50 protein-coding genes (2 of these 50 cut by a window edge) are annotated in these 57,061 nt (G+C 66.5%); 22 read left to right on the top strand and 28 right to left on the bottom strand.

All coding sequences use genetic code 11. The features are described 5' to 3' along the window. Positions 1–607, top strand: partial view of a metal ABC transporter permease gene (locus U0C82_RS09320; RefSeq protein ID WP_322186895.1) — the 3' portion only. 272 nt of this gene lie to the left of the window's left edge; 607 of the gene's 879 nt are visible here — the last part of the coding sequence; the start codon falls outside the window, past its left edge; the stop codon is at positions 605–607. After that, a complete protein-coding gene (locus U0C82_RS09325; RefSeq protein ID WP_416186643.1) occupies positions 604–1,485 on the top strand; it encodes a metal ABC transporter permease in 882 nt (293 codons plus the stop codon). Before U0C82_RS09320 ends, U0C82_RS09325 begins: the two co-directional genes overlap by 4 nt. Before the next feature lie 49 nt (positions 1,486–1,534). Here U0C82_RS09325 and U0C82_RS09330 read toward each other — a convergent pair whose 3' ends face one another. After that, positions 1,535–2,353 carry an HpcH/HpaI aldolase family protein gene (locus tag U0C82_RS09330; protein ID WP_322186786.1) on the bottom strand — a complete coding sequence of 273 codons (819 nt, stop codon included), beginning with the start codon at positions 2,351–2,353 and terminating at the stop codon, positions 1,535–1,537. A 449-nt stretch (positions 2,354–2,802) separates the two neighbouring features. Between U0C82_RS09330 and U0C82_RS19040 the strand changes: the two genes are divergently transcribed. Together U0C82_RS19040 and cbiE are read left to right on the top strand one after the other, a co-directional pair. Next, positions 2,803–4,383, top strand: coding sequence for a precorrin-8X methylmutase (locus tag U0C82_RS19040; RefSeq protein WP_322186787.1), 1,581 nt, complete (start codon positions 2,803–2,805; stop codon positions 4,381–4,383). Further along, the gene (cbiE, locus tag U0C82_RS09340; RefSeq protein ID WP_322186789.1) at positions 4,373–5,593 is read left to right on the top strand and encodes a precorrin-6y C5,15-methyltransferase (decarboxylating) subunit CbiE; all 1,221 of its coding nucleotides are present in this window, start codon (positions 4,373–4,375) and stop codon (positions 5,591–5,593) included. Before U0C82_RS19040 ends, cbiE begins: the two co-directional genes overlap by 11 nt. Before the next feature lie 186 nt (positions 5,594–5,779). On the opposite strand, the gene U0C82_RS09345 is transcribed toward cbiE, so the two are convergent. From U0C82_RS09345 to U0C82_RS09355, 3 genes are read right to left on the bottom strand one after another with little or no spacing between them, the layout of a single operon-like run. Beyond that, positions 5,780–5,959, bottom strand: a complete 180-nt coding sequence (locus U0C82_RS09345; RefSeq protein ID WP_322186790.1) for a hypothetical protein — start codon at positions 5,957–5,959, stop codon at positions 5,780–5,782. Continuing rightward, a complete protein-coding gene (gene cydB / locus U0C82_RS09350) occupies positions 5,959–6,957 on the bottom strand; it encodes a cytochrome d ubiquinol oxidase subunit II (RefSeq protein ID WP_322186791.1) in 999 nt (332 codons plus the stop codon). Before cydB ends, U0C82_RS09345 begins: the two co-directional genes overlap by 1 nt. Before the next feature lie 21 nt (positions 6,958–6,978). Continuing rightward, positions 6,979–8,412 (bottom strand): cytochrome ubiquinol oxidase subunit I, encoded by a 1,434-nt coding sequence (locus U0C82_RS09355; protein WP_322186792.1) that lies wholly within the window; start codon positions 8,410–8,412, stop codon positions 6,979–6,981. 529 nt (positions 8,413–8,941) lie between these two features. Between U0C82_RS09355 and U0C82_RS09360 the strand changes: the two genes are divergently transcribed. After that, positions 8,942–10,528 (top strand): ATP-binding protein, encoded by a 1,587-nt coding sequence (locus tag U0C82_RS09360; protein ID WP_322186793.1) that lies wholly within the window; start codon positions 8,942–8,944, stop codon positions 10,526–10,528. Between the two features lie 37 nt (positions 10,529–10,565). Here U0C82_RS09360 and U0C82_RS09365 read toward each other — a convergent pair whose 3' ends face one another. Next, complete coding sequence (locus U0C82_RS09365; RefSeq protein WP_322186794.1) at positions 10,566–11,447, bottom strand: DMT family transporter; 882 nt, start codon at positions 11,445–11,447, stop codon at positions 10,566–10,568. A gap of 621 nt (positions 11,448–12,068) precedes the next feature. On the opposite strand from U0C82_RS09365, the gene U0C82_RS09370 reads away from it, so the two are divergent. Continuing rightward, complete coding sequence (locus U0C82_RS09370) at positions 12,069–12,524, top strand: hypothetical protein (protein WP_322186795.1); 456 nt, start codon at positions 12,069–12,071, stop codon at positions 12,522–12,524. A gap of 72 nt (positions 12,525–12,596) precedes the next feature. Here U0C82_RS09370 and U0C82_RS09375 read toward each other — a convergent pair whose 3' ends face one another. Both U0C82_RS09375 and U0C82_RS09380 read right to left on the bottom strand, forming a co-directional pair. Next, on the bottom strand, positions 12,597–13,076 hold the full coding sequence (locus tag U0C82_RS09375; RefSeq protein ID WP_322186796.1) for a low molecular weight protein-tyrosine-phosphatase: 480 nt from the start codon (positions 13,074–13,076) through the stop codon (positions 12,597–12,599). Positions 13,077–13,151: 75 nt separating this feature from the next. Beyond that, on the bottom strand, positions 13,152–14,216 hold the full coding sequence (locus U0C82_RS09380) for an MBL fold metallo-hydrolase (RefSeq protein WP_322186797.1): 1,065 nt from the start codon (positions 14,214–14,216) through the stop codon (positions 13,152–13,154). 284 nt (positions 14,217–14,500) lie between these two features. Here U0C82_RS09380 and U0C82_RS09385 point away from each other — a divergent pair, with 284 nt between their 5' ends. Next, positions 14,501–15,889, top strand: a complete 1,389-nt coding sequence (locus U0C82_RS09385; RefSeq protein ID WP_322186798.1) for an MFS transporter — start codon at positions 14,501–14,503, stop codon at positions 15,887–15,889. 77 nt (positions 15,890–15,966) lie between these two features. Here U0C82_RS09385 and U0C82_RS09390 read toward each other — a convergent pair whose 3' ends face one another. From U0C82_RS09390 to U0C82_RS09400, 3 genes are all read right to left on the bottom strand, one after another. Further along, positions 15,967–16,716 (bottom strand): RlmE family RNA methyltransferase, encoded by a 750-nt coding sequence (locus tag U0C82_RS09390; protein WP_322186799.1) that lies wholly within the window; start codon positions 16,714–16,716, stop codon positions 15,967–15,969. Next, entirely contained in the window at positions 16,716–18,260 is a 1,545-nt protein-coding gene (locus U0C82_RS09395; protein WP_322186800.1) for a Ppx/GppA phosphatase family protein, read from the bottom strand. Before U0C82_RS09395 ends, U0C82_RS09390 begins: the two co-directional genes overlap by 1 nt. A gap of 537 nt (positions 18,261–18,797) precedes the next feature. Continuing rightward, positions 18,798–19,148: a MarR family winged helix-turn-helix transcriptional regulator gene (locus tag U0C82_RS09400; protein ID WP_322186897.1), complete on the bottom strand. Its 351-nt coding sequence runs from the start codon at positions 19,146–19,148 to the stop codon at positions 18,798–18,800. Here U0C82_RS09400 and U0C82_RS09405 point away from each other — a divergent pair. Both U0C82_RS09405 and U0C82_RS09410 read left to right on the top strand, forming a co-directional pair. Beyond that, complete coding sequence (locus tag U0C82_RS09405) at positions 19,122–19,340, top strand: hypothetical protein (RefSeq protein ID WP_322186901.1); 219 nt, start codon at positions 19,122–19,124, stop codon at positions 19,338–19,340. The two genes, U0C82_RS09400 and U0C82_RS09405, sit on opposite strands and share 27 nt — an antisense overlap. A 169-nt stretch (positions 19,341–19,509) precedes the next feature. Beyond that, positions 19,510–21,540, top strand: a complete 2,031-nt coding sequence (locus U0C82_RS09410) for a M3 family metallopeptidase (RefSeq protein WP_322186801.1) — start codon at positions 19,510–19,512, stop codon at positions 21,538–21,540. A 39-nt stretch (positions 21,541–21,579) separates the two neighbouring features. Here U0C82_RS09410 and U0C82_RS09415 read toward each other — a convergent pair whose 3' ends face one another. Both U0C82_RS09415 and U0C82_RS09420 read right to left on the bottom strand, forming a co-directional pair. After that, complete coding sequence (locus U0C82_RS09415) at positions 21,580–22,446, bottom strand: MBL fold metallo-hydrolase (protein WP_322186802.1); 867 nt, start codon at positions 22,444–22,446, stop codon at positions 21,580–21,582. A gap of 197 nt (positions 22,447–22,643) precedes the next feature. Then, positions 22,644–23,150 (bottom strand): GFA family protein, encoded by a 507-nt coding sequence (locus tag U0C82_RS09420; protein WP_322186803.1) that lies wholly within the window; start codon positions 23,148–23,150, stop codon positions 22,644–22,646. 142 nt (positions 23,151–23,292) lie between these two features. Here U0C82_RS09420 and U0C82_RS09425 point away from each other — a divergent pair, with 142 nt between their 5' ends. Beyond that, positions 23,293–24,042 (top strand): YebC/PmpR family DNA-binding transcriptional regulator, encoded by a 750-nt coding sequence (locus U0C82_RS09425; RefSeq protein ID WP_322186804.1) that lies wholly within the window; start codon positions 23,293–23,295, stop codon positions 24,040–24,042. A gap of 25 nt (positions 24,043–24,067) precedes the next feature. Here the strand turns inward: U0C82_RS09425 and U0C82_RS09430 are convergent, their stop codons facing one another. Continuing rightward, complete coding sequence (locus U0C82_RS09430; RefSeq protein WP_322186805.1) at positions 24,068–24,670, bottom strand: Uma2 family endonuclease; 603 nt, start codon at positions 24,668–24,670, stop codon at positions 24,068–24,070. A 191-nt stretch (positions 24,671–24,861) separates the two neighbouring features. On the opposite strand from U0C82_RS09430, the gene U0C82_RS09435 reads away from it, so the two are divergent. Beyond that, positions 24,862–25,404 carry a cell wall hydrolase gene (locus U0C82_RS09435; RefSeq protein ID WP_416186644.1) on the top strand — a complete coding sequence of 181 codons (543 nt, stop codon included), beginning with the start codon at positions 24,862–24,864 and terminating at the stop codon, positions 25,402–25,404. Positions 25,405–25,555: 151 nt separating this feature from the next. Here U0C82_RS09435 and U0C82_RS09440 read toward each other — a convergent pair whose 3' ends face one another. Further along, on the bottom strand, positions 25,556–25,891 hold the full coding sequence (locus tag U0C82_RS09440; protein WP_322186806.1) for a response regulator: 336 nt from the start codon (positions 25,889–25,891) through the stop codon (positions 25,556–25,558). 137 nt (positions 25,892–26,028) lie between these two features. Beyond that, positions 26,029–26,370, bottom strand: coding sequence for a hypothetical protein (locus U0C82_RS09445; RefSeq protein ID WP_322186807.1), 342 nt, complete (start codon positions 26,368–26,370; stop codon positions 26,029–26,031). Between the two features lie 180 nt (positions 26,371–26,550). Here U0C82_RS09445 and U0C82_RS09450 point away from each other — a divergent pair, with 180 nt between their 5' ends. Continuing rightward, positions 26,551–27,048: a hypothetical protein gene (locus tag U0C82_RS09450; protein ID WP_322186808.1), complete on the top strand. Its 498-nt coding sequence runs from the start codon at positions 26,551–26,553 to the stop codon at positions 27,046–27,048. Between the two features lie 74 nt (positions 27,049–27,122). Here the strand turns inward: U0C82_RS09450 and U0C82_RS09455 are convergent, their stop codons facing one another. The 5 genes from U0C82_RS09455 to U0C82_RS09475 all read right to left on the bottom strand — a co-directional run bounded on the left by U0C82_RS09455 (position 27,123) and on the right by U0C82_RS09475 (position 32,733). Continuing rightward, complete coding sequence (locus tag U0C82_RS09455; protein ID WP_322186809.1) at positions 27,123–27,434, bottom strand: polyhydroxyalkanoic acid system family protein; 312 nt, start codon at positions 27,432–27,434, stop codon at positions 27,123–27,125. A gap of 149 nt (positions 27,435–27,583) precedes the next feature. Next, a complete protein-coding gene (locus tag U0C82_RS09460; RefSeq protein WP_322186810.1) occupies positions 27,584–28,984 on the bottom strand; it encodes a DEAD/DEAH box helicase in 1,401 nt (466 codons plus the stop codon). Positions 28,985–29,236: 252 nt separating this feature from the next. Next, positions 29,237–30,400, bottom strand: a complete 1,164-nt coding sequence (locus U0C82_RS09465; protein WP_322186811.1) for a D-alanyl-D-alanine carboxypeptidase family protein — start codon at positions 30,398–30,400, stop codon at positions 29,237–29,239. Between the two features lie 199 nt (positions 30,401–30,599). After that, positions 30,600–31,694 (bottom strand): TraB/GumN family protein, encoded by a 1,095-nt coding sequence (locus tag U0C82_RS09470; protein ID WP_322186812.1) that lies wholly within the window; start codon positions 31,692–31,694, stop codon positions 30,600–30,602. A gap of 70 nt (positions 31,695–31,764) precedes the next feature. Next, the gene (locus U0C82_RS09475; RefSeq protein ID WP_322186813.1) at positions 31,765–32,733 is read right to left on the bottom strand and encodes a tyrosine recombinase XerC; all 969 of its coding nucleotides are present in this window, start codon (positions 32,731–32,733) and stop codon (positions 31,765–31,767) included. Positions 32,734–32,951: 218 nt separating this feature from the next. Between U0C82_RS09475 and U0C82_RS09480 the strand changes: the two genes are divergently transcribed. Continuing rightward, the gene (locus U0C82_RS09480; protein ID WP_322186814.1) at positions 32,952–33,386 is read left to right on the top strand and encodes an OsmC family protein; all 435 of its coding nucleotides are present in this window, start codon (positions 32,952–32,954) and stop codon (positions 33,384–33,386) included. A gap of 216 nt (positions 33,387–33,602) precedes the next feature. After that, positions 33,603–34,373, top strand: coding sequence for an L-iditol 2-dehydrogenase (locus tag U0C82_RS09485; RefSeq protein WP_322186815.1), 771 nt, complete (start codon positions 33,603–33,605; stop codon positions 34,371–34,373). Positions 34,374–34,416: 43 nt separating this feature from the next. On the opposite strand, the gene U0C82_RS09490 is transcribed toward U0C82_RS09485, so the two are convergent. After that, positions 34,417–36,144, bottom strand: a complete 1,728-nt coding sequence (locus tag U0C82_RS09490; protein ID WP_322186816.1) for a sulfatase-like hydrolase/transferase — start codon at positions 36,142–36,144, stop codon at positions 34,417–34,419. 26 nt (positions 36,145–36,170) lie between these two features. Here U0C82_RS09490 and U0C82_RS09495 point away from each other — a divergent pair, with 26 nt between their 5' ends. Further along, a complete protein-coding gene (locus tag U0C82_RS09495) occupies positions 36,171–37,253 on the top strand; it encodes a lysylphosphatidylglycerol synthase transmembrane domain-containing protein (protein ID WP_322186817.1) in 1,083 nt (360 codons plus the stop codon). Here U0C82_RS09495 and U0C82_RS09500 read toward each other — a convergent pair. Genes U0C82_RS09500 through ribA form a run of 3 tightly spaced genes read right to left on the bottom strand, consistent with a single transcriptional unit; the run spans position 37,244 to position 39,932 of the window. Then, positions 37,244–38,026, bottom strand: a complete 783-nt coding sequence (locus U0C82_RS09500; protein ID WP_322186818.1) for an FkbM family methyltransferase — start codon at positions 38,024–38,026, stop codon at positions 37,244–37,246. The two genes, U0C82_RS09495 and U0C82_RS09500, sit on opposite strands and share 10 nt — an antisense overlap. Next, a complete protein-coding gene (locus U0C82_RS09505) occupies positions 38,023–38,835 on the bottom strand; it encodes a CDP-alcohol phosphatidyltransferase family protein (protein ID WP_322186819.1) in 813 nt (270 codons plus the stop codon). The genes U0C82_RS09500 and U0C82_RS09505 overlap by 4 nt, the downstream gene beginning before the upstream one ends. Then, entirely contained in the window at positions 38,832–39,932 is a 1,101-nt protein-coding gene (gene ribA / locus U0C82_RS09510) for a GTP cyclohydrolase II RibA (RefSeq protein ID WP_322186820.1), read from the bottom strand. The genes U0C82_RS09505 and ribA overlap by 4 nt, the downstream gene beginning before the upstream one ends. Before the next feature lie 275 nt (positions 39,933–40,207). Between ribA and U0C82_RS09515 the strand changes: the two genes are divergently transcribed. The 4 genes from U0C82_RS09515 to U0C82_RS09530 are packed head-to-tail and all read left to right on the top strand — an operon-like array spanning position 40,208 to position 43,370. Further along, complete coding sequence (locus tag U0C82_RS09515; protein WP_322186821.1) at positions 40,208–41,128, top strand: zinc-dependent alcohol dehydrogenase; 921 nt, start codon at positions 40,208–40,210, stop codon at positions 41,126–41,128. A gap of 12 nt (positions 41,129–41,140) precedes the next feature. Beyond that, a complete protein-coding gene (locus U0C82_RS09520; RefSeq protein WP_322186822.1) occupies positions 41,141–41,539 on the top strand; it encodes a 6-pyruvoyl trahydropterin synthase family protein in 399 nt (132 codons plus the stop codon). Next, on the top strand, positions 41,536–42,582 hold the full coding sequence (locus U0C82_RS09525) for a glycosyltransferase family 4 protein (RefSeq protein WP_322186823.1): 1,047 nt from the start codon (positions 41,536–41,538) through the stop codon (positions 42,580–42,582). The genes U0C82_RS09520 and U0C82_RS09525 overlap by 4 nt, the downstream gene beginning before the upstream one ends. After that, positions 42,579–43,370, top strand: a complete 792-nt coding sequence (locus U0C82_RS09530) for a class I SAM-dependent methyltransferase (protein ID WP_322186824.1) — start codon at positions 42,579–42,581, stop codon at positions 43,368–43,370. Before U0C82_RS09525 ends, U0C82_RS09530 begins: the two co-directional genes overlap by 4 nt. 22 nt (positions 43,371–43,392) lie before the next feature. On the opposite strand, the gene U0C82_RS09535 is transcribed toward U0C82_RS09530, so the two are convergent. Then, positions 43,393–43,956, bottom strand: coding sequence for a cytochrome b (locus U0C82_RS09535; protein ID WP_322186825.1), 564 nt, complete (start codon positions 43,954–43,956; stop codon positions 43,393–43,395). Between the two features lie 393 nt (positions 43,957–44,349). Here U0C82_RS09535 and U0C82_RS09540 point away from each other — a divergent pair, with 393 nt between their 5' ends. Then, a complete protein-coding gene (locus U0C82_RS09540) occupies positions 44,350–45,414 on the top strand; it encodes an efflux RND transporter periplasmic adaptor subunit (RefSeq protein WP_322186826.1) in 1,065 nt (354 codons plus the stop codon). Then, positions 45,414–48,485 carry an efflux RND transporter permease subunit gene (locus tag U0C82_RS09545; protein ID WP_322186827.1) on the top strand — a complete coding sequence of 1,024 codons (3,072 nt, stop codon included), beginning with the start codon at positions 45,414–45,416 and terminating at the stop codon, positions 48,483–48,485. Before U0C82_RS09540 ends, U0C82_RS09545 begins: the two co-directional genes overlap by 1 nt. A gap of 48 nt (positions 48,486–48,533) precedes the next feature. On the opposite strand, the gene U0C82_RS09550 is transcribed toward U0C82_RS09545, so the two are convergent. Both U0C82_RS09550 and U0C82_RS09555 read right to left on the bottom strand, forming a co-directional pair. Continuing rightward, entirely contained in the window at positions 48,534–49,886 is a 1,353-nt protein-coding gene (locus U0C82_RS09550) for an NAD(P)H-dependent oxidoreductase (RefSeq protein WP_322186828.1), read from the bottom strand. Positions 49,887–49,953: 67 nt separating this feature from the next. Next, entirely contained in the window at positions 49,954–52,350 is a 2,397-nt protein-coding gene (locus tag U0C82_RS09555; RefSeq protein ID WP_322186829.1) for a transketolase, read from the bottom strand. A 799-nt stretch (positions 52,351–53,149) separates the two neighbouring features. Between U0C82_RS09555 and U0C82_RS09560 the strand changes: the two genes are divergently transcribed. Beyond that, positions 53,150–55,933: a M10 family metallopeptidase C-terminal domain-containing protein gene (locus tag U0C82_RS09560; protein WP_322186830.1), complete on the top strand. Its 2,784-nt coding sequence runs from the start codon at positions 53,150–53,152 to the stop codon at positions 55,931–55,933. A 222-nt stretch (positions 55,934–56,155) separates the two neighbouring features. On the opposite strand, the gene U0C82_RS09565 is transcribed toward U0C82_RS09560, so the two are convergent. Then, a protein-coding gene (locus U0C82_RS09565) for an ROK family transcriptional regulator (protein WP_322186832.1) crosses the window boundary here: on the bottom strand, positions 56,156–57,061 show its 3' portion. Its footprint extends 180 nt past the window's final position; 906 of the gene's 1,086 nt are visible here — the last part of the coding sequence; the start codon falls outside the window, past its right edge; the stop codon is at positions 56,156–56,158.

Consider the following 57,061-nt stretch of genomic DNA (forward strand, 5'->3'; position numbering starts at 1 on the left):
TCTCGGCCTGTTCATGGTCTCGCTGTCGCCGACCTCCGTCGACGTGCAGACCATCATTCTGGGCAACGTGCTGGCCATCACGCCCGCCGATACGCTGCAGCTGCTCGTCATTTCCGGCGTGACGCTCGCCGTCCTGTCGGCCAAGTGGAAGGATATGGTCGCGACCTTCTTCGACGAGAACCACGCGCGCACGGTCGGCGTGCGGGTCACCGCCATGAAGGTCCTGTTCTTCGCGCTTCTGGCGGCTTCCACCGTCGCCGCCCTGCAGACGGTCGGGGCGTTTCTCGTCATCGCCATGGTGGTCACCCCCGGCGCGACGGCCTACCTCCTGACCGACCGCTTCCACAGGCTGATCGTGATCGCGGTCCTCATCGGCGCGGGCACGAGCTTCTTCGGCGCCTATGCCAGCTACTTCGTCGACGGGGCGACCGGCGGCATCATCATCTGCCTGCAGACGCTGATCTTCCTTCTCGCCTTCGTCTTCGCGCCCAAGCACGGCCGGCTGGCCGCCCGTGCGAGGATGCGCGCGGCGCTCGACGAGGAGGCGAAGCGGGACGGGGACGGGGCGCCCGATCGGGGACACTTCGAGGCGAGGCCGGCGGCATGATCGGCATGCTGTTCGAGAACCCCCTGATGCCGTTCGCCTTTCCGTTCATGCGCGAGGCGATGCTGATCGCCGTTCTCGTCGCCGTGCCGACGGCGCTCCTGTCCTGTTTCCTGGTGCTGAAGGGCTGGTCGCTGATGGGCGACGCGATCTCCCACGCCGTCCTTCCCGGCATCGTCCTGGCCTACATCCTCGCCGTGCCGCTGGCGATCGGGGCCTTCGTCGCCGGCATGGTGTGCGCGGGCGCGACCGGCTACCTGTCGGAGAATTCGAGGGTGAAGGAGGACACGGTGATGGGCATCGTGTTTTCCGGCATGTTCGGCTTCGGTCTGGTGCTCTACACCAAGATCGAATCCGACGTTCACCTCGACCATATCCTCTTCGGCGACATGCTGGGCATCCTGCCGGCGGATCTTTGGCAGGCGGGCGTGATCGCGGCGGGAACGACGCTGATCGTCGCGGTCAAATGGCGCGACCTCCTGCTTCACACCTTCGACCCCTTGCATGCGCGGGCGATCGGCCTGCCGGTGCGGCTCATCCATTACGGGCTGCTGACGGTTCTGTCCCTCACCATCGTCGCGGCGCTGAAGGCGACGGGCATCATCCTGACCATCGCGCTCCTGATCGCGCCCGGAGCGATCGCCTATCTCCTGGTGCGCCGGTTCTCCATGATGCTTCTGACGGCGATGGCGATCTCCGTCGGCTGCTCCCTGTTCGGGGTCTATGTCAGCTTCTTCCTCGACAGCGCGCCGGCGCCGACGATCGTCCTGTCGATGACGATCGTCTTCATCGCGGCCTTCGTCTACCGTTCGGTCCTGCCGCAATCGGGGAGAGCGGCACGAGACATGTCCGACCCGCTTACCGTGCGCGATCAGGGTTAGGTCGGGATCGGCCGGCCGTCCGCCGTCTCGTCGCCCCTCGCACGCGCGCTCAGTAACCGCCCTGATCGTCGTCGCCGGCGCTCGCCGGCGCTTTCGTCGTCAGCGCCCGGAACCGCTCGACGCTGGCGCCGGCCGCGGCCGCCAGGAGCCGCGAGTCGCCCGAGACCGTCGTCATGTCGAAGCCCCAGCCGATGGCCCGGGCGGCATAGTCGGGCGTTCCGCAATGCAGCGCTGCGACCTTGCCGTTGTCCTTGGCCGCCTTCAGGATGCGCTGGATGATCTCGATCATCTCCGGCTCTTCCCGGTCGAAGCCGGGCGCAAGGCGCCCCTGCATGACGCCGAGGGTGAGGTCGGCCGGGCCGACATAAAGCCCGTCGAGGCCGGGGGTCGCGGCGATCGCGTCGAGGTTGGCGACGCCTTCGCCGGTCTCGATCATCGCGAAGGCGAGCACTTCGTCATTGGCCTCGCGCGCATAATCGGCGCCCGCCGCAAAACTGACCCGCGTCGGGCCGAAGCTGCGCTGGCCACGTGGCGGATAGCGCATGAAGCTTGCAAACTCCGCCGCTTCCTCGGCCGAATTCACCATCGGGCAGATCACGCCGTAGGCGCCGGCGTCGAGCGCCTTCATGACGATGCCGGGCTCGCGCCAGGGCACGCGCGCCAAGGGCACGACGCCGGAGGCGCGCATGGCCTGGAACATCGGCAAAAGGCTGGAATAGTCGAGCGCCCCGTGCTGGACGTCCACGGTCAGGCTGTCATAGCCCTGCGCGGCCATGATCTCGGCCGTGAAGGCGTTGCCGATGGAGCACCAGCCGTTCATGGTCGCCCGGCCCTCGGCCCATGCCTGCTTCAGCTTGTTCTTGATCATCCACCTCTCCAGGGATTTCACGCCGCGTGCCGGATCTCCCGCCTTCGTTCGAACGCAAGGGCGAGCTCCGTCTGTCGGCCTGTCCTAGCCCAGATCGTCACGCGACGGAAAGGGGAAGAGGCCAAACGGGCACCGGCGCGTTCGAGCCGCGCCTGGACGGACAAGGCACGGGGGCCGGCGTTCGAAACCGGGCGGGTCGCGCCTCCTCGCCAACGCGTGAAATCCGCGTTTGCGGCGAGGCCGCAACGGGCCTTGCCGCGCCAATCGGCGTGCGCGCTGCGATAGACACTGGACATTTGGCGGTTTTGCGCGATTCTTTGCGCCATGTGAGAAGAGTATGAGACGAGCGCCAGACATGCTCCGACCCTGAAATCCTGGCCGGAAAGCCCGATCCTTCGCGCGATCACGGGCTTGCCGACGTCCCCCGCGATAAGAAAGAAGCCGTCCCTTTGCCGCTTTTCGATGCCTATGTCGCGATCGACTGGTCCGCCGCCAACGTCCCCGCGGTCGGTGCCAACTCGATCTGGATGAGTTTTGCCGAACGCAAGGACGACGAGGTCCGGCTGATCGAAACCGTCAACGTCTCGACGAGAGCCGGCGCGATGGCCAAGCTCCGGCAGTTCTTCCGCGAGCGCCTGGATGCCGGCGAGCGCGTGTTCGCCGGCTTCGACTTTCCCTTCGGCTATCCCGTGGGCGGCGCCGAGGCGATCACAGGCGAAGCGTCCTGGGAAGCGCTCTGGAGCTATCTCGCCCGCAACATCCAGGATCTCGATTCCAACCTCAACAACCGCTTCGAGATCGCCGGCCGGCTGAACCGCGACAAGCTCGCCCATGCGCCCATGTTCTGGGGCCGGCCCGAATTCCAGGACATTCCGGGGCTGTCGCCCAAGCGGCCCGAGCCCTATCCCGATATCCTGCCCGAAAAGCGGATGGCGGAGATGCGCACCGCGCGCGGCCAGCCGGTGTGGAAGATGCACTATACGGGCAGCGTCGGAAGCCAGGCCATGACCGGCATCGCCCAGCTCGAGAAGCTGCGCCAGGACGACGAATTCAAGGAGCATATCGCGGTCTGGCCGTTCGAGACCCGCTTTGCCGATGCGATCGAGCGGCCGATCGTCCTGGCCGAGATCTATCCGAGCCTCTTCGACATCACCCGCGCGGGCGGGCGTCCGGTCGATGCCGACCAGGTCGAGACGCTCTCCCAGATCTTTGCCGCGCGCGACGTCCAGAACCGCTTCGCCTCCTTCCTCGCCGCGCCCTCCGATCTCGGCGAGGACGAGATGCGGGTGGTGCTGGGCGAAGAAGGCTGGATCACCGGCCTTGCCCAGACCCAGCCCGCGACGGGACAGATCGACGGTTCGGACGCGGAGACGCGCGCAAGGCGGCTCGATTACCTGCGCCAGCCCGACAGGATCTACGAGGAGAGCTTCCGGCAGATCCGCGAGGCCGTCGATCTCGCGCGGTTCGAGGAGGAGGCCCACGAACTCGTCATCCGCATCGTCCACGCCTGCGCCATGCCCGAGGTCGCGGACGGCCTCACCATCTCTGACGGCGCGATCGCGGCCGGCAAGGCGGCGCTTCTGGCCGGAAAGCCCATTCTGGTCGACGCCGAAATGGTCTCGCACGGCATCATCCGCGCGTCCCTGCCGCACGAGAACAAGGTGGTCTGCCGCCTCAATCTTCCCAAGGTGCGCGAGATCGCGGCGCGGGACGAGACGACGCGGTCGGCCGCCCAGGTCGAACTGTGGAACGATGTCCTCGACGGCGCGATCGTCGCCATCGGCAATGCGCCGACCGCGCTGTTCCGGCTGCTGGAGAAGATCGATGCGGGGGCGGCGAGGCCCGCTCTGATCATCGGGCTTCCGGTCGGCTTCGTGGGTGCCGCGGAGGCCAAGGCCGAACTGAAATCCGATCCGCGCGGCATTCCCTTCATCACCCTCGACGGGCGTCTGGGCGGCTCGGCGATGGCGGCCGCGGCCGTCAACGCCTTGGCGAAGGGCCTCGGATCCGGGACCGGCGATGACGGCTAGAGACGCCTGGCTGACGGTCATCGGGATCGGCGAGGACGGTCTTTCGGCCTTGTCCGACGATGCCCATATGGCGATCGCCGAGGCCGACGCGATTTTCGGCGGCGCGCGCCATCTCGAAATGCTCGGCCAGACCCGTTCCGAGCAGTTTGCCTGGGGATCGCCCTTCGAGCGCAATCTCGCTGCGATCGAGGCGCTGGAGGGCGAGAACGTCGTGGTGCTGGCGACCGGCGATCCGCTCTGGTTCGGTGTCGGGGCGACGCTGGCCAGACGCTTCGGCGAAAGCGCGGTTCGCGTCATCCCCTCTCTGTCGGCCTTCCAGCTCGTCGCCGCGCGTCTTGCCTGGGCGCTGCAGGATTGCGAATGCCTGACCGCCCACGGCCGCCCGATCGAGACCCTGGTCCGCTTCGCCGCGCCGGGCGCGAGGCTCATCGTCCTCACGTCCGGGGAGGATGCCCCGCGCGACATCGCCAGGCTTTTGACGGCGCGGGGCTACGGCCAGAGCCGGCTCGTCGTGTGCGAAAATCTCGGCGGATATGACGAGCGCGTGCGCACGGCGCTCGCGGCCGACTTCGACCTCGACGATATCGACCCGCTCAACACCGTCGCCATCGAATGCCGCGCGGGCCTTGCCGCGACGCCGCGTCCGAGCGTTCCGGGCCTGCCCGACGACGCGTTCGTCCACGACGGCAAGATGACCAAGCGGGTGATGCGCAGCCTCGCCATCGCGGCGCTCGCGCCGATCCCGGGTGATCTCCTGTGGGATGTGGGGGCGGGAAGCGGCTCCATCGGCATCGAATGGCTGCGCGCGTCCCCGCGTCTGTCGGCCATCGCCATCGAACCGCGCGAGGACCGCTGCGCGATGATCGCGGAAAATGCCCTGGCGCTCGGAACGCCCGACCTGACGATCGTGCGCGCGAAGGCCGCGGACGCCTTTGCCGATCTGCCTGCGCCCGACGCGGTCTTCATCGGCGGCGGCTTGACGGACGGGGTCCACGCGACCTGCTGGCAGCGGCTGAAGCCGGGCGGGCGCCTCGTCGCGCACGCCGTGACGCTGGAATCGGAATCGATCCTGATCGATCTCCACGCGCAGCTTGGCGGCGAGCTCCTGCGCATCGGCGTCGAGACGGTCGAGAAGGTCGGCCCCTATCGCGGGTTCAAGCCGTCGATGACGGTGATCCACTGGCACGTGACCAAGCCGCGACACCGCTAAGCGCCGGCCGCGCGAGCAAGGACGGTCTGCGCAAGGCCCGCCTGCGCAAGGCCGCACCCGGCGGATCGAACGCCGTCGGCGTCCCCTCAGGAGCGACGATGCTTCGGCGGTCTGATGCTTTGGCGGTCTTTTGAATTTTCACGCATCGGGGTTCCGAAAATCGATTCCGGTCTTCGGGCCGACGCGCTAGAGGATCACCGACCTGATGGCATAGGCGATGACGCCGAGGACCGAGACCCCTGCGATCCAGTAGAGGACGAACCAGCCGAGGCGGACCGGCAAAGAGGCCTGCGCCTCGCCGCTCTCCCGGCTCGCCTCGCGGCCGCCCGCCTGCTCGGTCTGCCCCCTCGCGGTGTCACGATCCATCAATGGTACCCCGCATCCTCGGACACTTTGCCGCGAAACACCCAGTAGGCATAGGCGGTGTAGAGGAGGATGAGCGGGATCAGGACGCTGGCGCCCACGAGCAGGAAGATCTGCGAGCTTTCGGGGGCCGCCGCCTGATAGATCGTGACGCTCGGCGGGATGATATAGGGCCAGAAGCAGATGCCGATGCCCACATAGCCGAGGACGAAGAGGGCGAGCGCGGAAAAGAACGGCCGGATCTCCGCACCGGTGAGCAGCGAGTGGAAGAGGCTGACGGCCGCGAAGGCGGTGAAGATCGGGACCGGCAGCACGTAGAAGAAGTCGGGAAAGGCGAACCAGCGCGCAAAGAACGCCTCTTCCAGGAACGGCATCCAGAGCGAGACGCCGCCGAGCGCCATCAGCATGAACACCGACAGGACGACCGCCTGCCTGCGCGCGACCCGCGCGACGTCCCCTTCGGTCTTCATGACGAGCCAGGTGGCGCCGAGAACCGCATAGCCGATGACGACGGCGAAACCGGTCGCGATCGAGAACGGCGTCAGCCAGTCCCACCAGCCGCCGGCATAGGCGCGCCCGTCGATCTCGATGCCCTGGACCAGCGTTCCGAGCGCGACGCCCTGCGCCATGGCCGCCGACACCGAGCCGATGAAGAACGACACGTCCCACAGCCAGCGTCCGCGCACCGTCTTGAACCGGTATTCGAACGCGACGCCGCGAAACAGGAGGCCGAGCAGCATGACGATGATCGGCGCGTAGATCGCCGGCATGATGATCGCGTAGGCCAGCGGGAAGACGGCGAAGAGGCCGCCGCCACCCAGGATCAGCCAGGTCTCGTTGCCGTCCCAGATCGGCGCGACCGAGTTCATCGCGACGTCGCGGTTCTTGTGGTCGCCGAGGAAGGGGAAGAGAATCCCGGTTCCAAGGTCGAACCCGTCGAGAATCACGTAGGCGATGACCGCGAATGCGATGATGAAGGCCCAGAGAACCGTAAGATCCATTGTCGACTGTCTCCTTTGGTTCTACTCGGCCGGGGTCTTGGCGAGACCGCCGCGTTCGTCGTCCTGGAGGGACTGCACGGGGGTGATGCCGGCGGTACGGATCGGCTGATGATCGGGCGTGTCGAGATCCCAGGGCGAGGGCTCCTTGGCCATCAGGCGCATGATGTAGAAGGTGCCGGCCCCGAAGAGCACGAAGTAGACGATGATGAAGGCGACGAGCGAGGTTCCGACCGCCTCGGCCGCTATCGGCGAATGGCTCTCGCTGGTCCGCAGCAGACCGTAGACCGTGAAGGGCTGCCGGCCGACTTCCGTGGTGATCCAGCCGCACAGGACCGCGACGAAGCCCATCGGCCCCATGGCCACCGAGGCGCGCTGCAGCCACTCGCTCTCGTAGAGCCGGCCCTTGTAGCGCGCATAGAGCGACCAGAGGCCGATGGCGAGCATGGCGAAGCCGATCGCGACCATGATGCGGAAGGTCCAGAACACGATGGGAACGGGCGGCCAGTCTTCGCGGGGGAAGGCTTCGAGACCCCTGATGTTGCCGTCGAGCGAATGGGTGAGGATCAGCGAGCCGAGATAGGGCACCTTGACCGCGTACTTCGTCTCGCCCGCCTCCATGTCGGGCAGGCCGAACAGGATCAGCGGCAGCGGGCCCTCGTCGTTCGCCTCGAAGTGCCCTTCCATCGCCGCGATCTTGGCCGGCTGGTGCTCGAGCGTGTTGATGCCGTGGAGGTCGCCCGCCATGATCTGCACCGGCGTGACGATGACGGCCATCCACATGGCCATGGAGAACATCTTGCGGGCGGCCAGGTTGCTGCGGTTGCGCAGCAGGTGGAAGGCGCCGACGCCGCCGACGATGAACGCCGTGGTGAGGTAGGCCGCGAGCACCATGTGCGCGAGCCGGTAGGGGAAGGAGGGGTTGAACACCGCCGCCCACCAGTCGGTCGCGATGAACTGCCCGGCCTCGTTCATGGCGTAGCCGGCGGGGGTGTGCATCCAGGAGTTGACCGAGAGGATCCAGAAGGCCGAGCCCAGCGTGCCGATGGCGACGACGATCGTGGCGACGAGATGCAACGTCGGGCCCACTTTCTTGCGGCCGAACAGCATGATGCCGAGAAAGCCGGCTTCGAGGAAGAAGGCCGAGAGCACCTCGTAGGCCATCAGCGGCCCGAGGATCGGCCCGGTCTTGTCGGAGAAGACGGACCAGTTGGTGCCGAACTGGTAGCTCATCACGATGCCCGAGACGACGCCCATGCCGAACGCCACGGCGAAGATCTTCACCCAGTAGCGGAAGATGTCCATGTAGACTTCGCGCTGGGTGATCGTGTGCAGGCTCAGCACCACGGCGAGGAACGAGGCGAGACCGATCGAGAACGCCGGGAAGATGATATGGAACGAAACGGTGAACGCGAACTGGATCCGGGCGAGGAGGACGGGGTCGAAGCTTTCGAACATGAGGCGGTCTTCTCAATGTCTACGGGATCGGCAGAGTGCGGGCCGTGGCCCGGTGCCTTACTCTAGATAGTGGTCCGGGGCCAACGGAAAATGCCTTGCGACGATTTAGTACGGCCGCCGACGCTTCGCCGAAATGCCGCGCCGGGCGGGTTATCCACAAGCCTTGTCTGTGGAAACAAGGCTTTCGATGCGGACGCGTACCGGCATCGGGTGCTAGGCAGGTTTCGTCGTCAGCGTGGTTGGTGGACCCCGTATCGTTCATGTTCATGGCGTGCGGAACGGCGCGAATTTCGGCAAAGTCAGTCCGGCCCTCATCGAACCTTCGCAAGGTTCGGGAGGGTCGTTTCGTTCATGACGGTCCGTGACGGTCGCGAACGAGTTGTGGATCGTGGCGACGGGCGCGCCCTCCTGGTCGTTCTCCCGTGCTAGACGATGGTTTCGAGGTTCGAGTCTCGCCCGTCGCGCGTTCTCGTCGCACGCGCGACCCTGTGCCATTGTCGTTTCGATCCGTTTCAGGGAGCCCGCTCACGTGACCGTCGCCGTTGATCTTGGAACGACCCATGCCGGCAATCCGGCCGAGCTCGACCTCGAGGAGCTGTTGTCGACCCGGCTGCTCGTCCAGGGCAATTCCGGGTCCGGCAAGTCCCATCTCCTGCGCCGTCTCCTGGAAAGGAGCGCGGGCTGGGTGCAGCAGGCGATCATCGATCCGGAAGGCGATTTCGTCACCCTCGCCGACCGGTTCGGCCATGTGGTGGTCGATGCCAACCGCACCCCCAACGATCTCGCCCGCATCGCGAACCGCATCCGCCAGCACCGCGCCTCGGTGGTCCTCACTCTCGAGGGCCTGGATGCGGACGTCCAGATGCAGTGCGCCGCGGCCTTTCTGAACGGGCTCTTCGACGCCGACCGCGCCCACTGGTTCCCGATGCTGATCGCGGTCGACGAAGCCCATCTGTTCGCGCCCGCCATGGCGGGGGAGCATTCGGACGAGGCGCGCCGCGCCTCCCTCGGCGCCATGACGAACCTGATGTGCCGGGGCCGGAAGCGGGGGCTCGCCGGCGTCATCGCCACCCAGCGCCTGGCAAAGCTCGCCAAGAACGTCGCGGCTGAAGCCTCGAACTTCCTCATGGGGCGCACCTTCCTCGACATCGACATGCAGCGCGCCGCCGATCTCATTGGCATCGACCGGCGCGGCGCCGAACGCTTCCGCGATCTGGAGACCGGCAGCTTCATCGCACTCGGCCCCGCCCTGTTCCGCCGCCCGACCCCGATCCGCATCGGCTCGGTCGAGACCTCCGCGCGCTCGGGCCGTCCGGTGCTGATGCCGATGCCCGACATCGCGCCCGACGATCTGGCCGACCTGGTGCTGACCCCGTCCGAGGAGGAGCGCGCCGCCGAGGCAAGGCCCGTGCGCCGCAGCCTGATCCGGCCCGAGCCGGCGGCCGGGGCCCCGGCGCGGCCGGCGGCCGCGTGCGACATGCCGCGGGTGGAGACGAGCGAACTCCTGTCGAGGGTCGCCCATTCGGCCCCCGCCAACGATCCGGCGCCTGCCGACGACGAGGACGATCGCAGCCCGGCGGAGCGCGCCGAGGCGGTCGACCGGATCTTCGCCGACATGCTCGACGATCCGGAGGCGGCCTTCCGTCCCGTGCCGGTTCTCTACCAGGAGTTCCTCACCCATTGCCGCCTGAAGCGCCTGCGCGGCGCCGAGACCGACATGGGAGCGTTTCGCCGGCGCCTTTCCCTGGCGCGGGCCGGCGTCTCGGGCGACGAGACCGACGGCGAGTGGGCAGATGTCGTGGCCCGTTCGGCCGAACTGCCCGAAGAGATGCAGGGCGTCTTCATGATGCTGGCGCGCGCGGCCCGGGACGAGGCGGAATGCCCGCCCGACGAGGATCTCGCCATGGCCTATGGCAGCCATTCGCCCTCGCGCGGGCGGTTTCTCCTGTCGTTCATGGAAGAGCGCGGGCTGATCGCGGTGGAGAAGGACTTTCGCGGCAACCGCATCGTCTCGATCAACGCCACCGGCTGGCGCACCAGGCTGCCCGAAGTCACCCTCGACACGCTCGACGAGGCAAGGATGCGGCGCGCCGCCAGGCTGGCGAGGAAGGCCTGATCGGCACGGGACGCGCTGGTTTGGCCGCGACGGCGCGTCAGCGGTTGCGGATGAGCGGGGTCCGCTGCCACCAGCGCGTCTTCTTGCGCTCCCGGATGAAGGTGAAGAGCCCGGACGTGGCGATCAGGGCCATGCCGGCATAGGCGATCGCGTCGGGAAATTCGCCGAAGAACAATGCGCCCAGGACCGCCGCCCAGACGATCTGGCTGTATTGCACCGGGGCGACGGCGGACGCCGTGGCCAAGCGTGTCGCGAAGACGAGGCCGGTCTGGCCGAGACCGACGCAGAGCCCGCCGAATGCGAGAAGCCAGAGATGCGGCGTCGGATCGGCGAAGGTCGGGATCATCAGGACGCCGTTGGCGAGCACCGCACCCACCAGCACCGCGCCGATCAGCGTGACGCGCCGCTCGGTCGGCCCGATGATGCGCAGGACGATGACGGTGCCCGCCCCGCAGATCGCGCAGGAGATCGCCGCGAAATGGCCGGGCAGGATGGTCTGGAACCCGGGGCGCACGACGAGAAGGACGCCGGCGAGCCCCACCAGCACCGCGCTCCAGCGCCGCCAGCCGATCGTCTCCTTCAAGAAGAGGGCGGAGAACACCGTTACGAAGATCGGCAGGAGGAAGATCAGCGCATAGGCTTCGGCCAGCGGCAGGGTCGTGAACGCCACCACCGCGCTCATCATGCCGACGACGCCGAACAGGACGCGAAGCGCGAGAAGAAACGGTCGGCTCGGAACGAAGACGTCTCGCCAGCGGTCCTGCGGCGGCTTGGTGAAGGCCGCCGGAATGAAGGCGAAGAGCGACATGAAGAAGCCGATCTCGAAGATCGGAAGCCCGTCGCCGAGTGCTTTCGTCGCGGCATCGCCGCAGGCGAAGGCGAAATAGGCCGCGAACGCGAGGAGAATGCCGGTTTGCATGGGATGTCGAAACTGCCGCGAAAAATGCCGATCGGCCCGCACTAGCCCCATTCGCGCTGCGGCGACAGGGCGCGGGCGGACAAGAAAGGTTGACGCGACCGGATCCCGGGTGCGCGGCGGCATGTCCGATGCGGGCTTCGGACGGGAACGGCGGACATGAAAAAGGACGGCGAGGGGGAAGCCGTCCTTTTTCAACTGCGGGGTCTTTTCGCGATCGAGGGGGATGATCGCTTGGGGTATCTGGTTAACACTGCCGGCGAAATTCGGTTCCGGCACGTTTCGAAAAAAATCAGACAGACCGCCCGGTCATCGTTCGACAGGGTGCGGCCCATGTCTGGACATCGTGCTGGAGAGATCCGGCATTCCAGGCCTCCCGCGCCACCGCCGAGGCCAAACGGGCGACCGACACCGGTACCTCTTGCGCGATTTTTCTGCTAGCCTCTTCCCCAGCGACTACGGCTTCGGACATGGGGCATGCCGGCATTGAGAGAATTCTCCCTTGAAGACATGACTGTCCGTCATGCGGGCAAAAGCGAAACCTCTGATTCGGGTGTCCCGCCGGCAACACCGGCACGGTTTTCGGCCGAACTTCTGGTGCGCGGCCAATCGGAAGCGCGCCGCATGATCGACGCCATCGCGCCGACGCATATTCTGTCGATCACCCTGCCGGGCCGGTCCTATCTCGGACCGACCGGGTTTCCCTCCGACAGGCATCTGTTCGTCAGCTTCGACGATGTGGACGACGTGGCGGCGTCGAACGGGCCCGACGAGGACATGGTGCGCCGCATCCTCGACTTCGCCCGCGCGATTCCGGCCGACGGCAAGCTCCTGATCCATGGTCTCCTCGGTGTCAGGCGCTCCGCGGCGGTCGCCCTCGGCCTCCTTGCCGATCGCCTTCCGCCGGAGGAAGCCGCACAGGTCCTGACGCGGTTCTGCAGCCAGCCGCCGGATCCCCAGCCCGGCGTGCTCGCTTTGTTCGACGGCGTGCTAAGCCTCGACGGTGCGCTGGTCGCGGCGTCCTCGAACCGCTTCGTGCAGGGGCGGAACGCCATTCGCCGCCGGTCCGCCGACGTCTGATCGCCCGCCCCGCCCTTCGACCGCACCGTCACGGAAATCGAAAGCCGGCGGCGATGTCCGCCGGATCGGCCGTCAGGGCTTTCGTTCGCCCCGAAGCGCGGCGGCAAGGCCCTTCGCGCCCGCCGTCACATCGGTCCAGGTCGTCTCGAAGCCTTCCGCTCCGCCATAATAGGGATCGGCGACAGGGTCCCCGCCGCGGCCGTCGACATGATCGAGGAGCAGGCTGAGTTCGGCGGTCGCATCGTCCGGTCTGAGGGCGCGCAGCCCATCGAGATTATCGCCGTCGAGCGCCACGATATGGGTGAAGCGGTGGAAGTCGCGGGGCGAAACCTGCCGGGCCCGATAGGCGGAGATGTCGGTGCCGTGACGAAGCGCCACCGCGATCGCGCGCCTGTCGGGGGGATTGCCCACGTGCCAGTCGCCGGTGCCGGCCGAGGCGACGCGCGCATCGAGCCGAAGCCGGTCCGCCTCGAGCGTGAACGCGGCCTCGGCGAGCGGGGAGCGGCAGATATTGCCGAGGCACACGAACAGGACCGAAGGAGTCTTTGCCATCGTCGCGTCCGTCATTGCGTCCACCATCCTCCTGCCCGCCTTTTCCGGCCTCCTGCGGCGCGGATTCGGACGCGCCTACTCGCCGCCCGCCGCCTCGTTCGCCACGGCGAGCTGATAGCTTTCCGGGATGTAGCGAAAGCCGCCATCGGCCATCCGTTCGACATAGCCGACCGCCGGAAACGGCATGTGATAGCCGATGAACGGGATCCGCTCGTCGGCGATCCGGCCGAAGACCCGTTCCCGTGTCTCTGCGGCCCGTTCCTTGTCGATATCGAACCTCACATGCCATTGCGGCCTTTGCAGCGAGGCGACGAAGTGGTTGGCCGTGTCGGCCGTCAGCATCAGGCGCTGGCCCTGCGAGGCAATCTCGAAGATCATGTGCCCCGGCGTGTGGCCGGGAGCGGCGATCGCGGTGATGCCGGTCACGACCGCCTCGCCGTCGCTCACGAAGGTGAACCGGTCCTTCAGCGGCACGAGAAGCTTGGCGACGAGTTCGGCATTGCCGGCCTGCGGGCCGCTCGCGGCCTCCTGCGACGTCCAATAGTCCCACTCGGCCTGTCCACCGACATAGCGGGCGTTGGGGAATACGGGGGTTCCGTCTTGCCGGACGAGGCCCTGAATGTGATCGCCGTGGAAATGGGTGAGGACGACGATGGTGACGGCGTCGGTCCCGTAGCCGGCCGTCGCCATTCGCTCGACCAGCTTGCCGAGACCGTTCTCCCGGCCGCTTTCGCCGAAGCCTGTATCGAAGAGGACGAGATTGTCGTCGAGTTCGACGAGCGTCGGCGCGAAGGTCGAGACGATGCGGGTTTCGGGCAGGTAGTTCGCGCGCATCAAGGCGGCCATGGCACTGGCCTCCTGATCCATGCCGAAGGTCGGGTGGGGTCCGTCGCCGGGACGCTCCCCATCGAGCACGGTCGTCACCCGTGCGGCGCCGAGATCGAACCGCGCCCAGCCCGGCGTGTCCATCATGGCGCGGTTCGTGTCGGCTTCGGCGTCGGCCACGGCATCCGTGTCCGATGCGTCCTGCGCGCGGGCTGATACCGACAGTCCGGCGGCGGCAAGGCCCAGTGTCGAGCCGGCGGCGAGCGCCTGGCGGCGGGTAAGGCGGGTCGAGGCTTCGGTCTGTCGATCGGTCATCCGGTGTCTCCCAGGGTTCGATGTCTCTTCGGCGCTGCGTCGACGGGCGGCAGCTTTCGCGCATCATCCGCAAGAATGGCGCCGCTGGAGCCCGGCGGCAAGGCATCCTCGGGCAATCGTGATCGGCCTTCGGGATCGTGCCATTCACCGTTCGGTCGTTCGCGACGGCGTGTTCTCCCTATCGTTTCGCGAAATCCGACCTATGTTCGCCGACAGTTCCCAACGGTCCAGCACGACCCACGCGTCGACCTTCGATGCCGCCGGATGTTTCAGGAGTGTCCCCTGTGAAACGGATTGTCCCGATCGTCCTGGCCGTCGCGCTTTTCATGGAGACGATGGACGCGACTGTGATCGCGACCTCGCTGCCGGTGATCGCCGCCGATCTCGGTACCAGCCCGATCGCGCTGAAACTGGCGCTGACGAGCTATTACGTGTCGCTGGCGATCTTCATTCCCGTGTCGGGGCGCCTTGCGGACCGGTTCGGGGCCAAGAACGTCTTCCGGCTGGCGATCTTCGTCTTCATGCTGGGCTCGCTCGCCTGCGCGCTCTCCTCCTCGCTCGAGGCCTTCGTCGCCTCGCGCTTCCTGCAAGGTGTCGGCGGGGCGATGATGACGCCGGTCGGGCGGCTGCTTCTGGTGCGCGCCGTCCCCAAGGCGGATCTCGTCGGCGCGATGGCCTGGTTCACCATTCCCGCGCTGATCGGCCCGCTGATCGGTCCCCCGCTCGGCGGTGCGATCGCCACCTATTCCGACTGGCGCTGGATCTTCCTCATCAATCTGCCGATCGGCGTCATCGGCATCGTGCTCGCGACGCGCTTCCTGCCCTTCGTCGCGCGGGTGCGGGACGTCTCCTTCGACTGGCCCGGTTTCGTCCTGTCCGGCTTTGCCTGCGCCGGTCTCGTCTTCGGCTTTTCGGTGGTGTCGCTGCCGGCGCTGCCACCGGTGGTCGGCGTCGTCCTGATCGTTGCCGGCACGCTCGCGGCCCTTCTCTACGTCCGCCATGCAAGGCGCGCCGCAACGCCGATCCTGAAGCTGACTCTGCTGAAGATCCCCACCTTGCGCGTCAGCATCGTCGCCGGAACGTTGTTCCGGGTCGGCACCGGCTCGGTGCCGTTCCTCCTGCCGCTGATGCTGCAGATCGGCTACGGCTATTCTGCGCTTCAGTCGGGGCTCGTCGCCAGCGCGTCCATGGGCGGGGCGATCCTGATGAAGTTCCTGGCGAAACCGGTCCTGAAGCGCTTCGGCTTCCGGTCGACCCTCGTGGTCTCGACCGTCACCGGCGGCGCGCTGATCGTCGCGATCGGTCTCGAAACCCTCGCCGGATCGATCACCGCGCTCGTCTGCCTGCTGCTCGTGGGCGGGTTCTTCCGCTCGCTCTTCTTCACGGGCATCAACACGCTCGGCTTCGCCGATCTTTCGACCAGGGAGACCGGCGATGCCACCGCGATGATGGCGGCCACCCAGCAGGTCTCGATCGCGTTCGGCGTGGCGCTGGCCGGCACCATCCTGGAAGCGGGCATGGCGATCGCCGGGGGAACGGTTCCGCAGGTCGCCGACTTCGCCATCGCCTTCACGGTCGCAGGTCTCCTGATGATCACCGCCGCCGTGCCGTTCCTCGGCCTGTCGCGCGAGGCGGGAGACGAGGTCGCCGGCCGGTCCTTCCCGGCCGCATAGGACAGCCGCGCCGACCGCGCGGAGCCGGTGGGATCGGCCGGCGTGACGGCGCGAAGCCCGTCCGCCTCAGGCGCGTGTCAACCGAGCGGCCCGGCTTCGGCATCGTCCGGATCGCCGGCCTCGTCCCCGCCCTGCGACGGGCGGGCCTTGCGGCCCTTGAAGTCCTTGGCGAGAAGATAGAGCTCCACCGATCCGTCCCGGCTCGCCGGCGGCTTGACATGGTGGATCGTCTTGAAATTCTGCTTCAGGAGGTCGAGCAGGTCGCGCTCGGTTCCCCCCTGGAACGTCTTGCACAGGAAGTGTCCGCCCGGAACGAGCGTGCGGATCGCGAAGTCGGTCGCCACCTCGACGAGATGCATGGTGCGCAGATGATCGGTCTGGCGATGGCCGATCGTCGGCGCCGCCATGTCCGACAGGACGATGTCCGGCGGGCCGCCCAGCGTCTCGATCAGGCGATCGGGTGCGTCGGCGTCGAGAAAGTCCATCAGCAGGATCTCGGCGCCGGCCACCGGGCCGACCTCCAGATAATCGATCCCGACGACGCGGATATCGTCGCTGGTCGAGCCGGTGCGCTCGACCGCGACCTGGCACCAGCCGCCGGGCGCGGCGCCCAGATCCACGATGCGCTGTCCCGGCTTCAGCAGCTTGTAGCGGTCGTCGATCTCGATCAGCTTGTAGGCGGCGCGCGAGCGGTAGCCGTCGGCCTTGGCCTGGCGAACGTAGGGGTCGTTCAGCTGGCGTTCGATCCACCGGCGCGACGAGGCCTTGAGGCCGCGCTTCTTCTTGACCTTCACGTAAAGACCGCGTGGGTTGTTCTCCTTGGCCATCAGGCGCTCCGTCTGGCGGATCGGTCGGAGCGGCGCCACACCCGGTCCGCGATCATCATTTCGATCAGAAGTCCCTCGCGAAGGCCGCGATCGGCGACCCGCAGGGCGCGCGCCGGCCAGATCCGCCGAATGGCCTCTAGAATGGCGCAGCCGGCGAGAACCAAGTCGGCGCGGTCGCTGCCGATGCAAGGGTTCGCGACCCGTTCCTCAAAGCTCCAGCTCAGGATTTTCGCCACGAGCCGGTCCGCATCGTCGCGCGTCAGCCAGAGACCGTCGACCTGGCGCCGATCGTAGCGTTCGAGATTGAGGTGGATGCCGGCCAGCGTCGTGACCGTGCCGGACGTGCCGAGCAGGTGGAAGCCCGGCGTGTCGATCAGATCGTCGAGCTTCTCGCGCCCCGGAAAATCCTCGATCAGGTCGATCGTCTCCAGGATCATCGTCTCGAACAGCTCGGGCGTCACGTTGCGTCCTCCGTGCCGTTCGGCAAGGGACACGACGCCGACGGGCAGAGACGTCCAGCCGACGATGCGGTTCGCGAGCTTCCGGATCGGACCGTCGCGAAGGTCCAGCAGCGCGATCTCGGACGAGCCCCCGCCGATATCGAAGAGGACGGCGCCCCGCGTGCCGGCCTCGATCAGCGAGCCGCAGCCCGAGACGGCGAGGCGCGCCTCGGCCTCGCGGCTGACGATTTCGAGATCGAGCCCGGTTTCGCGCCCGACCCGTTCGATGAACTCTTCGCCGTTGGCCGCCGCGCGGCAGGCTTCGGTCGCGATCAGCCGCATGCGCGTCACGTCCCGCGCCGCAAGCTTTTGCGCGCACACGTTGAGGGCGGCGACCGCCCGGTCCATCGCGCCCTTGGACAGGGACCCGGTTCGCCCGAGGCCCTCGCCGAGACGAACGATGCGCGAAAACGCATCGATGACCCGGAACTGGCCGGGGCGGGTGGGGGCGGCCATCAACAGGCGGCAATTGTTGGTGCCGAGATCGAGGGCCGCGTAGATCGGGCTCGGCGTCGCGTTCTGTGCCGCGGGCCTGCGGGACCCGGCGCCGGCGCTCGCACCGACGGGTGCCTGCCGGCCGTTCGCGTCCGGCTGGCCGTCCGGCACACGGGTTCGGCCCTCGTCGGCCGCGCGATCGTTCGGCGCCGCGTGAGGGGATGGCGATGCAGACGGAGACGCCTCGGCCTTGCGATTGCCGCCGCGCGAACGGCTGCGCCGCATCTTGCGCATGCCGCGCTGGCCCGGCTCGCGGGCATCGGCTCTCTGCCCGGCGGGCGGTTCGGGCTTTTCGGCCGGGGAAAGCCCGGCCTTTTGATCACGCCTGTCGGCGTCCCCGCCTTCCGCAAAGGCCGGTGCGGCATCGCGCGAAGCGGCGATCTTGCGGCGGCGACGCTTCTGGCGTTTGGAGAGCCGATCCTTGCCGTCCGCCTCCGCCCCGGCGTTTGCGTCGTTGACGCCGGCTGTCGGCGTCCGTTTCGGGCCACGGGGTCGCTGCCGCGCGGAACCAGGGTTCGCATCGTTCTCGAACTGCTTCGGCCCATCCATGGCGCCGGGCTGTCTTGCAGACACCACGCCTTGCGGAGCCGAGCCGCGCCTCCGGTCGGGTTCGTCCTTGCGAGACTCACCCGCGCGATCACGTTCGCGGCGGGCCTGCTCGTCATGCCGCATGCGCGGGCCCATGGATGGGGTCAGGTCGCGCTCAGCTGTGTCTTTGGACGATCGACGGTGGCGGTTCCCTTCATTCCCGCTTCTCAACACTTCTCTCCGGCGCCCGGGCCCGCACTCGGCGGACGGCGCCTCAACTGTCTTTTGTCACCGGAGAGTGTACCAAGCCATGGCCGGGAAACAAGGGTGATTGTCGCGCCGGCCCGACAGGGGAGCGACGAAGGCGCGCAGCGCGCACCGGACCGGTGCGTGCGGCGGCATCGAAGCCGCGCGGCCTCGAGAGACGCAGTCCGATCTCGGGACCGCCCCTTCCCGGGACCGCCGGACCCGTGTCCGGCCGACAAAGCTCCCGGCACGTCCCCCGCCCGGCACGCGAACGCGAAGGGGCGCGCGAGGCGTCGGGCAGGGCGCATCGGGTCAGGCGATGGGGACCGAAACGCCTGCGTCTTCCAGTTCGGGCTCCACCGGCTCGCCCGTCATGTTCGAGCGCACATGGCTGAGAAGCCGCTCGATCTCGGCGCATTCCTGCTTCGACAGGCCGCGGGTGACCCGTGCGTAGACCTCCAGCGCGACGGGGCGGGCATTGGCGAACACGGTGGCGGCTTTGGCCGTGGTGTTGATCACCTTGGCGCGGCGGTCGTGCGGATCGGGCGTACGCTTGACCAGCCCGCGATTCTCCAGCCTGTCGAGATAGGCGGACAAGGTCATGGGTTCGACACCCATGCGCTCGGCGAGAACGGCTTGACGGCTTCCTTCGTGGCGAGCCACATGGGAAAGGGCGCGGATTTCACCTTGAGTCAGTTCAAGTCCCGCGTCGAGAACGGCTTTTTCGAACTGTTGGCGAAACAGCCGGGCAACGTCGGTCAAGAGAAATCCAAGCGCATTGCCGGATTGGGGGTTGGGCATCAAAAACTCGGTCAACTATGGTTACGCGGCAAGGCGCCGCCGGAAATTCAATAACACTTGACATAGCAATCGCTGCTTATGAAGTGAAGCCCGTTTCCAACGTTCAGGTTGAATTTGTCGCTTTGCGCCGCAAGACGGTCTGTTTCAACACGAGGAACTGACCGGCGCGGATCGCACGCGCCACATCCATCGCGACCCGCTCAACGAACAGGAAGGAAGAATAATGTCGGACCAATCGACGCTCGGGCAGGTTCTGGGCATGACCGGAACGCTCGATGCCAAGGTCTTCGAAACCCGTTTCGATGAAGCGATCGCCGCCCATCGCAAGGAGATCGACGCGATCGCCGCGTCGCAGCAAGAGCCTGATTTTCAAAACGTCATCGAGGCGCTGGAGCGATCCGGCGAACCGCTGTCGCATCTGTCCCGCAGCTTCGCCGTCGTCGCCGCGACGGTGACGACCGACGAGATCCAGGCGCTCGAGCGCACGCTCTACCCGCGCCTGTCGCGCCACGTCTCCTCGATCTCGCTGAACGCCGAACTCTTCGAGAAGGTCCGGGCGGTTGCTGTGGATAAGGTCGGGCTGGCGCGATTGTCGGCGCAAGAACGGCGCCTGACGGCCCGGACCCATGAGCGCATGGTGCGCGCCGGCGCGCGTCTCGGCCAGGACGCGCGCGGCCGGCTGGCGGATATCGAGCAGCGCCTGTCCGAGCTCTTCACCGCGTTCGGCCAGAACATCCTCGCCGACGAGAGCGGCTGGACGCTCGGTCTGGCGGACGGGGATCTCGCCGGCTTGCCGGACTGGCTGGTGGCCTCGCTGCAGAGCGCGGCGGAAGAGCGCGGCAGAAAGGGCGCGGTCCTCACCCTCTCGCGCTCGCTCCTCGTTCCCTTCCTGGAAAACAGCGACCGTGCCGATCTGCGCGCCACCGCCTTCGAGGCCTGGACCCGGCGCGGCGAGCGGGACGGGCCGCACGACAACCGGCCGGTGATGGCCGAGATCCTGGCGCTGCGCGCCGAAAAGGCGCAGCTGCTCGGCTATGCCAATTATGCGGCCTTCAAGCTCGACGACCAGATGGCGAAGACCCCGGACAAGGTGCGCGACCTGTTGATGCGGGTCTGGGGCCCAGCGCGGGCACGGGCCGAACAGGATGCCCTGGCCCTCGGCAGGATCGCCCGGGCCGAAGGCGCGAACGCGCCCATCGCTCCGTCCGACTGGCGCTATTACGCGCAGAAGCGCCGGCGCGCCGAACTCGATTTCGAGGAATCGGAGCTGAAGCCCTACTTCTCGCTCGACCGGATGATCGAGGCGAGCTTCGATGTGGCCAACCGTCTGTTCGGCCTCACCTTCGAGCCGGTCGAGACCGTCTCGGCCTGGCACGGGGACGTGCGGGCATGGCGGGTCCTGAAGGCCGACGGCACCGAACAGGGTTATTTTCTCGGCGATTATTTCGCCCGCGCGACCAAACGCTCCGGGGCCTGGATGAGCGTCCTGCGGCCGCAGCACCGGATGGATGGCGGCCAGACGCCGATCATCTACAATGTGTGCAACTTCTCCAAGCCCAGAGCGGGGCAGCCGGCGCTCCTGTCCATGAGCGATGCGACGACGCTCTTCCACGAGTTCGGCCATGCCTTGCACGGGCTTTTGTCCGACGTGCGGTTCCCGAGCCTTTCGGGAACCTCCGTCGCGCGCGATTTCGTCGAGCTGCCCTCGCAGCTGTTCGAGCACTGGCTGAGCGTGCCCGCGATCCTTCAAAAGCATGCCCGGCACGTTGAGACCGGCGAGCCGATCCCGCTGGCGCTGACCGAAAAGCTACGTTCGGCTCGCATCATCGACGCCGGCTTCGACACGGTGGAATACACCGCCTCCGCCATCGTCGATCTCGATCTGCACGAAACGAACGATCCCGATCCAAGGCCTCTTGAAACGGAGCGCGAAACCCTTCGCAAGCTCGGCATGCCGGAGGCCATCGTCATGCGCCACCGCACGCCGCACTTTGCCCATGTCTTCTCCGGCGAGGGCTATTCGGCGGGCTACTACAGCTATCTCTGGTCCGAAGTGCTGGATTCGGACGCGTTCGAGGCCTTCGCCGAGAGCGGCGATCCGTTCCATGCCGAGACCGCCGCACGGCTGCTGCGCCATGTCTATTCGGCCGGCGACAGCGAGGATCCGGCGGTTCTCTACGCACGGTTCCGCGGCCGCGAGCCCGATCCGGCCGCGCTGATGCGCAAGCGGGGCTTTGCCGGCGAGGCGGCCTGAGGCGTCCCGCCGGGGGCGCGAAACCGGGAACCCGAAGGCTCAGACGCCTTCGAGCACGATCACCGTCGGCTGGCGGGGCAGGGTGGCGGGCGAAACCGTGATCGCGCGGCTTGCCGGGCGCTCCACCGCGAACCCCGGCATGCGATCGAGAAAGCGCTCGATCGGACCGCGGAACCGGTGCATGGGCAGGACGATCGAGGACCGCAGCCGGTCCGCGATCTCCCCCATGCTGCTCTGGCTCATGGTCATCCCGCCGTCGACCGGCACCATCAGGATGTCGAGGCGGCCGATCGCGGCATAATCGTCTTCGGTCAGCATGTGATGCAGATGGCCGAGATGGCCGATGCACAGGCCGCCGGTCTCGACGATGAAGATCGAATTGCCGTCCGGCTCCATGCCGCCATAGGAGCGGATGTCGGTCGGCACGTTGCGGACATAGACATCGCCATCGACCACCCGGTGCCGGGCGGGGCCGCCTTCGGGGTTCCAGCCGGGCAGGACGCTGGCGATGGCCGGATCGGGGTTCAAGGTGTAATGGCTGCCATGGGCCTTGTTCATGGTGACGATATCGGGGAGGAACTCGCCCGAATAGCCCGCATAATCGGTCGCGACGGTCACGCCGTCCGGGCTTTCGATCACGAAGGTCGAATGGGTGACGTAGGTGATGGTCGTCTCCCGGTCGCGCGAGCGATCCTGGAAGAGCCCGCGGCTCTCACCGTCGGCTTGCGCGAAGGTGGCGTTCGGCATCAGGCTCGCGATCGCCCGGCACTGGCTCGGCGGCTCGTCCATTTCGCTTGCGGACGGCGCCGCGTCCTGCGCGAAGGCAGGCGGCAGGACAAGAAGCGAGGCGGCCCCGCCCGCCAGGACGATCGCGATGCGCAGGGTCGTGCGCAGGGTGTCGTGCATGTCATCCCCTCTGCGGCAAGTCGTTCGGACATGGGGAACGCAACGCGGACGCAAGGACCGTCGGCGCTGCCCCAACGAGACGTCCTGGAAAGCTTACCCGATCGAAATCGACACGCGACTCATCTTTGCGTTATTTCCGAGCGCCGGGACGTTTGGGCGCAGGTGCGATCCGGGCCGGGAAAAGGGGAGCGGCGGGATCAAGAAGTCTGCGTTCTTCCGGCCTCCAGCATGGCGCGCCAGCGGGCCTTGATGGCCTCGGCCTTGTCTTCGGGCTGTTGCGGGTAGGCAAGTTCGTCCTCGCCTATCACCACATAGGCCTGTTTCGACGAGACCCAGATATGGCCGGCAGGGATCAGCCAGGCCGTATCGTCGAGGGTTCCGGCCTTGATGTTGAGGCGGCCCGGATCGTCCTTCGATCGATGCTGGATGCGCACGCCGCACTCCGGGCAGAAGTCGCCGTACCGGGTCGCGCCGCTGTCCGACGTGCGCGAGATCGTCTTCATCTCGCCGGTCACCGTGACCGTCGCCGGATCGACGCGCAGGCTCATGCCGAAGGCGCTCGACGTGTGGCGCTGGCATTCGGTGCAATGGCACAGATAAAAGGCCTGGGGCACGCCGCCGATCGCGTAGCGCACCTTGCCGCAGGAGCAGCCCCCGGTCAGCGGCAGGTCGGGCAGGGTCACGGGCCGGATGGTGTCGCTCATGGCGTGCTCGCTTTCGGTTCGTCCGAGGTCGAATGGGCCCGGCACGGGTTCGATCGATGAAGCGCGGCGACGTTCTGGACGTTTCCGGCAGGATTTTTTATATGACAGTCAGCTTCAGACATTCCAGCACGACGGGGTCCCGATGGCCGGCCATTCACAGTTCAAGAACATCATGCATCGCAAGGGCCGGCAGGACGCCGTGCGCTCCAAGATGTTCTCAAAGCTCGGACGCGAGATCACGGTCGCGGCCAAGTCCGGCCTGCCCGATCCGGAAATGAACCCGCGCCTGCGCCTGGCGGTGAACAACGCCAAGGCCCAGTCCATGCCGAAGGACAATATCGAGCGGGCCATCAAGAAGGCGGCCGGCGGCGATTCGGAGAATTACGAGGAGGTTCGCTACGAGGGCTACGGCCCGGGCGGCGTCGCCGTCATCGTCGAGGCGCTGACCGACAACCGGAACCGCACCGCGTCCAACGTGCGGTCCTATTTCACCAAGTCCGGCGGCTCCATGGGCGAAACCGGATCGGTCGGCTTCATGTTCGACCATGTCGGCGAGATCGTCTATCCGGCCGCCGTCGGCGAGCCCGACGCCATTCTCGAAGCTGCGATCGAGGCCGGCGCCGACGACGTGATCTCCGACGAGGAGAGCCACACGATCATCACCGCGTTCGAGGATATCGGCGAGGTGTCGAGCGCCCTCGAAGCCTCGCTCGGCCAGGCGCGCAGCGTGAAGGCTATCTGGCGCCCGAACATCGGCGCGCCGGTGGACGAGGACAAGGCCCAGAGCGTGATGCGCCTGATCGACAATCTCGACGACGACGACGACGTGCAGAACGTCTACGCGAACTACGAGGTCGACGACGAGACGATGGCGAAGCTCTCTGCGGCTTGAGGCGCGGGACTGACGCCCGGAAATATCAGTCGGCCGAGCCTTCGAGGGAAGAGTCCGTGACGCCGGTATCCTCGTAGATTTCCGCCAGTGTCAGATCGCAACCGATTTCCGGAAGCGCGATCGAGGCCGCCAGCGTCTCGACGATCTCGGACGCCCAGCCGGTTTCGCCGCGCCGCCAGACGATGACTTCTGCGGTTTGGGATGCGACGAGAAGAACGACCCGGATGGAGTCGTTGGTCTTGTACTCCTCCACCTTGCGGAAGCGGTCGAACGCCATTGTCGACGGCGACAGCACTTCGACGAGAACCCGAGGCTCCTCTGTCTGCATCGTTGTGTCTGAGTCGCGCTTGCAATCGACCACGATATCCGGCCTGCGCACATTGCCGTTGGGATTGACGACGGTCATATCGGCCGTGTGCGGTCGACATGATCGGCCGCGAAGGCGATTGGACAGCTGCGTCAGAACATTCACCGTGATGGTATCGTGACGGCGTGACGCGCCCGTCATTGCCTTGGGCGCAAGCCTCGGCAAGCCATCGACAAGCTCGTAATTCCTGTCCTGTTTCAACTGCCATTCGAAAAATTCGTCCGGCGTCATTCGCCCCGTGGTCTCGAAGACTTCGCCCATCTGGCGCTCCTCTTTTGTGGGAAGACTTTACCGCGAATCACCAAGCGCTGCCAATCCTGGGGCTGCGGGGCAAGGGCGCGCTCGCCACATGCGGCTGTGCCCTGGCGTTGCGGTTAACCATTTCCTTCAACGGATGATTCATCGGCGCGTGTGATCTTGAGGGAATGTTCATTTTCTCGAGGAACGCCCGCATGCGCGTCCCACTCAAAGCCGTCGCCGCCCTCTCGACCCTCCTCGCCCTCTCGGGGTGCGCCTCCTTCAGGCCGCACATGAGCGAACGCGAGTGCCTTGCCCGTGCGATGTATTTCGAATCCAACCGGACGAGCGAGGAGGGGATGGTCGCGGTCGGCACGGTGGTGATGAACCGCGTCGAATCCCCCAAGTTTCCGAACACGGTGTGCGGCGTCGTTGGCGCCAAGAACCAGTTCGCGCCGGGGGTCCTGTCCAAGCGCATGGAAAAAGGGCGCGATCTCGCCTTTGCGACCGCCGACAAAGTGCTCGGCGGCACCCGCCACGGCTGGGTCGGCGAGCGCGCCATGTTCTTCCACACCGCCGGCTACAGCTTTCCCTACGACAACATGCACTATGTGGCGATCCTCGGCGGCAACTCGTTCTACGAAAAGCGCCGCGATGCGTGGATGACGCAGGACATGGTGGCCGCGCGCCAGAAGGAAGCACTGAACCGGTCGAAGGACGGCTTCTTCAGCTTCCTCGATCCGCTCGATCTGTTCTGACGAGGCGCTTTTTTGAAGACCAGACGGCACGGTCCCGGACCCTGCCGCTGAACCGGCCCGCGCAATTTGCAGACGGAAAACCCCGCACGGCCTCCTGACGAGGCGATGCGGGGTTTTCTGAACGGTTCGTTCGTCCGGCGGATCCGCCGGATCAGGGAAGAACGGCCTCGAGCTGCGAGAGTTCGAACGGCTTGGTGACATGCGGCACGTTCTGGAAATGCGGCGGCAGCGGGTCGATCGCGCTCGACACGAAGCAGAACGGAACCTTGTCGCGCGCCAGGCGCTGGGCGATCGCCAGAGACGTCTCGCCACGACCTTTCAACCGAACGTCGAGGAGCGCGAAGTCGAACGCACCGCGCTTCAAATGGGCCTCGGCCTCGGCGACCGAATCCGCAAGGCAGACGTCCGCGTCGCATCGGTCGCGAACCGTGTCCTCGAGATCGATCGCGATGATCGGCTCGTCTTCAAGAATTAAAATTCTCATCATGCACGTATCCCTTCGTTAGGGATGCAATGCCTGAGCGGCCGACAGGTTGCCTCGGCAAGCGCTGATCGCGATCAAACTCCTGTTATCTTCGGTTGAAAATTTGAAACCATGGTCCCGGAGTGGCGGCGGGCCCGCGCTCAGCCAAGCGCGTAATAGCGCCCGCCGAGCCGGGCCTTGTCGGTCTTGCCGATCGCCTCCGCGCTTCCGGTGAACCGGAGCCCGATCTCGTCGCGAACCCGCCACACGATGGAGGCCGGGCGCAGGGTGTCGTCGGCTTCGTCGAAGACGAGCAGCGTGGCGGGGAGCGCTTTCTCGCCGAACCAGCGGATGCGCACGCCACCCTCGGACAGGTCGATCGCCGAACCGTCGACGAGAAACCGCTTGCCGCGTGAGATGAGCTTGACCGGCCGCAGCCGCGTGCGGCGCCTGTCATGGATGCGCTGTTCGTCTGCGGGGCGGGTGGGGGAGGGTACGGTCATGGGGCCGATTTTATCGGCGACATGGTAAATCAACCGTAAATTTCTGATCGTGACGGCCGAACGAGGCTTGTGCGAACCATTCCTTAAAGCACCCCGTGCCAATCTCCCGATCTGAAGGACGAAGCCCGCCCGGCGGGCCGCGTGTCCCTTTGCTGCGGTCGCGTTTCGTGAGGGTGGGCCATGAGTTCAACGAACTACCAAGCGTCTCAATTCGTCGGCAGGAGCCGCGCGGGTTCGGGCGGCGAGGACAGCCAGTCCGACCGGCTCGTGGGCTTCTTGACCGTCGGCGTCCTGACCCTGTCCGTCAGCTTCTTCTCGGTGGTGACCACGATCTCCTATCTCGACCGCGACTTCTTCGAGAGAATGCTGATCGACGATATCAACACCGTCAAGATCGACCCGATCATGGTCGGGTCGACGGCGAAGGCTCCCGAAACGATCGCGGTGGAACCGATGCCCGCCCCGCGCATCGTCCGGGGCCGCGAACTCGCCCCCGCCGACTACTCGATCGTCATGGTGTTCGGGGACGAGGCCCATCTCGCCTCTCCCGGCGAACTCTGGCGGGTCAAGGAGGGCATGATCCTGCCCGGTCTCGGCAGGATCCTCTCCGTCGAGGAAGACGCGAACGGCGGCACCATCAAGACCGAGCATGCCGTGCTGACGGGCATGCCGCGCTGAGGCCTGGCCGACCCTTCGCGCCTGCATGAAAACCGAGGCCCCGATGCGCCAGGCGCCGGCAACGCCTTCGTTTCCTACTTCTTCTCGAGCAGAACCTGGCCTTCCTTCTTCAGGCGGCCGCGCAGCTTGTCGGCGATCGAGGCGAGGATCATCGGCAGGTCGACCTCGACATGCACCTGCTCGTCCTGAATATCGAGGCGGCCCGTCACCGACTGGCCCATGACGCGCGCCTTGAAGTCGAGATGGTCGCCGGTCCAGTTGTCCTCGAACTTCACCATTCCGCCGAGCATGTCCTGGCGCAGCTTCGCGAAACCTTCGTCGATGCGCTGGCGTGCCGCCGCCCGTCCCAACTTGTGCGGGATGTCGACCTTGATCGTCTCGGCCATGTGTCTCTCCATCTGATGCGTTCCGACCCATATGGAGACCGCACGACCCAATCGCAATCGAGGGATGGGCCTTGCGCGGCCACCCCAAACGGAAAAGCCGGGCGCTTGGCCCGGCTTTCCTGCGAAATCGCGATGGGACGCGCCGGTCTCTAGCCGTTCGCGGTCGCCCGCTCGCCGCCCCTGGTGCTGCGTCGGCGTCCGCCGGACGGACGGTTGGCCGAGCGCTTCGCGCCGTCGCCGCCATTGCCGCCGCCATTGGCATTGGCCGAGCGGGGCTTCTTCGGGCCGCGCTGGCCGTTTCCGGCGCCGGCGCCGGCATCCGTCTTCGGCCGCGAGCGACCGGTGCGGGCCGGCTGGCCTCGATGGCCGCGGCGCGGACCGTCTTCGGAATCGCGTCCGCCCGTCGAAGGTGGTGCGACATAGTCCGTCGGCTGCGGCGTCAGGTCGATGCCGGTCAGCTTCATGATGGTCTTCAGCTTGGCACGCTCGCTCGGATCGACGAGCGCGATCGCCTCGCCGGAGCGTCCGGCACGGGCGGTCCGGCCGATGCGGTGAACGTAGCTCTCCGGCTCCTCCGGAAGGTCGAAATTGATCACATGGCTGATATCGTCGACATGGATGCCGCGTGCCACGATGTCGGTTGCCACGAGCACGTCGATCTCGCCGTCCTGGAACGCGCCGAGCGCCTTCTGGCGGGCCGACTGGCTCTTGTTGCCATGGATCGCCAACGACTGGATGCCGGCCTTTTCGAGGTCGGTCGTCAAACGGTTCGCGCCGTGCTTGGTGCGCGTGAAGACGACGATGCGGCTCGTCTCATGGGTGTTGATGAAGTCGATGAGCCAGAGCTTCTTCGCCTTCTGGGGGACGGCGAAGACGCTCTGCGCGATCTTTTCCACCGTCACGACTTCCGGCGTGACCGAGACCTTCTGCGGATTGGTCAGGATCTTCTTCGACAGATCCTCGATCGGCTTGGGCATGGTGGCCGAGAACAGCATCGACTGGCGCTCTTTCGGGCACTGGCCGACGATCTTCATGACGTCGCGCACGAAGCCCATGTCGAGCATGCGGTCGGCTTCGTCGAGCACCAGGAAATGGGTCTCGCGAAGGTCGATCGAACGCTGGTTCATCAGGTCGAGGAGACGGCCGGGCGTCGCGATGAGGACATCGACGCCACGTGCGAGGGTCTGGATCTGCGGACGGATCGAAACACCGCCGAAAATGGTGGCGTGGGAGATCGGCGTTCCCTTGGTGAGGTCCGCGATCGTCTCGCCGATCTGCACCGCGAGCTCGCGGGTCGGCGAGAGAATGAGGGCGCGTGCCGTGCGGGTCGTCGGCTTGCCGCCGTTCTGCATCAGCTGATGCAGCACGGGAAGCGCGAACGCGGCGGTCTTGCCGGTGCCGGTCTGCGCAACGCCGAGGACGTCGCGTCCGTTGACGGCATGCGGGATCGCCTGGGCCTGGATCGGCGTGGGCGTTACGAGTTCGAGACGCGACAAAGCGCGCATCAGCGGTTCGGCCAGGCCGAACGCGTCAAAAGTGGTGGAGGTCAATCAAAATGCCTTGGAATGATGCGGCCGCATGCAAAGGGCCGCGATAAGCCCGGTCCGCCTTCGCGCAGAGAAGGGAAACGGAGGGCCGTGCCGAAAGTCCGGAACCGATCTATCACGAAAAGTAACGGTGGTCTTCCGAGGCGCGAGCCGGTGATCGAGGGACGAGAGGTCCAAGGTCCGGCGGGCGCTGCGCTTTCACGGCGCGATGAGCCTCATATCGTCGATCGCGGTCATAAGGTCAAGCCCTCCGGTTCACTCGGCCGCGTCCGTCTTCCAGCTCAGATGGCCCGCAATGGTGTTGGCGATGCGCGAGAAGAAGCCCGAGCGTTCGATGCCGGTCGCCGCGAGCAGGGGAATTTCGCGGATCGTCTCCTCGCCGCGCTTGATCTGCAGCCAGCCGAGCCGCTGGCCCTTCGCCACCGGTGCCTCGACCGGACCGTTGTCGCGAACCACCCGCCTTGCATCCGACAGGCTGCCGGTCGGAACGAGCAGCGAGACGCGTTCGGCGGTCTGTAGGGCGACACTGTCCATCTCCCCGCCGCGAACTGGGACCTCGCCGACGGTCTCGCCCTCGCTCGCCAGCGTCACTTCCTCGAAATCCTGCAGTCCGAACTCCATCATCCTGCGCGCTTCCTCGGCGCGCTCGCCCGATGATTCCATCCGCGACAGGGCGAAGACGATGCGGCGATCGGCCTCCTTGGCGGAGGCGACGAGCCCGTAGCCGGCCGCCTGCGTGTGTCCGGTCTTCAGGCCGTCGGCACCGAATTGCAGCACCGGGTTCCGGTTCTTCTGGGTGATGCCGTTGAAGGTGAACGCTTCCTGCGAGAAGATCGCGTAATCGTCCGGATATTCGCGGATCAGGTGCTCGGCGAGCGTGACGAGATCGCGCGTCGTCACCCGGCTGTCCGGATCGGGCAGGCCGGACGAATTGCCGAACCGCGAATGGGTGAGACCGATTTCCGCGGCCTTGGCGTTCATCGCCTGCGAAAACGCCTCGACCGAGCCGGAGATGCCTTCCGCGATCACGATGGTCGCGTCGTTGCCCGACTGGATGATGATGCCCTTGATGAGATCGTCGACGCTGACGCTGGACCCGAGCGGCAGGAACATGGTCGAGCCGCCGGAGGCGGCCCCGCCGGTCCGCCAGGCGTTTTCCGAGACCTCGAAGGTCTGGTCCCTTGTGATCGTGCCCTTCTTCAGTTCGTTGAAGACCACCGCGATGGTCATCAGCTTGGCGAGCGAAGCCGGCTCGATCTCGAGATCGGCGTTCTTTTCGAAGAGGACGTCGCCGGTGGTGAAATCCTTCATGAAGGCGGTCGGCGCGCTCGTCTCGAAGGCGTGGGCGAACCGCGCGCCGCAGATTGCGAGGGCGATTGCGAGAAGCGTGGCGACGATCGGGCGCTCGAAAACGGTCATGATGGCAGCCTTTGTCGATCCAGCCGGATGATGTGTCGGGCGGCCCGACGCGATCTCGACGCGCCCGGTCCATGGCGCCGCGCGAAGGGCGGGCCGAACCGAATGTAAAATGTTTCCCCGGCTTTGCGAAGGGCGGGCGGCGCGAGGCCGGTCGTTTTGCTCGGGCAAAGGGCCGCGAAAGGCTCTCGCGCCAATGGCGTCAGGCGCCGCGCTCTTGCCTCGTCACCGTCCATCCGCGTTCGCGCAGGCCGCTGACGATCCCGGTCTTGCCGATGAGATGAAGCGCGCCGACGCCGATAAAGCTGTTGCCGTCTTCGAGCATCGGAATCATCCGCTCGGTCATGAGCTCGTTGCGCTTGTCGATGATCTCCTTTTCGAAGGCCGCGAAGGCCTCGCTGCCTCCCACGACAGCCTCGGCATCCGGGAAAAGCGCCTGCAGCGTCGGCATCAGGGCGGCGATCTCCTCGTCTTCGTAGATCCGCACCATCGTCTCCATCATGTCGTTGACGTCGCCGAGATAGCCCATGGTCGCGACAAGCTGCTCGATCTGCGTGTCGAGCGGCATGGATGCGAGAGCGGACAGCTGCTCGTCGACGGTTTCCAGACCCAGCACCGCGCGGCCGTTCTCGATCGTTCGCTTGGCGAGGATCGAATCGAGCGCTGCGGCCGGGTCGTCCTCGCCGAGCGCCGGGCAGCTCGGCGTGGCAAGGCTCATGGAGATGAACCAGGGCTGCATCCTGTTCATGGCCAGGATCGGAATGCCCTTGGTCGCAAGGCCATCGGCGACGGTCCTGTACTGCGCGTCGTCGAGGATCGTCTCCAACGTCTTCTCGTCCGGCAGCATCATGATGTCGGGCATGGTGAACATCGCGGCGGCCATGGCCGCGGGGTCGGCGATCTCGGAAAGCTCCAGAACGGTGCGGTCGGCCGCCTCGAGCGCCGCGGCGACATGCGGCCTCAGCCGCGTCACGCGCGGGTCGGGCAGGTGGATCGTGCCCAGAAGGTAGGAGGGCGCGACGCCCGCCTTCTCGATCTTCCAGAACAGGCCTTCGCCCGCCGGTATCGTCGCGGCGGTCCCGGCGATCGATCGTCTCTGGTCCTCGGACAGCGTGGTGCGAAGGTCGGTGCCGCAATCGGCCAGGGTGCCGGTTTCGGGCGTGCTCTCCTGTGCGCCCGCGGGCCCGAGAAGCGCGCCGGCGAACAGCAGCGTCAGGATGATCAGCGGCACGGCGAGCGCCAGGGTCAGGAGCCGGTCCGCGAAGGCCTCGGCCTTCTTCATGGTCGTGTCGTTCATGCCGTGAATGTCCCGTTCTCGCCCGTCATGCCGAGCCCGCTGCGTCTCCCGATATCTGCATGGCAAAGGTTTAAGGCTTTGTATCGATGGCCGGCTTGCGCCGGGCGCGCGGATGGGCGCCGTCGTAGATCGACAGGAGGCGCGCCGAATCGATCGCGGTATAGGCCTGCGTCGTCGACAGGCTCGCATGGCCGAGAAGGTCCTGGATCGTGCGCAGATCGCCGCCCGCCGCCAGGAGATGGGTCGCGAAGGAATGGCGCAGGGCGTGCGGCGTCGCCGACGGCGGCAGGCCCAGGGCACCGCGCAGACGGGCCATGTTGCGCTGGACGATCTGCGGCCTCAGCGGTCCGCCCCGGGCTCCGCGAAACAATGTTTCATGCGCCGAGAGGTCGAACGGGCAGAGCGCACGATACCGCCCGACCGCCTCGTGGACCGCCGGAATCAGCGGCACGAGACGTACCTTGCCGCCCTTGCCCGTGATCGGCATCGAACGCTCCGCCGGATCGGCGAGGGCGTTGCCGCGGAGGGCCAGGGCTTCGGAGATGCGCAGCCCGCAACCGTAGAGAAGGGTCAGCACCGCGACGTCCCGCGCCCCGATCCAGGCCTCGGTCGAAAACGCGTCGGCTTCCTCCGTCACGTCGAGCGCGCCGGCGATGGTGAGGGGCCGGGGAAGCGATTTCGTCTGCCTGGGCGCGCGCATGGCCTTCGCTCCGGCGGAGGACGCAAGACCCTTCCGCTCCAGATGACGCAGGAACGAGCGGATCCCCGAAAGCCCGCGCCCGAGGCTCTTCGCACCCGCCCCGTCCCGGCGGCGCGAAGCCAGGAAGGCGCGCAGCTCCATCGGCTTCAGGTCCGCGAAATCGGCCAGTTGCGAGGGCCGGGCGTGATAGGTGGTGAGAAAGGTCATGAACTGGCGCAGATCGCGCTCATAGGCCTCGACGGTCTCCTCGCTCGCCTGCCGCTCGGCGCGCAGGGCGCCGAGCCAGGCGGCGATCTCGCCCATCAGGGCCGTGTTCGCAAAGATCAGGACGTTCGACATGAAACCTCGCGGAGGCGACGCGAATGGGGGGTCTGGCGGGCCCGTGCGGGCGGATCGGATGTCGGCCGCGGGGACGGCGTCGAAGGTCTTCCTACCACGAACAGATGAAGACCGGGTTTTCGCCACATCGCCGGAACTTATTCACACGTGAACGATTGACGCAACATCAGTCCGCCGATGGCGAGGAAGCCGCGCGGACCCGCAACCAGGAGAGAGACATGAAACGTCATTCGACCGCCATCTGGAAGGGCGCACTCGCCGACGGCACCGGCCACATCACCACCCAGTCGGGCGCGTTGGCCGATCATGGCTATTCCTTCAAGGCCCGCTTCGAGGACGAGAGCGGCAAGTCCGGCACCAATCCCGAAGAGCTGGTCGCCGCCGCCCATGCCGGCTGCTTCGCCATGCAGCTGTCGCACATGCTGGCCGAGAACGGCACGCCCGCCGACGAGCTCGACGCCCGATCGGTCGTCGACGTGCAGCAGGTCGAGGGCGGCTTCGCCATCAAGACCAGCGCCATCACGCTGAAGGGCAAGGTGCCCGGCATCGACGAGGCGACGTTCAGGGAGATCGCGACCAAGGCGAAAGAGACCTGCCCGGTCTCCAAGGCCCTTGCCGGCGTCGAGATCACCCTCGACGCGGCGCTCGCCTGATCCGCGCCATCGCAGCCTGACGGCGAAAGGTCCTGCGCCGACCGGCGCGGGTCCTTTTTTGCTATAACCGGAATGACCGCCGGCTAGTCCGCAGCAAGGCCGGGCCGGTGCCCGAAGCCGAAACGCACCGAATTTTCAAGGACGAACCCCTTGGCAGGGTCCTGCCGGGGCGCGCATGATCGAAACGTGTGAGACGTACGGGTCTGGGAGATCTTCATGAAACTCGACGGCAAGGTCGCGGTCGTGACCGGCGGCGCGCAGGGGATCGGCGCGGCCATGGTGCGGGCCTATGTCGATGAAGGCGCGACGGTGATGATCGCCGACGTCTCGATGGACAGGGCCGAGGCGCTCGCGGGCGAGCTCGGCGAGAGGGCGAGCGCGGTGCGCCTCGACGTTCGGGACCGGGCCTCGATCGATGCGATGGTGTCCGAGGCGGTCGCGCGCCACGGCGGCATCGACATTCTGGTCAACAATGCCGCGATTTTCGACATGGGCCCGTTCCTGGAAATCACCGAGGAAAGCTACGATCGCCAGTTCGCGGTCAACGTCAAGGGGACGCTGTTCACGCTGCAGGCTGTCGCCCGGCACATGGTCGAGACCGGCCGGCGCGGCAAGATCATCAACATGGCGAGCCAGGCAGGCCGGCGCGGCGAGGCGCTCGTCGGCGTCTACTGCGCCTCGAAGGCCGCCGTCATCTCGCTCACCCAGTCCGCCGGCCTGGCGCTGGCCAAGCAGGGCATCAACGTCAACGCAATCGCGCCCGGCGTCGTCGACACGCCCATGTGGGACGAGGTCGATATGCTCTTCGCTCGCTATGAAAATCTCGAAAAGGGCGAGAAGAAGCGCCAGGTCGGGATCGACGTGCCGCTCGGGCGGATGGGCGTGCCGGACGATTATCGCGGTATCGCCGTGTTCCTCGCCTCGCGCGATTCCGATTACGTCACCGCCCAGACCTACAATGTCGACGGCGGCAACTGGATGAGCTGAACGTCATCGGTCGGCCGGACCTTTGCACGGTCGGGCGCGATTTTTAGCCGTTCCCGCCCGCCGCCGGCTCGCCCGTGCGGACGAGGCCGGGCCGAATGCCCGGCTCGCCGTCGCTCTCCGCCCCGCTCATGGCGTTGACGAAGCGCTCGCGGAAATCCCACATCGCCATCGTGTCCGACGTCTCGTCCGGTGTCATGGCGGCGACGAGGTCCATGCCATCGAGCCGTTCCAGAAGCGCCCGATCGTTGGCGATGATGTGAAACGGCACGTCGCGCGGCGCGCCGTCGCCGGTCAGGAGCCGGGATGGCTGGTGGTCGCCGAGGACGACGAACACGGCGTCCTCGCCGAATTTCGCGATGAAGTCGCCGATCGTTTCGAGCGCGTAGTCGATCGAGCGGATGTAATGGTCGCGGATACGGTCGGGCTCGGCCCAGACGACCGATGGCGGATCGCCGGCCAGCGCCTGCGCGTCGAAGATGCGCCCGTCGCCGACATCGTCCCAGGGCACCAGTCTCGGGATCGGCGTCCAGGGGGCATGGCTCGAGATCAGCGCGGCCTCCACCATCACCGGGCCGCTTGCCGCGTCCGCCGCGCGTTTCGCCGCCGCGAGCGTGAACTGGTCCGGCATCGTCACCCAGTTGAACGGCAGGCCCTCGTAGCCGAGCGTGTTCGCCACGTAGAGTTCGTCATAGCCGTAATAGCCGCCTTCGGGCCATTCCATCGAAATTGCGGGCATGATGCCGATGGTGTGCCATCCGGCCTCGCGAAACAGGGTGTTGAGGCTCTTGCGCCGGCTTGCGATCATGCGGTCGTATCGGCTCTGGTCGGTCGTCGGCAGGCCGGCGAGCAGGGCGCCGTGGGCAAGCCAGCTCTGGCCGCCGACCGTGGGGGAGGTCATCCAGCCCGATCGCGCCGCAAGGCCGGCCTTTCTGAGATCGGCCTCGATGGCGGAAAGACGCGGCGCGATCAGCGCGCGATAGGTCTCGTCGGCCAGCACGGTGCGCCCGTAGGATTCCACGAAGAGGACGTAGACGTCCCGGCCTTTCAGCGCGTCGAGCAGGGTCCCCTCGTCGAGATCGGACAGCGGGTCGCCCTCCAGCGCCTTTTCGAAAGCGGCGAGATCGATCGCCGAACGTCGCATCAGCGCGACACGGGTCGTGAGGTAGGTGCTCGCGGTGGGGGCAAGGATCGCCGCACGGGCGCTCTCGCCGGGCGAAAGACGCGCAAACAGGACGCCGATCGCTGCGAGGGCGACGACCAGACCGCAGGCGGCCATGCGCTTGGCGCGCGCCATCCGGCGGGCCCCGGCGAGGCAATAGCCGAGCAGCAGGACGGTGGCGGACCAGGCGAGAATCGCGGCCGCGATGACGGCCGCCGCCTCCGTTCGGCCGATCGTGCCGGTCAGGAGGTTCCAGCCATCCTTGATGATGATGAGATCGAGCAGCGGATTGAACGGCCGGCCGAACGCGGTGAAGGTGCCGAGATCGGCAAGCTTCAGGAACAGGATGATGCCGGCAAGGCTGCAGATGACGATAAGGCTTGCCCGAAACAGCCAGCTCGAGCCGGCCGCGAGGACGACAAGGCCGATGGCGGCGAGAAGCTCGACCGGAACGGCGCCCGGCGAAAACCGTTCAAGATCGACGGGGCGTTCGGGCAGGAAGAGGATGGCGGCCAGAAGGAGGCAACCGGCGGCAAAGCGAAGACCGGCGGCGATCCCGCCATTGCGCCGCGGCGGCTCCGGATGCGCGGGATGGGAGGCGTCAGCGCTCACGCCTCCGGCCTCGCCGAAACCGCGCCGTGCCACTTGCCAAACGCCGCATCCCTGTCGATGTCGTTCACCAATGCCGGTTCGCGCTGACGCCGATCGGCCCGATGCCGGCCCTTCGGGACCGGCACATTCACGAGAGAAGACATTTCCGCTTGCGCTCCCGCCTGTTCGTCATCCTGCGCGTCTGCGCGCCCGTCCTGCTCTTTGCCGGCCTGTTCTGGGTCGTCGATCTCGGCACGGGTTTCGCGCTCCTTTTCGGAGCGGACGGGATCCCCGTCCTCGTCGCGCTCGGCCTCGTTCAGGTCCAGATCGTTCTCGCCGCCCTGCGCTGGCGCCTGACGGCTGCGAGCATCGGCCAGTCGATCGGTCTTGCCCGCGCCATCACCGAATATTACGGCGCCTCGCTCCTCAATCTCGTTCTGCCCGGCGGCGTGTCGGGCGATGTCGTCCGCGTCGCGCGCAACCGCGAGGTCGGCGTGGGGGCGAGCGCCTGGGAGCGACCGGCACAGGCCGTCGTCCTCGAGCGGGCGTCGGGGCAGATCGCGTTCGCGCTCGTCGCCGCCGCCGGCGTCGGCCTGTGGACGCTGCAACCCGGCGCGGGCGTGCCCGCCATCGCGTCCGAGGGCCTGCGCAACGTCGTTTTGGCCGGTCTCCTGATGGTCGCGGTGCTGTGCGTGCTGGCATTCGCCGCGCGTCGCTTCGCAGGCGGCTTCGTCTCGCGCTTTGCGGCCGCGATCCGTCTCGCCTTCCTGCGCCCGCGCGATGCCGCCCTGCAGCTTGTCCTGTCGCTCGCCGTCGTCGCGGCCTATCTTGCGGCCTTTGCGGCGGTCAGCCGGGCGATCGGCGCGCCGCTGGGTCTCACCGAGACCCTGCTTCTCGTCCCGCCCGTGCTTCTCACCATGGTGCTGCCGGTCTCCGTCGGCGGTTGGGGCGTGCGCGAGGTGGCCGCCGCCGCCCTGTGGCCGCTGGCCGGCTTCACGGCGACCGAGGGCGTTGCGGCGAGCGCGCTTTACGGAATCGTGGCAACCGTCGGCGCTCTTCCGGGCGTCTTTTCCTTCGATTTTCCGCTCGTTCGCCTGTTTCGCAAGCGCCAAACGTCCGATCAAGACTGAGGCTCCTCGCTTTCGGCCCGAGGCGAGGCGGCAAGAAGCCGTGCGTAGACGTCGCCCGACGAACCCGACTGGCTGGTTTCAGCAAGATAATCGCGAAAATCGGCCAGCGACATCCAGAGTTTGGTCGCAAAGCGCTGGTTTTCGCCGACGACAAGATTGAATTCGTAGGTTCCGAGCGAGGCGAGGCGATCGAGGCACCGGTCCGCGACGTCCATCGCCGCCGGGAGATATTCGAAGGAGACGAGCGGCACGGCGGTCGAAAGACCGCCGAGAATCTCCGCCTCGGCCCCTTCCACGTCGATCTTGACGAAATCCGGCAGGCCGTATTGGTCGATCAGGCTGTCCATGGTGACGACCGGAACCTCGATCTCCTCGTCCCACTCCACCATCTCGAACCCCGACGCCGAACCGATCCGGTCCGGCCAGCCGGGCACGATGCTCGACAGCGTCGGATGCCGGTTGGAAATTCGCAATGTCACCCGGCCGGCCCTGCCTCCGACGGCTTCCCGGCGGATTTCGATCGGGCGTTTCGCGGCGATGCGTTCGAGGATGGCGAAGAACGCCGGCTGCGGCTCGAAGGCGACGACGCGGGCACCGGCTTTCGCAAGCGCCAGGGACCGGTTGCCCGCATGGGCTCCGATGTCGAAGGCGAGCGCGCCGGGGCCGACGAGCTCGCGCATGAAGCGGCGCATGGCCATCACCCGCCACGGCAGCCCGTGATAGACGAGGAGCGAGCGCGCAATGCCGATCCCGGCCTTCAGCCCGCCGATCATCGTGGGTCGGCCTTCCGCTGCCCGTAGCGGGAAACCTGGCGATAGAGATCGTGTCCGAACGAGCCGAGAAGCAGAACGAGCGCGAGAAGGGCGATCCAGTTGGACAGAGGCGGCATGACCACCGGCGTCATGATGAGACAGAGCGCGGCGACCTGGAAGACGCAGATCGCCTTGCGGACATAGCTTGGGGCGAGATCGCCCGGCAGCTTCGGGAGGAGGGCGTGGAGCGCGAGATAGAGATAGCGCATCGCGCCCAGGAGAATGACGAAGATCTCCGCCTTGCCGCTGGCGAACGCCAGACAGGAGAGCGTCAGCACGAGGAAGGCGTCGACCTCCATGTCGAACCGTGCGCCGAAGTCGGAGCTCGTTCCCGTCTTGCGCGCCGCATAGCCGTCGACGCCATCCAGCGCGAGGGACAGCAGCACGATGCCCGTCAGGGCCCAAGTGAAGGCTTCGTCGCCGCCGACCCCCAATTGTTCGGCCTCGATGAGCGAGGCGGCGACGAGGGCGGTCAGTCCGGCGCGAAAGCTGGTGATCATGTTGGCGGCGCCGAACCGCTTGTGCGGATGGACGCGAAGCCCGCTCGTCGCGAGCGCCGACATGCCGAGATAGACGAAGAGGGCGACCGCGATGAAGCGCCAGTCCGAGCCGACCTGCAACGCGGCCGTGGGCGCGGCGATGCCGAGGATCAGGGCGATCACCGTGAAGACGCCGAGCGCTTCGAGAAACAGCGGGCGAATGCCGACGCGCAGCCGTCCGCGTTCGAAGCGCGCCGAGATCGCCGGGCCTTCGAGGCCGGTCTCGCTCATCGGCTGACCAGCGTGGCCGCGATGGCGGAAACGTCGAGCGTGTGGCCGGCGCGCACCGCCTTGGTCGTCAGATAGTCGCGATTGTCCTTCGTCACCTCGCCGATGACCGGCGTTCTGCGCGTCACCGATATGCCGGCCTGTTTCAGATAGGCGACCTTCGTCGGATTGTTGGTCAGAAGCTCGACGCTCGCGACCCCGAGGCATTCGAGCATGGCGACGGCCGCGCCGTAGCGCCGGGGATCGGCCCCGAAACCGAGGGCCGCATCGGCGTCGATCGTATCGAGCCCGAGGGATTGGTAGCCATAGGCCCGCATCTTCGCGCCGATGCCGGTGCCGCGTCCTTCCTGGTCGAGATAAAGGAGAATGCCGCCGCCGCGCGAGGCCATCAGGCGCAGGGACTCGCGCAACTGGTCGCCGCAATCGCATTTGAGCGAGCCGAACAGGTCGCCCGTCAGGCAGGACGAATGGATGCGCGTCGGCACGGGCCGCGAAAGGTCGGGATCGCCGACCACGATCGCCACCTGGTCGCGCTGGGAGAGGCCGCCGCGAAACACCACGAATTCCGCTTTCGGCACGTCGCGCAAGGGAACGATCGTGCGCGCCACGATCTCGAACTGCGCCTCCGCCGCCGCGGACGCCCGGATATCGTGCGGCGTGATCCGCGCGAGGCCGGCAAATGCCGTGTCGCCGGGCTCGACCGGCGTGACGACGAGCGCCGGCAGGAGGAGCGCGAGGCTCGAAAGGACGGTGAGGTCGATCAGTTCGGCGGGCGCCGGCGAGAACGCCTGCGGCTTTGCGACATCGAGCCGGTAACCGAGATCGCGGGCGCGGTTGAACGGGACGCCGTCCAGCGGCACCAGCGCGCCCGAGCGGGTCGCAAGGCCGAGGGCATCGGAACGGTCGCGAGTGAGGTAGAGGGAGTGTCGGTCCGCACTGGCAGCGGCGAACCGAACATAGTCCCGCTCGCCGACGGCATCGAGCGCGATGGCGGCGAAGGACCGATCCGAGGCAAGCACGACCGGACGTCCATAGCGCAGTTCCGCCACCGCGATCTCGCACGTACGGCGCACAATATCCTGCTGATCGAGGAAAGCCATGGGGCTGCTATCCCCGGTCGCACTGGTCTTCTGCATCAAGGCGATCCGGTCTTTGTTAAACTGTCACAGTTACGTGCGAAGCTAGGGTTTGGGTGCGTCATTGGCAATTTGCGGCGATGCGACAATTCTACCCGCCGCGCGACGCCCGCCCGCTTTCGCCCTAGTTAGACGAGCCCGATCGTCGTTTCGATCTTCCTCGTCTGTCACGGGTTTCGCCTTTGCCTGATCCTCTCGCCATCCGCGCGCTCTGGCTTGAAGCGGCGCATCGACCAAGCATGCGCGAAGCCAGCCTCGCGCCGCCCTCGCGGGGTGAGGCGCTCGTCAGGTCCCGCTTCGGCGCGATCAGCCGAGGCACCGAGGCGCTGGTCGCCGCCGGCGAGGTGCCTGAGGCCGAGCGGGCCCGCATGCGCGCGCCTTTCCAGGAGGGAGATTTTCCCTTTCCCGTGAAATACGGCTATTCCGTCGCCGGCCACGTCGAGGACGGCCCGGAAGACTGGGTCGGACGGGCCGTCTTCTGCCTTCATCCGCACCAGGACAGGTTCACCGTTCCCCTCGAGGCACTTCGCGTGATCCCGGCCGATGTGCCCCCGGCGCGTGCGGTGCTCGCCGCCAACATGGAGACCGCGCTCAACATCGTGTGGGACGCAGGGATCCAGCCGGGCGACCGGATCGCCATCGTCGGGGCGGGCGTCGTCGGGCTTCTCACCGGCTATCTCGCGGCCGCGATTCCCGGAACGGAGGTCACGCTCGTCGATGTCGACCCGGCCCGCGCGGCGTGCGCCTCGCTGATCGGCGTACCGTTCGCACCCCCGGCGCGCGCGCCGGCCGATTGCGACACCGTCATCCACGCCTCGGGTTCGCCCGCCGGGCTGTCGACGGCGCTCGCCTGCGCCGGTTTCGAGGCGCGTGTCGTCGAGGCGAGCTGGTATGGCGACCGGGACGTGCCGGCGCCGCTCGGTCGTTCCTTCCATTCCCAGCGGCTCACCCTTCTCAGCAGCCAGGTCGGCCACGTTCCGCCGGGACGGCGCGCCCGCTGGAGCCATTCGCGACGGCTGGATCTGGCGCTCGCGCTGCTTGCCGATGCGCGGCTCGACGCCCTGATTTCGGGGGAAACGGGTTTTTCCGATCTTCCGGATGCCTACCTAGGGATCCTCCGGGATCGGCAGACCCTCTGCCATCGCATCGCCTACACATAAGGATTCATGCCCATGTTCGCCGTCGAAGTCACCGACCACATCATGATCGCCCATTCGCTCCCCCGGCCCGTTTTCGGTCCGGCGCAAGGGATGCACGGCGCGACGTTCACCGTCGATGCCGCCTTCTTCACCGACGATCTCGACGAGGATGGGCTGGGCGTCGATATGGGCGCCGCCATCACCATCCTCGCCGACGTCCTGAAGCCGCTCAACTACGGCAATCTCGACGAGAAGCCGGAATTTGCCGGCAAGATCACCACGACCGAGTTCCTGGCCCATCACATCTTCGGTCAGATCGCCGCCGCGATCGCCGAGGGGCGGATGGGCGCGGCGGGCGGGCGCGTGAAGCGGCTTCGCGTGCGCCTGCACGAATCGCATGTCGCGCGGGCCTGGTACGAGGCTGCGCTTTGACGCTGACGGTTCTCTTCGCCATTCCCGGAAACCTCAATGCCCGCACCGGAGGCTACGGCTACGACCGGGCCGTCATCGGGGCGCTCAGCGCGCTTGGCTGGACGGTCGGGCATCTGGCGCTTCCCGGGGGCTTTCCCGAGCCGTCGCATGCCGATCTCGCCGAGACCGCCGGGCTTCTCGAAGGGATCGAAGCCGGCAGCCTCGTCCTCGTCGACGGGCTCGCCTTTTCCGCAAGTCCCGAGATCTTCGAACCGCATGCGGGGCGACTTCGTCTCGTCGCGCTGATCCATCATCCCCTGGCCTACGAGACCGGGCTTTCGGATAAGCGGGCCGCCGAACTGATGGCGTTCGAGCGTCGCGCCCTGAGGCTCGCGCGCGCCGTCATCGTCACGAGCCCTGAAACCGGACGCGCGCTTGTCGCTTCCTTCGATGTGGACCGGGCACGGATCACCGTCGCCCTGCCGGGCACCGAGCGGCAGGCGCGCGCCGCGGCCGCCGGCGATCCGCCGATGATCCTGTCCATCGGCAGCCTCATTCCGCGAAAGGGTCACGATGTTCTGATCGAGGCCTTGGGCGGCATCACCGATCTCGACTGGCGTTGCCGGATCGTCGGCGATCCGGGGCGGGACGGGACCTGCGCGCGGCTGCTCGACCGGATGATCGTCGATCGCGGTCTGGGCGGGCGCGTCGTCCTGACCGGTGCCCTCGACGAGATCGGTTCCGAATATGCGAACGCCGATCTCTTCGCCCTTGCGACCCTCTACGAGGGCTACGGCATGGTGTTCGCCGAGGCGCTGGCGCACGGGCTTCCGATCGTCGGAACCCGGGCGGGGCCCGTCGCCGACCTCGTCCCCGAGGACGCCGGACTTCTCGTCGCGCCGGGCGATGCCAAGGCGCTTGAAGGCGCCTTGAGAACGATGCTCGCGGATTGCGGCCTGCGCAAGACGAAGGCCGATGGCGCGTGGCGGGCCGGCCGGAGCCTTCCGACCTGGGAGACGTCGGCGCGGCGCATCGCGGAAACCCTTTCGAAAGTTGCATCATGAGTGGATTCGAGGCCGGCTGGCTGTCCCTGCGCGAGCCCGCGGACCGGCGCGCCCGAAACGAGACCCTTCTTCTGGCCGCGTCCGGTTTCGTTTCCGGAAGAGACGGCGCCATCGTCGATCTGGGATGCGGCACCGGCTCCACCTTTCGCGCGCTCGATCCGGTCTGCGCCGGCGGCCAGTCCTGGGTCTTCGTCGACGACGATCCGCGACTTCTCGAACGGGCGCGCGAGCTTCAGCCGGCGGATGCGCGAAAGCGCATCGCGCTGCGCAGGGCCGATCTGTCGATGCTCGACGATGGCCTGTTCGAGGGCGCGTCCCTCGTGACGGCGTCGGCGCTGTTCGATCTCGTGTCGGAGCGGTTCATCGAGGCGTTCGCCCGGGCGATGCGAGACAGGGGTCTTGCGCTCTATTCGGCACTCAGCGTCGACGGGCGCATCGCCTGGGACAGCCCGCACGCGCTGGACGGCGCGGTGGTGGCCGCGTTCACGGCGGATCAGAGGCGCGACAAGGGGTTCGGCGAGGGTCTCGGCGCGGATGCCGCAATCGGGCTCGAACGCGCCTTCGAGGCCGAGGGCTACGCGGTGCGTTCGGCGAGGAGCGACTGGGTTCTCGGCCGCGGCGACGTGGCGCTGCAGGACGCCTTCCACGAAGGCTTCGCAGGTCCCGCGCAAGACCGGCTCGGCGAGGACGAGATCGCCGCCTGGCTGCGCCACCGCGCCGAGGCCGCCCGTGCCGGCAGCACGGTCCGCATCGGCCACCGGGACATGCTGGCGCTGCCGGCGCGATGAGCCGCCTGGAAACCGGCGAAGGTCAGGTCATCCGGTAGAGCGTCGTGTCCCGCCGGATCACGTGATGGTGCAGCACGCCCGCAATGTGCAGGAGAAACAGGACGAGGATCGTCCAGCCGAGCGTCTGGTGCACGGTCATGAAGATCACGGCGAGATCGTCGTTCTTGCCGACCGGGCTCCAGATCGGCAGGACGCCGAACAGCTTGAGCGGAAAGCCGAACGCGTTGGTGGCGAGAAAGCCGAAGATCGGCATGGCGATCAAGGCGGCGTAGAGCAGGCCATGCACCGTGTCGGCGATCCGTTCCTGCCAGACCGGCATGAGTTCGCGGTCCGGCGTTCCGCGCAGGAGCTTCAGGGCGAGCCGCGCGAGCATGATCCAGAGGACCAGGAAGCCGAAGGATTCGTGCAGCACGTAGAAGACCGTCTTGTGGTCCTCCGCGATGAAGGAGATCACCATGCCGAGCGGCCAGACGGCGAGGACGAGGACGGCGACGATCCAGTGGAAGATTCTCACGCCAGGCGCGTAGCGCGCCTTCTGGGGCAGGCCTTCCGCAACACCGGCCTCGTTGTATTGCGGCATGGTCATCGAAGTGCTCCCATTCTCGAAACTGCCGTGACGTGACCTTGGGAGTGTCGCCGCTCGCGGGGCGGGCGTCAACCGAAGCGCGTGCGGCGAGGGCCGCCAAGTCCCTGATCGACCGGCCGGATCCGCGCCGGCCTCGCGATCGCGACCGGCATCGGGACGCGTCGTGAAGGCGATCGGTTCCGGACCGGCAGGCAAGACCGCCGGGCTGGCTCCGCACGGCGCCATCGCAGTCGGTCCCGGACAGGCTCTCGCGGCCGATGCGGCGTCCCGCGCGTGCGTCATTTCGTTGCGCTCGCTTTGACATGACCGGTCTTCCGGGCACTTCTAGCCATGTGGTTGCGACAGGCGGAGTTTGATTTGGGGCGTGCTTTGACATGGCTGGGAGGCCTCATCTTGATCGCCTGTTTCGCTGCGGCGGGAGTCTGGGGCACGGACTATCTGACCGGGAGCGAGCCGGCATCGGACGCGGCGCGATCGCCGTCGGCGACGAGGGTCACCGTGGAAGCGCCCGAAACCCGCGAACTCGAAGACCGGTTTTCCGCCGTCGGAACGATCCTGCCGAACAGGTCCATCGACTTGCGCCCCCTGGCCGCGGGGCGGGTCGTCAACGCTCCGGCCACATCGGGCTCGCAGGTCGCCAAGGGCGATCTCATCTTCGAACTCGACGATCGGGTGGCCCGCGCCGAACTTGCGAACGCGCAGGCCAGCTTCGACGAGGCACGCCTGCAACTGCAGAGATTTCAGGAGCTTGAGGAGCGCAACGTCTCGGCGGCCGCGCAGATCCAGACGGCCCGTGCCGCGTTCCTTCGGGCCGAGGCCGCCCTGCAGCTCGCCAAAGCCAATCTTGCGGACCGGCGCCTGATCGCACCGTTCGACGGCGTCCTCGGAACCTTCGATCTGGATCCGGGTGAATATATCGAGCCCGCGACCATCGTCTCCACGCTCGCGGATCTGAGTTCGGTCGAGGCCGAGTTCGCCTTGCCGGAGCGCTATTTCGCCATGACCCGCGAGGGCCAGACCGTTCGGCTCGAAGCCTCGCCCTATCCCGATCGCGTCTTCGTCGGCGAAGTGGACTTCGTCTCGCCCGGCATCGAGCCGGCCTCCCGCAGCTTCGACGTCAGGGTGCTGATCGAGAACGCCGATCGCGCCCTTGCCGGCGGCATGTTCGTCGACGCGCAGCTCGTCTTCGACACCTACCGGGCCTTGACCGTTCGCGACGAGGCGGTCATCAGCGAAGGGTCGGCGAACTACGTCTATACGGCCGTCGGCGACGAAGCGCGGCGGACCGACGTCACGCTCGGATCGAGCCGGCAGGGGCGCACGGAGATCGTCGAGGGTCTCGACGAGAGCGCAAGGGTCGTCGTCACCGGCTGGGACACCCTGTCGGACGGCTCCCCCATCGAGATCGTCCCGATCGAGATCGCCGTCGAGGACGCTTCGGAAGAAGCGCGCCAGTGATGCTGTCCGAATTCAGCCTGCGCCGCCCCGTCTTCGCTTCGGTCATGTCCATCCTGATCGTCATTCTCGGCATTGCGGGCCTGTCGCGGATGCCGATCCGGGAACTGCCGGATATCGACGCGGCCGAGGTGACGGTCAGCGTCGATTATACGGGCGCAGGTCCTGGGGTCGTCGATGCGGAGGTCACGACGGTCATCGAAGGCGCCATCTCGACGGTTGCCGGCATCGATACGTTCACGACCGAGGCGGAACTGGGGGGCTCGCGGACGGTCATCACCTTCGAGCCGAGCCGCGACATCGATCAGGCGACGGCGGACATCAGGGCGGCGGTGCAGGCGATCGTCCCCGATCTGCCGGAGCCGGCGGACGAGCCCAAAGTGGAGAAGAACGACACGGAAGGCGATCCGATCATCCGCCTGACCCTGTCTAGCGATACGCTGTCGGCCAGCGAACTGACCGATTATGCGGAGCGCTTCGTCACGGCGCGGCTGGAGACGATCTCGGGCGTGGCGACCGCGCAGCTGTCGGGCGAACGGCTTTACGCCGTTCGGGTCTGGCTGAAACCCGACGCGATGGCCGCGCAAGGGGTGACCGTCGGCGATATCTCCGCGGCGCTGGAAGCGAACAATATCGAGCTGCCGGCGGGCCAGATCGAGACCGGATCGCGCAATTTTCTCCTGCGGACCGAAACACGGCTCGCATCGCTCGCGGAGTTCGAAAACCTCATCGTCGCAAGGCGGGACGGATTTCCGATCCGGCTCGGCGGACTGGCCGATATCGAGCTCGGCGTCGAATCGGACGACACGCTGTATCGCGCCAATGACGTGACCGCGATCGGGCTCGGCATCCTGCGCCAGTCGAGCGCCAACACGCTGACGATCTCTGAGGCCGTCGAGCGGTTCGTGGCCGATATCCGGGACGAACTTCCGGCCGGAACCACGCTCGAGATCACCAGCGACGATGCGCGCTTCATTCGCAATTCGATCGCCGAAGTGCTGCAGACCCTTGCCATCGCCGTCGCGGTCGTCGTCGGCGTCATCTTCGTCTTTCTGGCCTCGATCCGGGCAACGCTCGTTCCGGCCGTCACGATCCCCATCGCCCTCCTCGGCGCGTGCGCCGGCATCGCGTTCGCGGGCTTTTCGGTCAACATTCTCACGCTGTTCGCCCTGATCCTGGCGATCGGCCTGGTGGTCGACGACGCGATCGTCGTCCTCGAGAACATCGAGCGGCGGATCGAGGGCGGGGACGAGCCGCGCAAGGCGGCGTCCGAGGGCGCACGGGAAGTGTTCTTCGCCGTCATGGCGACGTCGGCGACCCTCATCGCGGTGTTTTTGCCGCTGTCCTTCCTCGAGGGCGAGATCGGCCGCCTGTTCACCGAGTTCGGAATGACCCTTGCCATTGCTGTGGCGGTCTCGACCTTCGTCGCCCTGACGCTCTGCCCGGTGCTGTGCGCGAAACTCCTGCGCAAGGGCAAGGCACGAAACGCGCTGGCCAGGGGGGTGGACGGGGCGACGCGGTGGATGACCTCCGTCTATCGCACGCTCCTGACCCTTGCCCTCGGCAAGCCGCTGCCTGTCCTGGCGATCGCCGCGCTTCTCAGCGGAATGTCCTGGAGCCTGTATCAGAGCCTGCCCTCCGAGCTGACGCCGCAGGAGGATCGCGGCGTGTTCTTCGTCAGCGTGAACGGTTCGGCCGGTGCGGGTCTCGATTCGACGGACGTCGTCGTCGAACGGATCGAGGCGCTGATCGAGCCTTACCGTGAGAGCGGGGCCGTCGAGAACGTGATCTCGACCGTCGGCCAGTATGGCGAGGCCGGACGGGCGTTCGTCGTCGCCGTCATGGCGCCCTGGGAGGATCGCACCGTCACGCCGCGCGAGATCGTCTCGCTATTGAGAGAGGATCTGTCGGACATCACCCTTGCCGACGTCCGGGCTTTCGCGCCTTCAGGGCTTGGCGCCGGCGGCGGCGGCACGCCGTTCGAGGCGGTGGTGACGGCGCCGAGTTTCGACCTCGTCGCACGCTATTCGCAGGCGCTCGTGGACCGGTTGCGGCAGCGGACGGAGATCGTCGATGTCCGTCGCGATTACGAGGTGAACACGCCGGGCTTCGATATCGGGATCGACCGCGAACGGGCGCGGGAACTCGGCATTTCCGCCCGTGCGGTCGCCGAGACCGTGCGGGCCTTCTTCGCATCGGCCGAAGTCACCGAATATATCGAGCGCGACCGCCAATATCCCGTCATCCTGCAGGCGCCCGAAGAGCTTCGCAACACGGTGGCCGATCTTCGCGGACTGAACATCCGGACGGATGCGGGCGATCTCGTCCCGCTGGATGGCCTCGTCGAGGTGACGCGCCGCGCGTCCGTGCGGGCCTACAATCGCTACGACCGCCAACCCTCCGTCGAAATCTCCGCGGGCCTTGCGGACGGGACGGATCTCCAGACGGCGATCGCGATCACGGACGAGATCGCCGAAGAGCTTCCCGCCCAGATGGGACTTTCCTGGACCGGACAGGCCAGGCAGTTTCAGGAAACGTCCGGCGGGCTTCTGACGACGTTCGGGCTTGCCCTGCTGATCGTCTACCTGGTCCTTGCCGCCCAGTTCGAGAGCTTCGTGCAGCCGATCGTGATCCTCCTCTCCGTGCCCCTGGCGGTGGCCGGTGCGCTGGCCACGCTTTTTGCCCTCGGCGAGGCGATCAACGTCTATTCCCAGGTCGGCATGGTGATGCTGATCGGGCTGATGGCCAAGAACGGCATCCTGATCGTCGAATTCGCGAACCAGCTGCGGAGCCGCGGGCTTTCGGTCCGGGACGCGGTGAGCGAGGCGGCGGCCGTGCGGCTGCGGCCGATCCTGATGACGGTTCTCTCCACCGTGCTCGGCGCCGTTCCCCTGGTTCTGTCGAGCGGCGCGGGCGCCGAGAGCCGCCTGTCGATCGGCCTCATCATCATCGGCGGATATCTCGTCGCCTCCGTCCTGACGCTGTTTCTGACCCCGGTTCTCTACGATCTCCTTCAGGTCGACCAACCGGAAGAAGGCGCCGACGCGCCGGTCGGGGCCGGCACGGTCGCCTGACGGCGACATCGTCCGGGGCCGCCCGCCGGCGCGTCGGGGAGACCGGACCTATCGGAAGCTGTCCTCCATGGCCCGGCGGACCGCGACCGCCTGGTCGTCGGGCGCGTCGACATCGTCCCAGGTGAGAACCTGGCCTTCGGGAACGGCGCGCTTCACGGCCATGGCGTGGGCAAGCCCAATCGGGAGAGAGCGTGCGGCGAGCGAATCCTCGGCGCGCGCGATGCGGCCCCAGACGGTGAAACCGCCTTCCCCGTCCAGCACGTCGCCGGGCTTCAGGGCCTTTTTCGACACCGCGACCACGTCTGAGACGAACCCGTTGGTCCGCCCGGTCGGCTCGCCGCGAAGCGCGGCGCTCGCCACCGAGATCGGCAGTTCGAGGCCGATGAGATGGGACGGCCGGAAGAGCGTCGCATAGCGGCCCGAACTGTCGGTCACCACCTGATATTCGCGGAAGCAACGGCGCACGTAGTCGGCGCCACGCCCGCTCTCCTCCATCGCCTCGAAGGTGACGTAGACGCCCCATCGCAGGTCGCCGACCACGTGGCGGCCGTCGCGCTCGACGCTGGAGACGCATTCCACCATGCCGGCTTCGTCGAGCATGCCACCGACCGCCTTCGGCTTCAGCACCTCGGCGAGATCGTGGGTGCCGGCGGGCGGGAACCTGAGCCCGTCCTTGGGCGAAAGCAGCCCCGACGCGTTGGAGATCGCCGCCATCTCCAGCGCCGACTTGGTGCCGTCGAGAAACGAGTTGAACATTTGCGGATTCATGCCGCCCGCCCGCGCCGCCTCCGGCGTCAGCCCGTAATGGTCCCAGACGGTGTCGGGAGTCGAGCTTGCATAGTGCGGCAGGTACTTCGTGCCCTTGCCCGCCGCCACCACCTTGAAGCCGCAGGTTCTGGCCCAGTCGATCATCTCGCAGACGAGCGCCGGCTGGTCGCCGTAGGCCATGGAATAGACGAGGCCGGCCCTGTCGAATTCCGTGACGAGAAAAGGTCCGGCCAGGACGTCGGCCTCGACGTTCACCATGACGATGTGGCGTCCTTCGGCCGCGCACAGAAGCGCGTGACGGATGCCCGCGGCGGGGCTGCCCGTCGCATCGATCACGACATCCATGCCGGACGCGCGAATGAGCGCGTCGGAATCCTCCGTGATGCAGGTGCGCCCGGAGGACAGTGCATCCGGAAAGCTGCTCGTCGTCGCGGCCTGCGCGTCCCATCCGGTGTTGGCGAGCGCCTCCCTTGCGCGCGCGGCCGACAGGTCGGCGATCGCGTAGAGATGCATGCCGGGAATATGGCGCACCTGCGCCAGGAACATCGAGCCGAACTTGCCCGATCCGATCAGGCCGACGCGGATCGGATTGCCGGCATCCTCGCGGGCCTTGAGCTTGGTGTAGAGATTCATGTCGTCCTCCCAGACGTCCTCGTTGGCAGTCGCCGCGCTGAATGCCGGCCCATGCGCCGTTTCAGTTTCAGTCCGCAGGCGCCGTCCCGCGGACGCTGTGCCGGATCGCCTTGCCGTGGGTCAAGCCTTCCACGGCCCTGACGATGGCGTCGGCGTCGATCCCGAAATGGGCGTAGAGATCGCCGATCGTCCCGGTCTGGCCGAAATGTTCCACCCCGAGCGGGATCGTCCGGTGGCCGGCGACCGAGCCGAGCCAGGAGAGGGTGGAGGGATGGCCGTCGATCACCGTCACCATGCGGCATTCGCGCGGCAGCGGCGCTACGAGCTGTTCCACGTGGGCGATGGCCTGCCGGTTGCCGCGCGAGCGCACGCGCTGGGCCGCGAGCCAGCCCGCGTTCAGCCGGTCGGCAGAGGTGACGGCGAGGACGCCGATGTCGCGGCGGGCATCGCCCAGCAGGCCGGCCGCGCGGATCGCCTCCGGCGCGACCGCCCCCTGATAGGCGATGACGACCTCGCAATTGGGTCCCGGCTTCTTCAGCCAGTAGGCGCCGTCGATCGCGCCCTGGCGAAACGCGTCGTCGGCCCGCGTGCCCGGCTGCTCGACCGGGTTCGTGGAAAGCCGCAGATAGACCGAGCCGCCGGTCTCGTCGCGCAGCCACGTGCGCTCGTCGAGATCGTCCTTGCCGCTACGCTGCAGATAGCCGAACGCCCATTCCATGATGACGGCGAGCTCGTCGGCGAATGCCGGCTCGAACGCCGAGAGCCCGTCCTGGCTCATGCCGATGAGCGGCGTGCCGATCGACTGGTGCGCGCCCCCTTCGGGGGCCAGCGTCACACCGGAGGGCGTGCCGACGATCATGAATCGGGCATCCTGGTAGCAGGCATAGTTGAGCGCATCGAGCCCGCGATTGACGAACGGATCGTAGACGGTGCCGATCGGGATCAGCCGCTTGCCGAATAGCGAATGGGCAAGCCCCGCAGCGCCGAGGCACAGGAAGAGGTTCATCTCGGCTATGCCGAGCTCGATATGCTGGCCTTGGGGGGCGAACTCCCATTTGGCGGTCGAGGGTATCTTGTGCTCGATGAAGGCGTCGGCCTGGTCGGCCCGGGCAAACAGCTTGCGCCGGTTCACCCAGGGCCCGAGGCTCGTCGTTCCCGTCACGTCCGGCGACATGGTCACGATGCGGCTGGCGAGATCGCTGTCCCCCTTGGCCAGATCGTCGAGGATCTTGCCGAACGCCATTTGGGACGAGATCACCCTGTCGCGCGGCGCGGTCACGGCGGGGACGGCGATCGGGGCATCGTCGAACCGGCGCCGGCCCTGCGCGAAGAAGGCGACCGTCTCAAGGAACGTCTTCAGTTCCGCCACGTCCGCGACGGTCGCGAACGGCTCCCACTCCTGCCCTTCGCCCACCCCCATATGCGCCTGCCAGTCGGCGAACTGCGCCTTGGTCATGAGCCCGCCATGATTGTCCTTGTGGCCGGCGATCGGCGTGCCCCAGCCCTTGATCGTGTAGGCGAGGAAGCAGGTCGGACGGTCATGGTCGATGTTTGCGAACGTCTTGGCCATGGTCGAGACGCAGTTGCCGCCGAGATTCTCCATGAGATCGGCAAGCTCCTGGTCGCTGCGGCGCCCGATCAGCGCCGAGACGTCGCCCTGGTCGCCGAGATCGTTCATCAGCCGTTCGCGCCAGACCGAACCGCCGCGAAACGTCAGGGCGGCATATTCCTGGTTGGAGCAGGCGTCGATCCAGTCGCGCAGCTTCCCGCCCCCCGGCTCGGCGAACGCCGCCGTCTGCAGGGCGCCGTACTTGATCCGCACCACGTCCCAGCCGAACACGGCGAAGATCTTCTCGATCCGCCCGAACAGACCCTCGCGCACGATGCCGTCGAGGGACTGGCGGTTGTAGTCGATGATCCACCAGCAATTGCGCAGATCGTTCTTCCAGCCCTCCTGCAGGGCCTCGTAGACATTGCCTTCGTCGAGTTCGGCATCGCCGACGAGCGCCACCATGCGCCCGAGCGGGGCCTCCGCCCCCCAGTTCTTGGCCCTGATATAGTCCTGGACGATCGAGGCGAAGCTCGTGATGGCGACGCCGAGGCCGACGGATCCGGTGGAGAAGTCCACGTCGTCCGTGTCCTTGGTCCGGCTCGGATAGCTCTGGGCGCCCCCGAGACCGCGGAACGCCTCGAGCTTTTCGCGGGTCTGGTTGCCCATCAGATATTGCATCGCGTGGAAGACCGGCGAGGCATGGGGCTTCACGGCGACACGGTCCTCGGACCGCAACGCCGAGAAATAGAGCGCGGTGATGATCGACACCATGGATGCACAGGACGCCTGGTGCCCGCCCACCTTGATGCCGTCGACCTTCGGGCGGACATGGTTGGCATGGTGGATCATCCAGTGGGACAGCCAGAGGAGCCGGCCCTCGATGGTTTTCAAATGCTTGTTCTCGTCCGTCATGAGCCCCTCCCTGCGGCCGTCGGTCATGCTGCGATCATAGGCGACCTGCGGCGAAGGTCACCCCTCCCGGCCGCATCGCGACCGCGTTCACGGCACAGTGCGCGCGGTCCCGTCGCGCGCACGCCTCAGATCGTCCTGCTGTCCCATCCGGCCGCCCGTCGGCGCGGGCCAGACGCTATCTGCCCGCCTTCGGCTATCGAGTGGGCAAGCGAGATCCCGCGCTTCGCGGCGCGGCATCGGCCCGCGACGTCGCACCGGAAGCATGCGGCCATCGTCGATGCCATCGTCGAAGGCGATGGCGACGTGGCGGGACGTGCCATGCGCCAGCCTATCATGCGCCTCAGACGATCCGTCGACGCCCCGGATGCCGATCCCGGGATCTGGTCCTGAAGACCGCGGCGGTTCTAATGGTGACACCGCGCGTACCGCGCATTCCGTTCCCGCAAACCCGTCCGCGCCGACAGGCCCGCCCATCGCGCCGGAAACGACGTCCCGCAAGGCGCCCGGCCGGCGGTCGCCACGGGACCGGGTTCGCTTAAGGGTTCATTCATCTCAAGGGGCATTGAAGAAGGGCGGATCGCTATCGGGGATAGTGCGGCCACGCGCTTTCGAATAAGCTGATACCCGTTGGAGCGTATAACCAAGAGTTCCGTCTTCGATATCAAACAATAACGGGAATGCTGACAGACGCGATGGCGCGCTGCGACAGGCTTTCGCAAGCTTGTCCGGCGTCTTGGCAACTGAAGCTCATGATCATCCGGCATTATCTCCTCTTCACTTATCGCGGGCACGCACGCACATGACCAATCATACAGTTTTAAACATCACGGGCTGCTCATGTCCCGCTTGCGCACAGGGGCCGTCCGATCCGGAACAGGCCGGGATGGAGCGGGCCGGCCTTGCGACGGCGGGGGCCCGATCGACCTCGGCCACGCTCGGCGACATGGCGGACTATCTGCGCACCGGGTTTTGGGGTGAGACCGGTTTCCAGCACAATCTCGGTTCGACCGGCATCGATCCGAACAATGGCGTGCTCCACTACAATGTGACCGGAACGGGGGGAGCCCTCGGTTACAGCGGTCTCGGCGACGCCAATGGCGTGACCAGTGCCAGAGCCGGATTGATACGCGATGCGTTCGATCTGTACTCGGCCGTGTTGGGGATCGAATTCGTCGAAACGACCGATACGTCGAAAGACGTCGTCGACTTCTTCTTCACCGACAATGAGAGAGGCGCCTTCGCCAGCACGATGCTGTTCGACGACGGGACGGCTCACTATTCCCACATCAATGTCGAAAGGAAATGGTCCAACGGAACGTCGACTTACGACGACTATACGTTGCAGACGATCCTTCACGAGATCGGTCACGGACTGGGGCTCGGCCATCAGGGCAAATACAATGGCAGCGGCAGCTACAAGTCCGATGCGCGGTTCGCCATCGACAGCTGGCAAGCGACGATGATGTCCTATTTCTCGCAGACCGAGAATACGGCCGTCAAAGCTGACAACGCCTACCTGCAGACGCCGATGGCGGTGGACTGGATCGCGCTGAACGACATTTACGGGCAATATGGCTACGGCACGTCCAACGCCTTTCTCGGCGACACCATCTACGGCTTCGATACGAACATCACGTCCGATGTCAGCCAGATCTGGAACCGTTTCTCGGACTACGCCCACCGAACCGCCTCGACGATCATCGACGGCGGCGGCATCGATATGCTCGATTTGAGCGGCTACAGTGCGACCCAGAAGATCGATCTCACCGTGCAGACCGATGATCAGAGGAGCCAGAACACGTCCGATATCGGTGGGCGTATCGGCAATCTGACCCTGGGCGTGGGCACGGTCATCGAGCATGTCAGAGGCGGATCCGGAAACGATACCATCATCGGCAACGCGGCTGACAATGTTCTCATCGGCGGCGCCGGTGACGATGTTCTGAATGGCAAGGCGGGCAACGACACCTTCCACGGAGGCGCCGGCCGGGACACCGTCGTTTACGACGACAGCTTCTCGTCCTTCGCGTTCTCGATGATCGATGGGGCGCTCGAAGTCATCGGCGATGGGATCGATTTCGTCTACGACACGATCGAGTCCCTCACCTTCACCGACAAGACCGTTTCCTTCGACGAGGTGGTCGCGCTCACCTTGCACAAAGGTCAGCTGATCGTGTCGACGGACGACAGGACGGTCGCCGCACCCGTCAAGACCTATGCTGGCTATCAGGACCAGGGCGACACGATCGTCACGGCGGACTCGACCGGCGTCGAATTGCGCAACAATGCGTGGAAGTCGATCGATCTTAATGTCGAAATCACCAAGGACACGATTCTGTCGTTCGATTTCCGCAGCGACGTCGTCGGCGAGATCCATGGGATCGGCTTCGACAAGGACGACGCTCAGTCGACGCACTGGATGTTCCAGCTGGCCGGGAACGAGACGTCGGGGATCCAGAACTACAGGGGCGACTATGTCGATGGCGCGGGCGTGCGCCACTACGAGATCGCGGTCGGCGAATATTTCACCGGCGACTTTTCCAAGCTCGTTCTCGTCATGGACGACGACAAGAAGGTCGGTGCCAATTCGATCTTCGAGAACATCTCGATCACCCAGGCACCGCAAGGGCGACATCTGGACGTGTCCATGGGCACGGAAACGGTCGCCGCATCCGTCAAGACCTATGGCGGCTATCAGGACCAGGGCCACACTGTCCTGACATCGGACTCGACCGGCATCGAATTGCGCAACAATGCGTGGAAGTCGATCGATCTCGATGTCGAAATCACCAAGGACACGATCCTGTCGTTCGATTTCCGCAGCGACGTCGCCGGCGAGATCCATGGGATCGGCTTCGACAAGGACGATGCTCAGTCGACGCACTGGATGTTCCAGCTGGCCGGGAACGAGACGTCGGGGATCCAGAACTACAGGGGCGACTATGTCGATGGCGCGGGCGTGCGCCACTACGAGATCGCGGTCGGCGAATATTTCACCGGCGACTTTTCCAAGCTCGTTCTCGTCATGGACGACGACAAGATGGTCGGTGCCAATTCGATCTTCGAGAACATCTCGATCACCCAGGCACCGCAAGGGCGACATCTGGACGTGTCCATGGGCACGGAAACGGTCGCCGCATCCGTCAAGACCTATGGCGGCTATCAGGACCAGGGCCACACTGTCCTGACATCGGACTCGACCGGCATCGAATTGCGCAACAATGCGTGGAAGTCGATCGATCTCGATGTCGAGGTCACCAAGGACACGATCCTGTCGTTCGATTTCCGCAGCGACGTCGCCGGCGAGGTCCATGGGATCGGCTTCGACAACGACGACGCCCTGTCGACGCACTGGATGTTCCAGCTGGCCGGGAACCAGACATCGGGGATCCAGAACTACAGGGGCGACTATGTCGATGGCGCGGGCGTGCGCCACTACGAGATCGCCGTCGGCGAATATTTCACGGGTGACTTTTCCAAGCTCGTTCTCGTCATGGACGACGACAAGATGGTCGGTGCCAATTCGATCTTCGAGAACATCTCGATCACCCAGGCACCGCAATTCGAATTGGAATTGATGTAGGATCGTTCGAATGGAGGGTGACGGCCCAGGCGGCTTTTCACCCTCCCCATGCCACAGACTTCGGCGCCGGGCCGCAATGATGAAGGTGGCGGCCCGGATCTTTCCGTTCACGGCGCGGTCCGGTAACCGATCGTCGATCTGACAAGGCTGCTCGGCGAGATGTTTCCGGCGCTCATGGATGAGCCCGGCCGGCATGTCTTTCCAGGACCGGTCTGCCGGGACCTATCTCTGTTCCACCATGAAGCGCGAACTGAGCGGCAGGCTTGCCGCACCGGCGGCTTTGGGGGAAGGAAACAGCGTGCCGGCCACGGCGGCGAACCCGCTCGCCTCGGTGAACCGGTTGCAAATGTCCCGGCATACGGCTTGCGGCGCATATGATGACAGCACCACCGTGTCGAATTCGAGGAACTGACTGAGGTTCGTGACGCAATCGCGCATCTGTTCGATGATCCGATTTTCCCACGGCCCGACCAGATCGCCATATGCCTCCCAGTCGCCAGACCTTTCCCAGAGCGGATCGAGCGGCCGGTCGTGCCGTTTGAGCTCGGTTTCCAGCGCATCGATCCCACAATCGAAGCTGAGTGGCGAGTTGCCCTTGTAGATCTGGTGATTGAGGACCAACCTGCCGTGCAGCTGGGCGCCCAGATAGAAGAACATGTAGTCGGCTAAAGGCTTGGCGGCGCCGAACAGACTCTCCCCGCTCGCTGCTGCGGTGATATCGTTCTGGACGAACACCGAGATCCCGAGCTTCTCCTCGATTTCCGATTGCAGCGCCTTGAACGAGGCGTCCTCGTCGCGGCCATCGGAAACATCGTGCGAAAGGGCGAGCCCCACACCCGCCAGTCGCTCGCGGGCATCCTTCGGCAACATCTCGACTGCGGTGCGGATCGTCTCGAGAAATTCCGTGTGATTGCTGCCCGGTTCGACTTCCGGATTGGCCAGACGGGTATGGAAGCGGACAGCGCCCACGAAATCGATCAGCACGAGATCGGTGTGCAGACGACCGACACTTATGCCCACCGAAAAGGCACCTTCGGGATTGAGGGCAATCGGGACGGTCGGCGGTCCCATGCGCCCTTTCTGGGCTTCGCCCTTGGCGACGAGGCCTTCCTGCTCCAGCGAGCGCAC

This window comes from Fulvimarina uroteuthidis, assembly GCF_034321785.1.
Lineage (GTDB): Bacteria > Pseudomonadota > Alphaproteobacteria > Rhizobiales > Rhizobiaceae > Fulvimarina > Fulvimarina uroteuthidis.

Bases quoted from the DNA above. Each gene is read 5' to 3' on its own strand.
- U0C82_RS09325 (WP_416186643.1), top strand. From the start codon at position 604: ATGATCGGCATGCTGTTCGAGAACCCCCTGATGCCGTTCGCCTTTCCG.
- U0C82_RS09330 (WP_322186786.1), bottom strand. From the start codon at position 2,353: ATGATCAAGAACAAGCTGAAGCAGGCATGGGCCGAGGGCCGGGCGACC.
- cbiE (WP_322186789.1), top strand. From the start codon at position 4,373: ATGACGGCTAGAGACGCCTGGCTGACGGTCATCGGGATCGGCGAGGAC.
- U0C82_RS09345 (WP_322186790.1), bottom strand. From the start codon at position 5,959: ATGGATCGTGACACCGCGAGGGGGCAGACCGAGCAGGCGGGCGGCCGC.
- cydB (WP_322186791.1), bottom strand. From the start codon at position 6,957: ATGGATCTTACGGTTCTCTGGGCCTTCATCATCGCATTCGCGGTCATC.
- U0C82_RS09355 (WP_322186792.1), bottom strand. From the start codon at position 8,412: ATGTTCGAAAGCTTCGACCCCGTCCTCCTCGCCCGGATCCAGTTCGCG.
- U0C82_RS09365 (WP_322186794.1), bottom strand. From the start codon at position 11,447: ATGCAAACCGGCATTCTCCTCGCGTTCGCGGCCTATTTCGCCTTCGCC.
- U0C82_RS09370 (WP_322186795.1), top strand. From the start codon at position 12,069: ATGATCGACGCCATCGCGCCGACGCATATTCTGTCGATCACCCTGCCG.
- U0C82_RS09375 (WP_322186796.1), bottom strand. From the start codon at position 13,076: ATGGCAAAGACTCCTTCGGTCCTGTTCGTGTGCCTCGGCAATATCTGC.
- U0C82_RS09380 (WP_322186797.1), bottom strand. From the start codon at position 14,216: ATGACCGATCGACAGACCGAAGCCTCGACCCGCCTTACCCGCCGCCAG.
- U0C82_RS09390 (WP_322186799.1), bottom strand. From the start codon at position 16,716: ATGGCCAAGGAGAACAACCCACGCGGTCTTTACGTGAAGGTCAAGAAG.
- U0C82_RS09395 (WP_322186800.1), bottom strand. From the start codon at position 18,260: ATGGATGGGCCGAAGCAGTTCGAGAACGATGCGAACCCTGGTTCCGCG.
- U0C82_RS09410 (WP_322186801.1), top strand. From the start codon at position 19,510: ATGTCGGACCAATCGACGCTCGGGCAGGTTCTGGGCATGACCGGAACG.
- U0C82_RS09415 (WP_322186802.1), bottom strand. From the start codon at position 22,446: ATGCACGACACCCTGCGCACGACCCTGCGCATCGCGATCGTCCTGGCG.
- U0C82_RS09420 (WP_322186803.1), bottom strand. From the start codon at position 23,150: ATGAGCGACACCATCCGGCCCGTGACCCTGCCCGACCTGCCGCTGACC.
- U0C82_RS09425 (WP_322186804.1), top strand. From the start codon at position 23,293: ATGGCCGGCCATTCACAGTTCAAGAACATCATGCATCGCAAGGGCCGG.
- U0C82_RS09430 (WP_322186805.1), bottom strand. From the start codon at position 24,670: ATGGGCGAAGTCTTCGAGACCACGGGGCGAATGACGCCGGACGAATTT.
- U0C82_RS09435 (WP_416186644.1), top strand. From the start codon at position 24,862: ATGCGCGTCCCACTCAAAGCCGTCGCCGCCCTCTCGACCCTCCTCGCC.
- U0C82_RS09440 (WP_322186806.1), bottom strand. From the start codon at position 25,891: ATGATGAGAATTTTAATTCTTGAAGACGAGCCGATCATCGCGATCGAT.
- U0C82_RS09445 (WP_322186807.1), bottom strand. From the start codon at position 26,370: ATGACCGTACCCTCCCCCACCCGCCCCGCAGACGAACAGCGCATCCAT.
- U0C82_RS09450 (WP_322186808.1), top strand. From the start codon at position 26,551: ATGAGTTCAACGAACTACCAAGCGTCTCAATTCGTCGGCAGGAGCCGC.
- U0C82_RS09455 (WP_322186809.1), bottom strand. From the start codon at position 27,434: ATGGCCGAGACGATCAAGGTCGACATCCCGCACAAGTTGGGACGGGCG.
- U0C82_RS09465 (WP_322186811.1), bottom strand. From the start codon at position 30,400: ATGACCGTTTTCGAGCGCCCGATCGTCGCCACGCTTCTCGCAATCGCC.
- U0C82_RS09470 (WP_322186812.1), bottom strand. From the start codon at position 31,694: ATGAACGACACGACCATGAAGAAGGCCGAGGCCTTCGCGGACCGGCTC.
- U0C82_RS09475 (WP_322186813.1), bottom strand. From the start codon at position 32,733: ATGTCGAACGTCCTGATCTTTGCGAACACGGCCCTGATGGGCGAGATC.
- U0C82_RS09480 (WP_322186814.1), top strand. From the start codon at position 32,952: ATGAAACGTCATTCGACCGCCATCTGGAAGGGCGCACTCGCCGACGGC.
- U0C82_RS09485 (WP_322186815.1), top strand. From the start codon at position 33,603: ATGAAACTCGACGGCAAGGTCGCGGTCGTGACCGGCGGCGCGCAGGGG.
- U0C82_RS09500 (WP_322186818.1), bottom strand. From the start codon at position 38,026: ATGATCGGCGGGCTGAAGGCCGGGATCGGCATTGCGCGCTCGCTCCTC.
- U0C82_RS09505 (WP_322186819.1), bottom strand. From the start codon at position 38,835: ATGAGCGAGACCGGCCTCGAAGGCCCGGCGATCTCGGCGCGCTTCGAA.
- ribA (WP_322186820.1), bottom strand. From the start codon at position 39,932: ATGGCTTTCCTCGATCAGCAGGATATTGTGCGCCGTACGTGCGAGATC.
- U0C82_RS09515 (WP_322186821.1), top strand. From the start codon at position 40,208: ATGCGCGAAGCCAGCCTCGCGCCGCCCTCGCGGGGTGAGGCGCTCGTC.
- U0C82_RS09520 (WP_322186822.1), top strand. From the start codon at position 41,141: ATGTTCGCCGTCGAAGTCACCGACCACATCATGATCGCCCATTCGCTC.
- U0C82_RS09530 (WP_322186824.1), top strand. From the start codon at position 42,579: ATGAGTGGATTCGAGGCCGGCTGGCTGTCCCTGCGCGAGCCCGCGGAC.
- U0C82_RS09535 (WP_322186825.1), bottom strand. From the start codon at position 43,956: ATGACCATGCCGCAATACAACGAGGCCGGTGTTGCGGAAGGCCTGCCC.
- U0C82_RS09545 (WP_322186827.1), top strand. From the start codon at position 45,414: ATGCTGTCCGAATTCAGCCTGCGCCGCCCCGTCTTCGCTTCGGTCATG.
- U0C82_RS09550 (WP_322186828.1), bottom strand. From the start codon at position 49,886: ATGAATCTCTACACCAAGCTCAAGGCCCGCGAGGATGCCGGCAATCCG.
- U0C82_RS09555 (WP_322186829.1), bottom strand. From the start codon at position 52,350: ATGACGGACGAGAACAAGCATTTGAAAACCATCGAGGGCCGGCTCCTC.
- U0C82_RS09560 (WP_322186830.1), top strand. From the start codon at position 53,150: ATGACCAATCATACAGTTTTAAACATCACGGGCTGCTCATGTCCCGCT.